Here is a 57,671-nt window from a genome sequence, read left to right as displayed (position 1 = left end):
AATTCACTTTTATCCGCATCAAATAAAATAAGTACGCAGATTGTTAGAAGAAAAGATAGCACAGCGATAAAAAAGGCCACTTGCTTCGAAAAATCGACATTACGTATTGATCCAGCCAATACGGCCCCTAATATGGGGACAATTATCGTAAGGCTTAGCAGCGGGAAATCAGCTTCAATCATTCTAATTGTCCTTTGAAATAATATATTGCGTAGTCAGCGGCTTGCTAGTATTAAGCGCGTCGATATTGTTGTGAGAATTACTGCCGGCATGAATATTTTGATCAATGATATGCAACCACGGTGAAGTATTCAGTCCGGCGCCTATGAGCAAGCCGCAGATGGCAATGGTGATAATCCATTCGTTCCTGGGAGAGGGCGGGGAACTGGCGTGATGCATGTTCACAAAAGGCCCTTGGAAACGCTTCGGTGCAGCGATAAATATTTGCTGGAAAGCACGTAACAGCAATCCAACTGTCAAAACGTTACCAAATAAAATGGCAATGGCAATAAGCCACCCTTGACCTTGAATAGTGCCATCGATTAACAAATGGATGCCGTCAAACCCCGGTGTTCCGGGCATACCCATCGTACTTAACGCGCAAATGACAAATAAAACGGCAATGGCCGCATTCGTGTCAAACATGCCGCCTAAGCGTGGAATAAAAGCTGTGTGCGTACGCTTATAGATCATGCCAAGACTGAGCAGTATGCCGGCGGTCGCCATACCGAACGATAAGGCCAGAACGATACCGCCTTCCATACTATGTGTGCTGGAATCAAATAAACCGACAGTGATTAGTCCGGTTTGACTGATGATTGCAAAGGCGATCAAGCGGCGAAAATTAATTTGCATGAAAGCTAGCAATGCACCGTAAAAAATCCCGATTAAACCGAGCAAGGTCACAAACCAAGCCCATTGCTCCGCAACTTCGGGAAGCAGGGGGATTAAATAGCGTACGATCGCATAAATGCCCAGTTTCAGACTGACTAGAAAAATTCCGACACTTGCGATAGTGCCATGTTCAGCCACTACCGGCAGCCAGGCATGAAATGGAAACAATGGCATGCGAATGGCGAAACCGAATAAAAGCAGGAAAAAAATCAATGTCGGGTAATCATGACTAACATTGCTTTCCTTCAGAACAAGCCAATCGAACGATAAGACATCAGTCGTTAACATGACGCCAAAACCAAGCATCAAAAACCCTGCCAACGCCATCAACAATCCGCTACTGAAGTGTTGTAACAGTAACGCCACAACCCACCGCCGGTTTTGGCTTGATCCCGATCGCAGTGTCATCAAGACAATAGGGATCATTTCAAGAAAACACCACAACCAGAACTGCATTGCATTCAGTGCGGCAAAAGCACCGATCAGAATGGCTTCATAACCCAGTAAAGAGGCAATATGAGTACGGTCTGACACATGCCGCGCCGTGAGGGTATAAATAAGGGTTAGTAATGCCAGAGTGGATGTCAGCAGTATAAATAAAATATTAGTGCCATCCACACCGACCGTATAGGTTACGCCTAAGCCTTGATAGCGCTCATAGAGTTGGATACCCGGCAAGTCGGGATCGAAAACTGATAGTAAATAGACGCTGAGCAAAAATGTCGCTGCCGTTCCAACGAAGCCTAGACGTAAAGCAATAACCGGCGAGGATGTCATGATGACTGCGGCCATCATAACCAGCGGAATAAGCGTCAGTACCGACAAAACTGGAAAAGAAACTGTTTCTGACCAATAAGTAATTTGTGTAATATCCATCGAAACCTCAAATTGAAGCGGCAATCATTAAGACAATGAATACAAACAGCACCAGGTAACGCGGTTTGAGAATAGTCTGTTCAAAAGTATTCGCAATCTGCCCGAGCTTTCTGCCAATATCGACTGTATCCATGCCGATACCGCGCAATACCAAACGATCTTCAAACCAGCTCATGATATTTGCTGCCCATTCAAAGAATTTTCCGACTATGCCGCTACCGCGGACAAACTCAAGGTGTATTCCATCACGGATATCTTTACCCATCTTTTTCTCCAATTGCGTCAGTGATGAGATGGTGTAGTTTGAAGAAACGGGAGCACCCATGGCACGATCGATGATATTTTTATCGAACCGGTCCAAATCGTGTCCAAGACCATAAATAGGTCTGACCAATGTTCTATCGGCAATCGGATCAAGCCAGAAGCGCTGCAACGATGCGATATATAACCAGCGTTTATTGGCGATTGCGGCGGCTACCGGTTTCATCGGATTGCCATAGACATAGCGCAGTAACGAAGGCGCTGTTAACACCTGGTAATTTCTCACTATGGCATGCGCGCACAAATGCCAGCTCGCCAATTCCCATAAACCCAAACCGCATTCCAAAAACATAAGACCCAACTGCCCTGTAATGGCAAAGCATAGTGAGCTTTTGGTATCGGTTTGTGTCAATCCGACAATATAGCTATAAATTGCTGTAAACAATCCAATCGCCACCAGCACGGACATGGTGAGCGGTGCGAGCTCGATAAGCGGCCGCAGTAAAATAACCAAAAAGATGCCAGCGTGGATCATCACAGCACCATAGAACACAGCACTGGAAGGCGTGGGTCCTTCCATCGCTCTTGCTAGCCAGGGTGTAAATGGCAGTTGCGCTGACTTGGCAACCGCAGCGACGACGAAGCATAAGCTGATTACGGTGGCAGTCGGTGTTGATAGCGTTGTTGCAATTTCGTTCAGGTTGAACCAATTCGTCGTTCCGGCATAGTAAAAGGAAAGGGCTATGCCTAGAATAAAGCCGGCGTCTCCGATACGGTTGGTTACAAAAACCCGTGTGGCGTTAATGGTTGCGGTGGGTCGGTCATAGGCGAAAGATATCAATAAATACGAACACAATCCCGCTAACTCCCAGCCCATAAACGTAACAACCGCATTACCCGAGAGTATGAGCAGCAGCATCGCCGACGAGAACAAGGATAAAACAAAAAAGAAGCGGTGAAATCCGGGTTCAGCATGGATGTAGCTTGTTGAGAAGCGCGCGATTATGAGTAAAATTATCGAAAATAAGGCGGCTGCAATGACGCTGAAACCTGTCGTGATGAAATTGAATTCAACGACGAGATTGCCGCTGCCAAGCCATTTTCCTAGCGAAGTATAGTTGGAATTGATACCCAATAAATCAGCGCCTAACAGGGCGATCGCGATCAAACACGACAAGGTAATGGCATTTTTAGCCACATTTGCGCTGATCGGCTCGTCTTTTTTTCCGCTGATGCGATCAAACAAAATACCGAAACCGATGATCGCAGCGGCTATGAATGGCAATAACGGTATTAAAAAAACCAATTGATCCATTTTAGGCTCCTGTCGGATGAGGTTGTTTGATTAAAGCAGGTGGCAAGGGCACGTTGATGCTCTGATAGTAAGCAACGGACGACTCATATTCAGGCACTTGTTTTCCTGCCGCTTGCCAAGGAACAAATCCAACGCCACGTTCAAATACTGAAATTTCAGCCGTATCGGGATCAATTGCGCTCAGCAAAATCCAACCACCGCCGACGAGTTCACGGATGCTGGCTTGCCGCTCATAAATTTGTCCCAGTATTTCGGTTTTGGCTTCCACTAAAACCTGCAATCGCAACGGTTCGTGGATTTCAATCATCTGTTTGGTTAACCCGGTACGTAAATCGCTACTGGTGCCTTCCAGCACGCCGAACATCCCGGTAATGTTATGCGTGACTTTAGAGCCGGAGCCAAAATAGTCATTGTTTACCGTGGAGAAGTAATACTCCAGGTTGATACCTGCACCCACCGGACCGACCGCTAACAAAAGATTTTCAAGCAACTTGCCATCGGCATCCTGCGTGGGATCATATGAAATGAGAAAAACACGCCGGTCCAAAAATGTTCCTTGCGACACGGATCGCCGCCCGATGATCGCTGCGGCAATCGTGGCGTGATTGAATTCCGGAAATGCTTGCGAAAAATCATTTGCACGCAAGGTCACATGTTCTTTTCCGGCTTCCGGGGTGCGAGGGTTGTTAGCCGAGACAAAGCGCCGGCAACGTTCGTGAGCTGAAGCTTTACTCGCTTTGATTAAATCGTTCCTGAATGCTTCGAATGCAGGCAATACACTTTGTGGAATATCTTCAAGATCATACCAATAGTATTCGTCGCTACAGGTGTCGTGTTCAGCGCCGACAAACCAGGTGTCGTCGGGAATGTGAATGCCGCGTTCGGCGAGTAATTTTCTAATTTCCGGACGATTTGCCATGGCTGCAAAAAGCCGCGCGTTCGGTCCGCCACGCTTGCCGCTACAGGCGCCGCAGTTGTAACCAAACTCATGCGGATTATTGAGGTTGGTCGATCCATGGCCGGCTAAGCAAACAATAGGGGCGAAACCGTACGATAAGCCGGTCGTGCGCATGAATACCGTTAACCGGTCGGCTTGTTCCGTATCGGTAAAGCCCAACCGGGGCTGATCCGGGGTTGCGGGCGTATCCGAAGCAGGCGCTTTGAACATCAATTCGGTGGGGACTTTCTTTTCAATACTTTGACGCAAGGTGGTATTGAGCGCCAGAAAATATTTCGGTAAAAACACTCTGCCGAGCAGGCCGGCAAACACAACCGGCGCTAATGTATCAATGATGGCATGCGAAAGAATAAGACTGCGCCGCAATGATTGATTCATCACATAAGCGAGTTTCTTATAAAAACGATATCCTTTGAAATGCTCTTGCAGTATCGGTTCCGCGCCTTTTCTCGGGACTTCATTGACATCATTTGCAGGGCGTACGACCACCGGGCACTGCATTTTAATTTCTACATCGTCTATCCCTTTGTAATTCATTGGCACGCCAAAAAATCCTGCAGCGCCTATGGTCTCAATGGCGGGGTTAATTTCTTCCAGTTGGCGGCGCAGACTCTCTTCACGGTCATCCATGCAAGTGACAATCTGCGCTTGCGGCCGCTGGGTACGTTTGGCCCAGCGGCCGCGGCCAACATTGGCTCGCAGAGTTTGAAAAAAATCTTCCCGGTAATGATATTCGTAGGCATACAGCCATATTTTGCTGCGCTCAGGCGCATTAAATTCGTCCAGTACCGTCAGCATCTGGAGTAAATCGTTTTTCTGCATGCCATGAATATCCGCAGCCGTGAGCCCTAGATGCTGGCACAGCCGGAAAAGCCGCCAGCCGCTATTAAAAGCCGCGTGTTCAGAATCTTTTTTAACCAGTGGACTGAATTGCCAAGTCCATGTCAGGTCGGCTAAGGATTGCCATTCTTCCCGTTGCTCGCGTTCGGATCCGGCGCGCAAAATCAAATCCTTGGCAAGATTGGTCAGATACTCCGGTAAATTGCCATCATACAATTGCTTCCGGACCATGAACTCGGATAAATTTCTGCGAAAATAATAGCCGATCGTTCCCAGCTTGGCTTCGATCTTCCAGGTGTCTTTGCAGGCCTGATTGAGCCATAGCCGATCCAATGTGAGACGGATAGCCAGATAATCGGCCATATGCAGCGTTGCGTCATTTTCCGTATGGTAATCAGGATTATGCTCACGCCAATTGATCATTCCCGACCAACCCGGCAACTCAAGCGCCAGCTGCTGGATATAATCTTCCCATTTGTCTTGTGGAATCTCCATGTTGGTTAATTGCAGAATAATGCAATCGACCGGATCTTCCGGTGTTTCGTCGACAATATTTTGCCAGTCGGGCAAATCGTGTAAAAAAGGATTCACGTCGAAATGCGCTGTCGAGCGCCAAGCTGCATAGAGCCCCAGTTTGCTGCGACCGGGCAATTGCCATGCCGCAACGCCTTCATCCAGTACCGATGCGCAGATTCGTATGATCTGCGGCCTAATGGAATAAAGAATATCGATACCGCTTAAAGCCAGAACAAAACTGCGTAATGTAATTTTGTTGCCGATTTGCGCCAGCATTTCATTGAGTTTGGTTTCCGCATCCCTACGCATTTTTTGATGTACGGGAATGCCCTCGCCATTTGCCAGGTTTGTTTGGATTTTTTCCAGCCACTCTTTGGCCTGCTCTTCTGAGAGATCCAACATGTTCTCGGGGTGCAAGTCGGTTAGCTCAATACCCAGTTTGTTGAGAATGCTTTCCCAAAGCTGTTTAACGGCGATATTGGGATCGGAAATGCAGCTGAGCATCCGTGCACGCGCTTCTTTAGAAACATCCGGTTGAATGGTATGCAGCACATTCCGTTCTTCGATCTGCCAATTCAATTGACTGATCGACAGAGTAGGCAGCTCATGCAGCAGCGCAATTTGGTAGATATCTCTACGATTGATTGTCAGATCGTTGGCATGAAAAACAATGTGCTCAGACTGTAAGTTTTTTGTATGTTCAAACGCGGCTGCAAGGTCTGTGTCGGTTATTTTGCCTTGCTGATAAAGGTCCCTGTTCTTTGAATCCGGTAAATAACCATAAACACCGGTTAATTTTTCATATTCCGCCACACCTTCTTCGAACGGGAGATGTTGAAAACCATGAATGGTGTTGTGATGCACAAATTTATGCAGCGGGCGTTGTCCTGGAAGAATATGATCCAAGTGATGGATTGCTTCAATGATATGGTGACGTAGATCATGAGATTCGGAATTCATTTCAGTTATCCTATTGAATACTTTGAATAATAATGCCGTTCATTTGATTCATGGTTGCCATTGAAAGGTCAATCAAAGGCGCTGGCCACAAACCAAACAGCACGATCAATACAACCAGAAAACCAGCTGCTATGAGTTCGTACAACTTTAAATCTTCAATGTTACGCATCTGGGGTTTTACCGGACCGGTGAATAACATACCGATGGTGCGCATGGCGTAAGCTGTTCCGATCATGATACTCACCCCCAGCAGTATCATGAGATTTCCCCATTGCTGGAATCCACCGACGATCGCATGCAGTTCTGCAATAAAACCCACCGTACCAGGCAACCCCATTGCTGCGAATAAAGTAATCGTCATGAAGAGGGCAAAACGCGGCATCACTCTTACCAAAGAGCTATAGTCCAGAATATTTCGGGTATGGGTGCGCTCGTATAACAAACCCACCAGCAGAAACATTGCTCCCGCTACCAGACCATGCGCAGTCATTTGTAAAACAGCGCCAATCAGGCCGGTTTTATTCATGGTGGCAATATCGAGCAGGATGATCCCCATGTGACTGACCGAAGAATATGCCACCATCGCTTTCATATCCGTTTGCCGCCATGCCAGAACACCGCCATAAATCATTCCGATCAATGCCAGGGTTATTAAGAGTGTTTGCAGCATCTGTGTTGCTTCCGGCAGCATGACAATGACTCTGATCATGCCGTAGGCGCCCATTTTGAGAAGAATTCCCGATAGCAATATACTGACTGGGCTTGGTGCTTGTACGTGAGCTAATGGCAACCAGCCGTGTAGTGGAAAAATAGGCATCTTAACGCCGAAGCCGATCAGAAAACCAATTAAAACCCAAACTTGCTCATTCCTTGGCATGCTCTGTGCCGCGACGGTCATCGCAGACATCAGAGTCCCGCCATGCGGCGGCATGTATTGACTGATCGCCAATAAACTGATCAGCATGAAAATAGAGCCACCCATCGTATAAAGCACAAAATTCAAACTGGCGACATGACGGCGTGTACCTCCCCAGCGATCAATGAGCAGAAACAGCGGCGCTAAAGTCAATTCCCAGAAAATATAGAACAATGACCAATCTTGCGAAAGAAATACGCCCAGCATCCCCAATTCCAGCAGCAGGATACTGACATAGTAGCTTTTGATATTGTGTGCGATGTTGAAAGAAGCGAGTAGCGCAATTACAGTGAGCAATGCGGCCAATACCACCATGGGCAGTGATAATCCGTCGACGCCTAATGCAAGTGCAGTATTCAGCTTGGGATTAAAAACAAAATACTCATAGAACTGTATTTGACCATCCGATCGATCGTAATTAAGAACCAGCCAGAAGCTTAAGAGAAATACCAGGAGTGCAATTAGATTAGCGGTGAAACGGATTTGGTTTGTGTTCTTACTCGGAATTAACGCAAGTATCAGAATACCTAATACTGGTGTTAGAAGTAATGTACTGAGTATTCCCATCGAACGATTTATCCTTTTACTTTTATTATAAGATTAAGTTTTTATTAAAAATATTTATAAATAATTCAACATATTTGTTTGAAATTTTTAAGTGAACCGAAATCTGATGTATGAATCGGACCAAAACTGCCTCTATGTCAGAAAAACTGTACTACCACTATCAGAAATCATTAAATCCCTGTTGCTGTAAGGGTAAGCTAACACAATGAATGTGAATTAAAAGTGAAATGCATGTGAATTAAAAGTGAAGATAATGAGGCATGAAAAAACTTTCTCAAACCGGTTGTCTGGTTGCAGAGAATCGAATTTATGGTGTTCTAGCGGTTTTTGATTGAGCAAAATTCTGAGTATTTTTTTGCGGTGATTCAGAAGCGGAAGTACAGAAATTTTTTTTGCGCTTGCAACAAAAAATGAAAGGATGCGAAATCATTATCCATTTGAAATGAATGGGCCGCAGTGACTGAAGGTTCCATCATGAATTTCGCTAAAACCGGATAAGTTACTGTGTATAAAATTTAATTGATTGTAGATATCCAATTTCGATTAAAAAGATTGTGAATATTTTGTGAGAATGTTGTAAAATTTATGTGAATTTTGCCGTTTCTGAGATTCTGAATTGATCGGAATGCGCCTGAAAAGGCAAATTTTGCAAACTCTTCTATAGGAGGCTTTATGAAAATGAGCCGATTTCTTTTTGTAACAGCAATAAAGATCTGCTTTGTAGTGTTCGGTATTATTCCCTTGGTCAGCGTTATTTTATTTGGCGCTCTCCCGACATTGCCACAAATACACTCTGTTATAGGTTGGGTGGGATTGGAAGTGATGAGTGGATCAATTCTGTTTCTGAGCTATCTTGCTGTTGCAATGTTGTATATGGTGTCAAAAAATAAAGCGCGTTTTTCTTCAGTAAAAGTTGCAGCTTAACCCCTTATTAGCCTTATAAGGAGTCAATGCTAACGATCAGTGAGTATTGGCTCCTTTTTTATTCTCTCAATTTACTTTTCAATCCATAAGCTCGTTTGGGTACTCAAATCTTTCGAAATTCCGCCAATATTTCGATATGGGGAGTGTGCGGAAACAAGTCAATCAGTTGAATCTCGTTTATTTGCCAGTTATTTTGTTGAAAGAACCAGGCATCGCGCGCGAAAGTTTCCGGGTTACAGGAAATATAGATAATCGTTTTTAACGCAGCGAAGCAGGAAAAAAAGCCCTGATGTTTTTTTAGTCCGGCGCGTGGTGGGTCTAAAACCAACGTTGTTGCATCGCATACCGTTTTTTGCATGTTCCTCCAAATTGACGGACTGAAAAGATCCGCGACGTGTGGAGTTACCTTCGCCAGCGCTTTGCTTTTCAATAATTGAATGGCATCCGGGTCGGATTCGTAAGCGATAAGTGCAGTACAGTTCGATTCCGCAATGATTTGCGTGAAATTCCCCGAACCGCAAAATAATTCCACCGCTTTTCCTATCTGGGAGTTGCGAGCGAGTGTATTCCGTAACCACTGTCGCATCCACTGATTCTGCTGCGTGTTGCCCTGTTTGAACGGGCGTTTCTGGTTTGTACGGATTTCGTCCGCTTGCATGTCGTCATCCAGTTCAATAAACAGCCAATTGTCTCCGGAGTTTTCCTGCCAAGTTTTATCGGGTAACTGCTGAATTGCCGTTTGCAGCAAGCTCCGGCACTGTTCATTGAGTACCAGACAATCATTCACCGGTGCAATTTGCTGCGAGTTTTCGGATACGAAACCGAGTTTTATTCCATCCGTTTTAATTTGGCAGCGGTTGCGGTAGCCATATATTTGCGGCGCTGGCTGAATAGCGCTGACATTCAACTGAGCCGGATCAAAATCGGCTCGTTGCATGGTATAGAGGAAGCGATTTCGTTTTTGCTCGAGCTGGCTTGTATAATCAGCGATCATCCAGGAGCAACCGGTACAGGCATTTTCTTCCAGACTGACAAAAGGGCATGCGGGTATTTGTCTTTGTGCCGAAGGTTGCGTGAGCTGTATCAATTTGGCATAAGCAAATTTTTTATTATTCAGCGGCTTGTCAATAGTTTCAAACTCACCGCTATCTCCTGGCCAAGTGCCATAAACAAAATAAGAAATGTTATTCTGGGTGTTTTTGACCACACCCAAGCCCTTTTGCGATAAATGCGTTACCGTCCCTGTGAATTTCATGATGAATAGTCAGTTATATTTATTGAAAAGGAAGATCCGTGATGGCGAATCACTATGAAAATTTTGCTAAAGATCCTGAATTGTTGAAAACCGATTTGTCACCGTTGCAGTATCAGGTGACGCAAAATGCCGGCACCGAACCGCCATTCCAAAATGAATATTGGGATCACAAAGCTGCCGGGATTTATGTTGATATTGTATCGGGTGAACCGCTGTTTGCGTCAATTCATAAATTTGATTCGGGTACCGGATGGCCCAGTTTTTACCGGCCGATTGACGAACAGTATATCCGGCTTAAGAGCGATTATGCGATGTGGATGCCGTGCACGGAAGCCCGCAGCCGTTATGCGGATAGTCATCTGGGGCACGTATTCAACGACGGCCCGCCGCCAACGGGCCTGCGTTATTGCATTAACTCTGCCGCGTTAAGGTTTGTAAGAAAAGAAGATTTACAAACGGAAGGCTACGGCGAGTTGCTTGCATTATTCGCGCATGAAGAAAGAAAATAGGCTCGCAATGACAGAAACCAAACCACTCATTGAGGAATTGCTCACTTCGCAACGGTTGCCAACGCTATTGCAAGCGCTGGTTTGCTTTGCCGGTGTGTTTCTGTTGATTTCACTCGGTATGTTCGTATTTGCGATCAGCATTCATGCCGTTATTTTTCTGGCATTGATCTGGGTGTGCCTGCAAGCGCGCTGGCTGGGTTATTCCTTTCTCGATATCCGGCGCATGATGGACGATGGCATCATCAAGGCGCTGCCAGCAATCTATATTTTTCTGTTGATCGGCATGGTCATTGCCAGTTTCATGCAGAGCGGCACCATCGCAAGCCTGCTTTACTACGGATTGGATTTGTTGAGTCCGGGCACATTCTTGGCGGCAGGGTTGATCTTATGCTGTTTCATGTCGGTTGCTACCGGCACTTCCTGGGGCACGGTTGGAACAATCGGAGTGGTGTTGATCGGTATCGGTGAGGCGATGAACATTCCACTGCCGCTCGTGGCCGGCATGATTATTTCCGGCGCCACTTTCGGCGATAAATTATCGCCTATCTCGGATACCACCAATCTGGCGGCCATGAGCGCTGGAACGAGTTTGTACCGGCATATCGGTTCCATGCTCTACACAACAGTACCGACGTTACTAATTGTTCTGGTGATCTTCATGATTATCGGAGAGCATTACAGTGATAATGCTTTACCGCGAGCGCATATCGATGAAATCCGTACCGCTTTGGCAGGCGCTTATCAATTAAATGGCTGGGTGACACTGCTGCCGCTGCTGCTGATGTTCGGTTTGAGTATCAAGCGCTACGCCGCCGAAGTGAGCATGTCGTGCAGTATTGTGCTGGCCATGCTGATTGCCGTCGCTTATCAAGGCAGGGATGGCGTTGATGTATTCAACGCGTTGTGGGTCAATTCGCTGGGTACTACCGGAATTGAGAACATTGACGATTTACTCGGACGCGGGGGATTGTACAGCATGGCGTGGACGCTATTACTGTCCATCATGGCGCTGGCGCTCGGCGGTGTGATGCATCATGCCGGGTTCCTGCAAGTGCTGCTCACCCATATCATCGCACGCATTCAGCGTGTCAGCACATTGATCGCGACCACTATCCTATCCGGATTGATCGGAAACATTGCGATGGGAGAGGCTTATATCTCTATTATTCTCAATTGCCAGCTGTTCAGGAGCGCATACCTTGAAAGGAAGGTCGATAGGGCAGTGCTGTCCCGTTCAGTCGAAGAAGGCGCCACCTTGACTACCGGACTCATTCCATGGACAACGGCGGGTACTTTTTATGTGGCGACACTGGGCGTTCCAACACTGGATTATGCGCCCTATGCTTTGCTGAACTTATTGAATCCTTTTGTTTCCATTGCAATGGCCATCGTGGGGGTTGGCTTGTTGCGTGATAAAAATACACCGCGATCATATTAAGGAAGGGTCTTAGGAAGTTAAAGCGGGTTTAAACGTAATAATTTGAGAATCTGATGATAGAGATTATCACGGCGATGATTAAAACGAAATTCGGTTTCTTTCAAATGCAAATAAAAGGTATGTTCAGGAACACCATTGAACTTTGCCAAACGCCTTTTTGCAAAGCTCCAGAAAGATTCAATGCCGTTGATATGCCGCTCGCCACTGGCGAATTCATTGTTGCCATGACAAACCCTGAAGTGCTTATCAAAACCAATATCGACCAGCCCGTCATATCCGCGCCAGCCATCAGAATGGATGATGGTATCGGGTGCTACATGCCCACGGATAATAGCTTGTAACGTGGCTTTGGAGCAATCAGGAACAATCTCCGTATATACCTTCCCTTGGCGTTTCAGAACGCCAAAGACAATGGTTTTACCATAAGCGCCTCGACCTTTTTTGCCTCTGACACGCTGCGCGCCAAAATAAGATTCATCAACTTCCACAGCACCTTGAAGCGGCGATTCAAGTTCGCAGCAGTAGGCAATTTTTTGCCGCACTTTGAGGTAAATCGTATTGACGGATCGGATAGAAATACCGGTCAATTGCGCGGTACTTGTAGCGGTAAAATCCAAAACAAAATAGCGAATAAGTTGTCTGAATTTAGCTTCTCCAATCCGAGAACGGAAATAGTATCTATTTTTAACATTCATCTCAGTAAGTTAACACACTTCCGTAAGTGCTTAACTTCCTAAGACCCTAAGGAATAAAGATGAAAGAAGTATCAAATCACCGCAGTCATTGGAAAACCATACGTATTATTTTGGCCGCTCTAATAGGCGGATTTTTATTGTCGTTTCTTGGCTTTGGTTTACTGTGGAGCGGCATCCCTTGGCATACTCAGCTAATCATGATTCTGCCATTCTTGCTGTTGTCTTATGGCATATTGCGCTGGAGCAACGGTGCGATAGGGTTATGTGCTTTTATCGTCATGGGTGCTGCACCGCTTGGACTATTGATCATGCAGTTTCGTGATACAAACGGCTCGCACTTAATGCCAATACTGGTTGTTACCGGTTGGTTGATCGGAATCTGTGCCGGTTGCTACTGGGGGAAGTTGTCCCAGAAACCTTCCGTAAATTCATCCAAAGATGTTGTTTCGTCTTGATTTTTTCTTCTGCAAGCAAATCACTTTTTTCTGCTTCAATAGATTAAGGCAATGACATTCCCGGGACAGAGTTCCTGGTAATCTTAGTCATAACCTACTATTAACTCCTTATAAAATAAGGATTAACAGACTATAGATTTAAGTTATCCCGCAGATTAACATGCAATCGTCATGAATTCATGCACTGAGTCAACTCAACAAAGTTGAGTAGTGAAGTTCAAGCGATATCCATTTAATTTTTGCTTTATCAATATTTGCGGGAGTAACAAATGAGTAAACCATTTTATGTACACAATACAATGATCGCGGCGATGATGCTGATGACCGGAGGGGCTGCACACGCTGGACTTTCTTTTGTGGTAACCGATACAGCCACCCGAACCGAAGTATTTAACATCGCAGGATTCGCTACATTACCGACAGGCTCGGCAGTTAGCCTTGGGCATCTCGATTACACAGGACCAGGGTCGCAAACAGTTACCTATACTTATCTTGGCCAGGAATCCGGTTTTATTGACAAATTTTATAACACGTTAAGCGGAGCCAAACTGCTTGAATCCAATGCGGTTGGAACCTCAGTTAGCTCAGTTGTAAGCACGGCCGGGCCGCTGAGTTTCAAATTTGAAGGCGATGTCGGTAGATTTGCCATTAACGGCGGTCACTGGGACAAAGGCACATCGATCGGATTGATTGGTACAAACATGCTAGTTGGAGCTACAACCTATGCCTATGTACTTGGCTACAATGACAGTGCGGGAACTAAACATCTGGGTGACTGGGATGACTTCGTGATTGGTGTAAGCGCTGTGCCTGAACCGGAGACCTATGCAATGTTGCTGGTCGGACTTAGTTTGGTGGGATTCTCATTAGGTAAGCAGAGACAAAGATAAAGCATCGATATCGCTTGTTTTTTGTTAGTTCCAGCAGTAAAAAGGCGTTATGGTGAATGAGTCGAAAATTCATAAAGAAAAGAACGGTAATAAGAAGTAACGCCATATTTAATATAATGAACCATACCGGAATCATACGAAATTGAAATCATTTATCGATATTCAATGCTTGAAAACCGATAAGAAACGGCAGGAATGCTCCGATTCCGCTGCTTTGAATCGACGCTTGCTCGATCGGCGGCGGGAGCAGTTTGACCGGCGCAATATATCGATTTTACGTGGACAAGCACGCTATGACCGGCGCCGGAATGATCGGCGCGATTTATCCATGCTGCATAAGCAGCCGCACAATATGTGCGCGGAATTAGTGAACGCAGGGCTAACACCGCTGTTTTCTACGGCGAAAGGGTATCGCGCTGATTTGCTTCGTATATGGGCTATTACTGAACAAGCGGATTTAAACACGCATCTGCGCAATTATTCGGATAATTCACCTTACATCTGTATCAATCAATACAACCTCAAAGAAGTCGAGACCGCAAGTGCCAAATTAGGAGAAATATATCCAGATGCCATCTTGATCGATATGCGGCTAGCAGCTGACAAAGTGGTCGAACAGTTGCGGATGATCAGAAAAAAGATGGCATCCGCTAAGATAATCCTGCTTTACGAGAAAAATCCGCCAGATTTTATCGATGAGATTATCGAGTTTCGCATATCCGGGTTTTTACCGGTTGGAGCCGATCATAAAATATTCGAGAAAGCGATACAGGTGATCGTTCACCGGGAAGAATTGTGGTTTCCGCATCACGTGGTGCAGCGGATATTTGATGTGTTGTCCGGATGGCACAATATTTCTTGCGCTATTCCATCAAGAGATATTGCATTAACGAAGAGCGAGCAAGAAATTGTAAAATTAGTAGCGAAGGGATTGACCAATAAACAGATTGCGCTGCAACTTTCTGTGAGTCCGGAAACAGTGAAAAAACATTTGAAGTCTGTTTTTATTAAAACCGGGGTTCGTAATCGCAGTCAATTGGTCTTTGGCTATCTTTCAAGAATCGGTGTTTACAGCTAATGGAATCACAGTTCTGTGCAGTAGATTTAAGATATTAGATACTTTTTTTACTTATAGTACCCATTTAGGGAATATGAATTTCGCTAATAATGTAGGAATATCTAAACGTGGAGAGGTAAAAGATGGATGCTAATAAATTATAGAGGCTGTTGATTTAACGCGCGATTCTTCTCTTGCATGTTTTGGTAATACGAGTAGTAATTTTGGTGTTATAACAAATAAGTCAGAATTGCTACAAAAAGGCTTATTTTGGGATTTTTTGGAGGTAGGTAAAATGATTTTAAAAAAATTAGCAATATCAGCTCTTGCAACCGGCGCTCTCGTTATTGGAAGCGGCGCTCAAGCAGCAACGTATCAATTCGGTCAATTATTATCAGGTGGCGGACCTGCAAGTGTGCATCTTGCGGATCTGGATATCAATGATCTTGGCGGCGGTCATTGGTCATTCACTTTGTACAACGTTGATCTAAGTGCTTTTGGTTCTAAAGCATTTGTTGGCTCAATGGCTGTAGATGGTATAACACCAAGTTCTGTTACAACTGTGGCAGGTGGCGGGGTAAGTAGTGTTGGCATTAGCCCTGGTGGTGGACCTGGTGGTAGCTTTGATTTTAGATATGATACCGCTAGTGGAAGCGATAGACTTACGACAGCAGAATCAGTTTCATGGGATGCTTTTGGATTAGGCAGTTCACCGCTCCCAAGTAACGGAGATTTGGCTTTACATATTCAAGGTACTAGTTTTTCACCTAGCTCTGCTTGGTACATTTCGCCAGTTCCAGAACCAGAAACCTACGGTATGTTATTAGCTGGCTTAGGTTTTCTTGGTTTTACACTGCGTCGTCAAAGAAGCATGTAACTATTAAAACTAATAAAGATAAAAATAACTATTTTCTTTTTTAGCAGAAACTAAAAAAGAAGTCCTCACAGGAGATTCAATGTTGCTAGTTGAATCTCTTTTTATTTTTTATGATTGTTAATCACAATAAAATTTTTCTCATACTTATTTTAACTATTGCAAGTGTGAGTTTTTGCTAGGATAAAAATCCTAATAAATCAGTAGCATAGATCTATTGTGTTAGATTGCTCTGGAAGTTATTGTTGCTACCAGTGATGGAATTTTTTCTATCTAAAATAATAAAAAATCAAAACTAAGTATTCTTATAGGAGCATTTAAAATGCGTGTTTTATCTGTTGTATCACTGTTCACCTTGCTAAGTGCCCCAGTAGTTGCGGCGCCTGTAGTCTTCGACTTTGCCAACCTGAAGTATAGTGGCGGCATTAATACCGGTTTTCTGCCAACGGATGGAATTGCCTGCAGTGGCGGCGATCTGTGCAGTTCGAACATCGCATCGTCACTCGGTGGTGATTTAAGTTTCACCAACGGTGGACTGACCGTGCACGCTAAAGGCTCATACAAAGGTGGCGACTTTGGTTCCAAAGCAGCTGTTGTTCAAGATCATGAAAATGGCTACAACGGGAAACTTTCTGGAAAAGATGCAATCGGTGCCGGTTTAGGTGTTTATCACAAGAAGGATGATACCAGTGACGATAACATCACTGAAAAAGAAGCAATCTGGCTGCATTTCGATCAGAATGTTTCATTGTCTTCAGTCGGTTTTCGTGCAGAAGGGCATAATACGACGAGCTGGATCGCTAATGCGACCTTCCAATACAGTTTCGACAATTCAACCTGGATTACAGGATTACTACCAAAAGACGTAGGTCAATTCGCTTTGAGTCACACCGGACATGACTTTTACTTCAGATTCGGTGGCGGTAGTAAAGCAGATCAATTTTATATCAGCTCAATGACGGTATCGGCAGTTCCAGAACCGGAAACTTATGCGATGCTGCTGATCGGATTGGGTTTGGTAAGCTTCTCATTACGCAATAAGAAAGGATAATTAAAATAAAGATAAAGAATCTGTTTCTTTCTAGCGCAAGCTAAAGAAGGAACATTTGGGAGAGATTCAAACGTATAGAGTTGAATCTCTCTTTTTTATTTTAAGCTTCCATAAGTCAGAGAAACTTACAGACTGACGGAAGAGCAGGCGCAGAGAAATTCACAATACCAAGAAATCAGTTATCACTTGAGTTGAGAATCATGCCGACGCCGTCATTCCGAGCGGGCGTGAGCAATCTTAAAGCTCAGAAACAATCGCTAATAAATCCGGTTTTACCACTACCAATATCACCACCGCAAACAGAACCAAAACCGGAAATTCGTTAAACCAGCGGTAAAACACGTGGCCATGCTGGTTGGCGTCGTTTTTAAACGCTTTGACGTATTTTCCGCAGTAATAGTGGTAGTAAATCAATATCAAAACCAGCGCTACTTTGGCATACAGCCAATCGCCGGAAAAGCCATAGCCCACCCATAACCACACACCGAACACCACGGTCAGCACCGCGCCGGGAGTCATGATGCCGTAATACAGTTTGCGTTCCATGATCTTGAAGCGTTCCTTGCCTGGCGCGTCTTCGCACATGGCATGATAGACGAATAAGCGTGGCAGGTAGAAAAGTCCAGCAAACCAGGTGACCATGAAAATGATGTGCAGTGATTTAATCCAAAGCATAGCAGTACGATTGATTAGTGTTAAAGTTGGTATGATACTGGGCTTGAGATGTTCGCGCCATCCCTTGGAATCGATAGAGCGTGCGCACTGTTTATAATTGAATTGAGAAGCGAGATTACGATGAATCAGCACTATCAGAATTTAGTTCAGAAACTGGAAGAGATTACGCATTTGAACGGCGTCATGAGCGCGCTGGGATGGGATCAGGAAGTGATGATGCCGGCGGGCGCCAGCGATGCGCGTGCCAAGCAGATTGCGGCGCTGGCAGGGGTGATTCATGAGCGTATGACCGATCCAGCACTGGGTGAGTGCTTGTACGAACTCAAAGCTAAGGATTTTGCTGTTTTGAATGAGCTGGAGCGCTGCAATATCCGCGAGGCGTTGTACAGTTATGAACTGGAAACGAAAGTGCCGAAACGGCTGGTACAGGAGCTGGCTGAACTGGGTTCACGCGGGCATGGCGTATGGGTTACCGCGCGTCAGGAGAATAATTTTGCTGATTTTGCACCTGTGCTGAAGCGTTTTTTGCAGTTGAAAACCGAGTGGGCGCAGTGTGTGTCGCCGGACTTGAAGTCTTACGATGCGAATATCGATCTATTTGAACGCGGCACGACGATGGACGTGATCACGCCGATCTTTGAGCGCTTGAAGCAGGAATTGATACCGCTGATTGCTGCCATTCAAAACCACCCTGTTCAGCCGGATACGTCGTTCTTGCAGGGCAGGTTTGCGCTGGATAAGCAGGAATCATTGGCGCGCAGAATTAGCCAGGACATGGGTTTTAATATTGAGCAGGGACGTATCGATATATCGGTGCATCCGTTTTGCGGCGGCAGCCATCCGACCGATGTGCGTATTACGACTCGTTATAAAGACAGCAATTTTGTCGAGTCATTGTATTCGGTGATCCATGAGACCGGTCATGCGCTCTACGAACAGGGGCGCCCGCATGAACTCGGCGATTTGCCGGTTACGGAATCCTTAACGATGGGTATCCACGAATCCCAGTCGCTGTTCTGGGAACGCATGATCGCGCAAAGCAAGCCCTTCTGCGTACATTATTTTGAAACGATTCGCGCGGCGTTTCCGGAAAATCTTCAATCCGCGACTGTGGATTCTTTTTATCGCGCGATCAATACGTGCAAGCCAGATTTTATCCGGGTGGAAGCGGATGAGGTGACGTATCCACTGCATGTGATTTTGCGTTATGAAATCGAGAAAGGGCTGTTTGATGGATCGATGAACATCGATGATTTGCCGGAAATCTGGAATGAATTAATGCAAAAATACTTGGGAATTAAACCGCCGACCGATACGTTGGGGGTATTGCAGGATTCGCATTGGAGCGGCGGCGCGTTTGGGTACTTTCCTTCATATACGCTGGGTGCGATGTATGCGTGCCAGTTCTATAACACGTTGCTGCGCGAGCAACAGGACACCGAACAAAACATCGCTACAGGAAATTTTGCACCTATTAAGAATTGGTTAAACGAAAAAATCCATCGTCAGGGTAAGCTTTATACACCACAACAGCTGGTTGAGCGTGTTACCGGCGAACCGCTGAATCCGGATTATTTCGTCGAGTATCTGAAGAACAAGTACAGTGAAATTTATCGGTTAGCCTAAGGAGCGCGCGCCGGTTTTATGCTTGACGGCGGCGGCCTTGATTGCTCTCGATCCATTTTTTGACGCGATTGGCGTCGCCGATACGGGTGTTTTTGCCCCACGAATTGAGCAACACAATCACCATCGGTTGCCCAGAAATTTTCGCTTGCATCACCAAACAGCGTCCGGCTTCGCTCAGATACCCGGTTTTAGAAACATTGATGTCCCAGCCTTGATTGCGTACCAGACTGTTGGAATTGACATACTGCAATTGACCGCGTTTGTTTCCAGGTGATACGGAATGTTGCGATGTGGTGGAGAATTCACGAATAGCGGCGTAATTATTTGAAGCTGCAACCATTTTGGCCAGATCGCGTGCGGTTGCAACATTGCCGCTATTTAAGCCGGTAGAATCGATAAATCGGGAGTTGTTCATGCCCAATTTCTTGGCTTTGGCATTCATAGCACTTACAAATGCTTTGGCACCACCTGGATAAGTGCGGCCAAGTGCCGCCGCGGCGCGATTTTCGGATGACATCAATGCCAATCGTAACAGCTCTTGGCGTGAATACGTGCTGCCAACGGGCAAACGTGACGATGAGTGTTTTAACTTATCGACATCGGCATTCGTGATTGTGATTTTTTCATGCGGCGATAGACGCGCATCAAGGGTAACCATTGCAGTCATCAACTTAGTAATGGAAGCGATGGGCATTACCTTGTCGGCATTTTTATCGTAGATAACACGATCATTTTTCGCATTAAATACCAGTGCAGCTTGAGATTTAATATCCGGATCGTTTTTTTGCGCTAAAGCATTGCTGGTTAAAAAAAACAGAACACAAATTAAAAAAATTCCCCATTTCATTCTTTTTCTCTCCGATTGACAAAAATTACAAGTTCTTATGAATTCATCGAAATATTTTTATGAACGAGGATAGTGCTAATTCAATTTAGAGTTTTTTATATGCTTCACGCTTAATCTTACTATATCTTCATCTATATTTTTATAAAAATTTGCAAATAAATTCTTTATTTGCAGAAAGTTAAGAGATTCTGGTGGTAATGAAATTGCAGAATTCTGTATAACATAATGATATTAAATAACTTAATGTCATTTGCAATTGAGAGCCAGAGTGTATGTTATTACAGACTATCTATCAGTTAGTGCGTGCTGCTGAGGTTTGAGCGTAAAGCAGAAAGGCATTTTATTTCCAAAGGAAATGATAGGCCAAGTCGACATTTGCTGAATATTTTTCTCAATTCAATCTATTTCTATATCGAATGTAGCAAAAATCAGCCTATTTATCTAACTTGACCTATTCGCCAGCTACTAGAAAACTGACTTATTATTACTTACCAAAATTTGGTTGTTTGATTTTAGCGGGACAGGTAATCATTTCACCGTCGGTGCGATCTCTGGTCTTTTCGCCGTCTTTTTTACCTTCGCAAGCCATTTTATTCAGAATATCTTGAGCAGCCATTGGTGGCATTTTTGATTCCTTGTTTCCACTTGCCATGGTGACAGAAGAACCCATCAAAAAAACCAAACCAACTGCAGCGATAAGAAATTTGTTCATTTTCCACTCCTATATTAATGTTATGAAGGAAGCCAATTTTAATATACCTGACTTACCAACCATGAATTTATCACAATCATAACTGTCAGGCCATTTCTTTTTAGAATCTTGCGTATTTGAAGAGGCGAATTTTTACGTTAGCTGTAGTTGATCAGGCCAAAATTCAGCGGCATGTAAAAAATCTGCTTTTTCCTTGCAACGTTAAATCAAAAGAGCCGCAGCGACACGACGCCCTTCTTCAACCAGAATATTATAAGTCCGGCAACAAGCTTTTGTATCCATTATCTCAATCCCAATTCCCAATTTTGTCAGTTGACTGAGCAATGTGTGACTGGGGAATTTATGCTGAATGCCGGTACCGAGGAGAATGATTTCGGGTGAATGCGGCAGCAAGCTTTCAAAATGTTGAACCTGAAGCTCTTGAACGGATCGTACAGGCCAGTCCTCAATCAAATGATCAGGCAACACGATCAAGCTCTTTTCGTAGCGCGTTTGATTAATCAATACATATCCTTCACCATAACCCGTGAAAATATATTGCTGTGCGAAATTTGCTAGATGGAGCTTCACTGATCTGTTTCCTCGTTGTTTGCGAATCTATCGTGAGCGATTATGCATGATTCCGATCAAAAAACAATCGCTGCCACAAAAGTTTTACCCGAGTTGTTTGTCATGATCTGCTATTTTTTGTTCTACAAAATCAACTAAGGTACCGAGTGTCGCAAATGTTTTCGCACTGATCTCATCATCTTTTATTGCGATGGAGAATTTTTTTTCCAGAGCCAGAATGATCGTTACAACTGCGACGGAGTCGAGTTCAGGAATATTGCCGAGTAAAATTGTGTTTGGTTCTATTGCATCGATCCGGTTACCCAATCCCAAGGTATCAGCCAGAATCTTTTTTATTTCAGTGGTATGGCTTGTGTTTGTCACAATGAGGCGCTTGATTATTATCAGTATTAAAGAAATCTAGTGCGTATTATAATGCTGATTGAAGATTATGATTGCGGGATTACGCAGTGCTTGCAGAAAATTCACAGGGACTGCGTGCGTGGAGGGTAAAAACGCTCAGTATGTTACGGCTGAATTTCCACGATTGAATTTGCACGTGCAAGTCCGCTGAGGATTCGGCCTGATTTATTACGAACCTGAATGACTTGTCCTTCCGCTGCGTTGGCCAACGCCTGACCTTCCGATCGAATACTGAATCCCCGGCCTTGAACCACTAAATTCACTGTCTGACCGCGCACGATCACATAGGGTGCTCGCAGCATTTGCGGACGTATCGGTTGACCGGCGGGCAAGTTGGTGGCGGCCACTTTACCAACAATTTGGGCCGCATCAGTGAGTATGCCATCCGGCATCTGCGTCAGATTGACATTCTGCGGTGCGATATCTTCATAGCTCAATGTTTGTCCGGTTGATACGGGTCGCGCGATATGTAAAACATCCGCCATGACATTGATCTCAGTCTGAACATAAATAGTCCAAGCTGCGAATTCACTGTCACAACGAACGCCGATGGAGGTTTTCCCCCATAAACGTCCGCCTGCCGGAACAAAAGGTTCTAATTGAGGACACTTGGGCAATGTTAAATGCTTGTCAATTTGACCGACATTGATCTGCACCAATCCTGGCAGTGAAGCCGTATTGTTGTAAAGAAAATTCTCAATGGCGTTTTTAATCAGCGGAATTTCTTGATGCGCTATTGCAGCGTTGTGCTGTGAGGCCAGCGCAGAAGAAGCAAGCATCGGCAGACAGAGTATCGTCATTAAGCAACGTATCATAGATTGATCTCACCATTCATTTTTGCCGTATCCGGCAATTATTGCCGCTACCCGAAGCTATATTAAACGAGCATGAAAAAATCCAAGTGCAAAGATAGCACCGCTTTCATGTCTTATTTGCGGATTGGTTGATTAACTTGTGCATATATTATTGCTGGCATGCTAAATGCTAATAGATGAATAGAAAATAATTTTAATCAGGCGGTAGAGACGATGATTAACAAACTTGATAAAGAATTAAATTATCACCACAACGCCCTCAGTCTGCGAGTGGGAAGACAAGAGTTACTTTCCAGCAATGTGGCTAATGCCGATACGCCAAATTTTAAAGCGAAGGATATCGATTTTGCCAGCATGCTTCAGGACAGATTGTCATCGACGCCTAGTCTGAAAAAGGTAGCTATGAATACGACATCATCAATGCATATTAATTCTGCTGCATCAGGAATATTCGGCGATAGTGTTTTATACCGGGTTCCATTGCAACCCAGCGCGGATGGAAACACGGTGGATATGGATATGGAACGGACTCGATTTGCTGATAATGCCATTAAATATGATGCCAGCATTACATTTATTAACAATGAATTTAGAAACTTAACATCGGCAATGATGGAGAGATAGAAAATGTCACTATTTAATGTATTTGGTATCGCAAGTTCAGCCATGTCTGCACAATCGCAACGTTTGAATGTGGTTGCCAGTAATCTTTCCAATGCCGATAGTGTGACCAGTTCGACCGGTGAACCTTATCGCGGCAGGCAGGTGGTTTTCAGTACTTTGCAAGCGGATGCTAATGGTGCAAGTGGCGTTAAAGTTGCAGGTATCGTTCACGATCCGTCGCCCATGCGGCAGTTGTTTGAACCTAAGCATCCGCTGGCGGATAAAAACGGCTATGTGACGATGCCGAATGTCAACGTTGTCGATGAGATGGTGAATATGATGTCAGCGTCGCGTTCCTATCAGAACAGCGTCGATATGATGAATACCACCAAATCCTTGTTACAAAAAACCCTGACTATTGGTCAATAAAGGAGCGTGTAATGGATGCAGTTCAGCAAGCAAGTTCACAAACAGCCGCAACGGGTGCAACTACTGGCATTAATAGTAAAAAGGATGCTGAAAACCCGCAGGACCGGTTTTTAAAGCTTTTAGTCACGCAAATGAAAAATCAAGACCCGCTAAAGCCGCTGGACAACGCCGAGGTTACCAGTCAATTGGCGCAAATCAGTACGGTATCGGGTATTGATAAGCTCAATTCGACGCTGCAGCAATTGGTTACCAGCGCTGAAGATAACCGCTCTGTTGAAGCGCTGGGACTGATCGGACATCAAGCATTCGTACCTGGGACATCGATCAAGCTGAATGGGGATGGCGCTATTGCAGGCATTGAATTGGCGCAGCCCGTCGATCAGCTAAAAGTCACCATACTGGATGGTGCCGGAATTGCCATTCGCACAATTGAGCTTGGCGCGCAACCGACAGGACTCAGCACGATCGCTTGGGACGGTAAGACTGATAGTGGAACTCAGGCGGTGGACGGAGACTATACCTTTGCGGTAAGCGCGAAACAAGGCGGTAATGACATTAAAGTCGATACCCTCTCATTTGGAAAGGTAAATAGTGTAATGCCTGGAGAGGGGGGTGCGCACCTCGATATGGGAGATAAATTGGGATTAGTTGGTTTGTCTGACATTAAACAGGTGTTTTGATAGGAGATTATTATGACTTTTCAGCATGGTTTAAGTGGATTAAATGCAGCATCAACCAACCTGGATGTAATTGGTAATAACATTTCCAATGCGAATACCGCCGGGTTTAAACAATCTGTCGCACAATTTTCCGATATTTTTGCAAATTCCATGGAGGGGACAGATACCGCTCAAGTAGGGATAGGATCAAAAATATCTTCGATTGCGCAGCAATTTGGTCAAGGTACGATTACACCGACCAATAATCCTTTGGACATTGCGATCAACGGACAGGGTTTTTTCCGTATGAGCGATAACGGTACGGTAAATTACAGCCGGAACGGTCAATTTCATGTTGACGATTCTGGTTTTATTGTCGATGCATCAGGTGCCAATTTGACGGGCTTTATGGCTGATGTGAATGGTGATATTAAAGCGAGCGGCGTCCCGGCAAATTTAAAATTCGGTACTTCCGATCTTCCGCCTAAAGCAACCACCACATTTGATCTGGGGTTTAATTTGGATGCACGGAAACCCGCCATTACTACCGCTTTTAATGCGACCAATCCAAAAACTTATACCAGCCCAACTTCAGGAACAGTAGTGGATAGTCTTGGAAATTCACATGTTTTGTCTATATATTTTCAGAAAGCGGCTGCAACACCCAATACTTGGACTGTTTTTGCCACTGTAGACGGTAAAGTAGATTCTGCCGGGGTACCTGTTGGTGTCAAGATAGGGGGAAGTACTTCACAGCCGATGGTATTTGACGGGGATGGAAAATTACAGAGTATTGCAGCTCTTCCTGCTGGTCCACTGGACTTAGCGATAGATTTTAGTGCCATTAATCCAGGGCTTGGCGCAACAACACCGCAAACCGTCCGTCTCGATATGTCAACTGCCACACAATTTGGCTCTGATTTCGGTGTAAATGCAATTACCCAGGATGGATATACTTCCGGCCGTATGTCAGGCTTTACGATTAGCGCTGATGGCGTGATTCTTGGAAATTATAGCAGCGGGCAAACGAAAACATTAGGGCAAATTGTGCTCGCCAATTTTGTAAATCCACAAGGTTTGGTTCCAGTCGGAGATGGTCACTGGGCAGAAACTCCTGGTTCAGGCGAACCTTTGATTGGACCTCCTAAAACCGGAAATCTCGGTGTGCTTCAATCCAACGCCGTTGAAGATTCAAATGTTGATTTGACAGCGGAATTGGTGAAAATGATTCAAGCGCAACGCTTGTATCAAGCCAGTGCTAAACAAATTGAGACACAAGACCAGATTATTCAGACAATTACTCAAATTTAACCTGTCTTTCATTCATAAAAAACAGATTCTTATTGGGATTGAGTAGAAAATGGATCGACTGATTTATACATCAATGACCGGAGCCAACCATACGCTGAATCAGAAAGCGACCGTTGCTCAGAATCTTGCTAACGCATCAACGACGGGGTATCGCGCTGAAAGCAATGCATTTCGCGCAGTGCCGGTATACGGTGATGGCCTGCCTACACGCGCTTTTGTCGTTGATTCAACAACCGGCGCCGATTTTACCCCCGGTGCAATGCAAACTACCGGCCGTGATCTTGATGTTGCGGTTCGTGGTTCCGGATGGATTGCGATTCAATTGGATGATGGCAAGGAAGCTTATACGCGTAATGGCAGCTTGCAAGTCAGTCCCAATGGCATTCTGCAGACAAATGGCGGACATAAAGTGAAAGGCGATACTGGCATTATTACTCTACCACCCGACACTCGCATCACGATCGGTGTTGATGGAACCGTCTCATCTGTGCCGATTACGCCTCAACCCAATACCGTAGCGCAAGTAGGCCGGATCAAGCTGGTAAATCCTCCGGAAGATAAGCTTGTAAAGGGCACGGATGGCTTGTTCCGGCTCAAGGATGGCGGTGAGGCACCTGTTGATGCCAGAGTTAAGCTGGTCGATGGCACATTGGAAGAGAGCAACGTGAATGTGGTGCATGAAATGGTCAACATGATCGATCTGGCCAGGCAATTTGATATGCAAATGAAAATGCTGGATAACGCGCAGAATAATGCTCAGAAAGCCAGCGAAATAATGCTAGTAAGAGTCTAATTCGATAATAAATTTTAATAGGTAAATCATATGATACGTTCGTTATGGATTGCTAAAACAGGGCTTGATGCGCAACAAACCAAGATGGATGTGATTTCTAATAACTTAGCGAACGTCAGCACCAATGGATTTAAACGGGCCCGTGCTGTTTTTGAGGACCTGCTGTACCAAACGATACGTCAGCCCGGCGCTCAATCATCGCAACAAACGCAATTACCATCCGGGTTGCAGTTAGGAACGGGTGTAAAGCCGGTTTCTACCGAAAGTATATTTACTCAGGGTGGATTGCAACAAACCGAGAACCAACGTGATGTCGCCATACGGGGAGTGGGTTTTTTTCAGGTTTTGCTACCGGATGGTACAACGGCTTATACCCGCGATGGAGCATTTCAATCCGATCTGAATGGCCAGCTTGTGACTTCCAGCGGTTATGCTGTTCAACCTGCGATTACCGTTCCACCGAATGCGCTGGGTATCACGATAGCGCGCGATGGTACGGTAACCGCAACAGTTCCGGGGGCGGTCGCGCCCATTCAAGTCGGCAATATTCAATTGGCAAGCTTCGTTAATCAAGGCGGATTGTTAAAGATGGGTGAGAATTTGTATCAGGAAACCGCATCGAGCGGCGCTCCCAATCAGAATGCACCGGGTACCAACGGATTGGGGTTGCTGGAACAGAATTTTGTAGAAACTTCAAATGTAAACGTCGTGGAAGAGCTGGTGAATATGATTCAGACCCAGCGCGCCTATGAAATGAATTCCAAATCAATCGAAACTTCGGACCAAATGTTGCAACGATTGGCGCAGCTATGATTGATCGGGTTATCGGGGGTAGTGTGATGGACAATTTTAACCGGTATTTTTTCATGTTGGTGCTTGGCACACTTGTAACCGGTTGTGCTATGACACCTTCTACCACGACTTACCAGCCCAATACATTACGTGCTCCGCAACATGCAGCCGCAGTGGCTCAACCCAATGGCGCAATTTTGCAAATGGTTCACAGCACCACAGGCGGGGTGCGCTATACACCGTTATTCGAAGACCGGCGTGCGCGGAGTATTGGCGATACGATTATCGTCACTTTAAACGAAACAACCAACGCCAGTAAGAGCTCTGGAAGTAACGCAAGCCGCTCTGGCAGCATTGATTTTTCCGTGCCGAGCTTGCTGGGGATTCCGTTAAGTTTATTAAAGAAACACGCAACGGTTGAAGCTAAATCGAATAATAAATTTGATGGCAGCGGTGAAAGCTCAAGTAAAAATAATTTTAGAGGAACCATTACTGTAACAGTCATCGAAGCGCTACCGAATGGAAATCTGGTCGTGAGCGGTGAGAAACAGATCGGTATCAACCAAGGGCAGGAATTTATCCGATTGTCCGGAATTGTGAATCCGACTCACATCATGGGAAATACGATTTCTTCAACACAAATTGCTGATGCGCGTGTTGAATATCGAAGTAATGGCTATATTGACGAAGCGCAAACGATGGGGTGGTTGTCGCGCTTCTTTCTTTCGATTACGCCTTTCTAAGCAGGATATTGCTCAAATTGATGAATACTTCAGAAGTCGGTATTTAAGATTATGAAAATTAGAAACATCATTATTCTTTCTTTGCTTGCGCTGATTTTGCTGCTGCCGGGTATCAGCGTGGCGGATCGCATCAAGGATTTGGCATCGATTCAAGGTGTTCGCAACAATCAATTGATCGGGTATGGATTGGTAGTAGGTTTGGATGGCAGTGGTGATATGACAACGCAAACGCCATTCACGGTTCAGAGTGTCATCAATATGCTGGGCCAATTAGGCGTTAATCTGCCGCCCGGCACTAACCTGCAATTACGTAATGTTGCCGCTGTCATGGTGACAGCGACCATGCCGGCATTTGCCAAACCCGGTCAACATATCGATATCACGGTTTCTTCCATGGGCAACGCCAAAAGCTTAAGGGGTGGAACACTGTTGCTGACTCCCTTGAAAGGAGCAGACAATCAAGTATATGCCATGGCTCAAGGAAATATTCTGGTCGGCGGTATCGGAGCCGCAGCGGGCGGCAGCAGTGTGCAGGTGAATCATCTCAGTGTCGGACGTGTCACGAGTGGCGGTATCGTAGAGCGTGAGATTCCAACGACAGTTGGGCAGGGCGATTTTATCAATCTTGAGCTGAATACAACGGATTTCACGACAGTAAACCGTATTGTTGATGCGATCAATGGACTTTATCCTACAGCCGCATCCGCCGTGGATGGCCGGGTAGTGCAGGTGAAAGCGCCGGTAGACAATAGCCAGCGCATTATGTTTATTTCTCAGATTGAAAGTCTGGATGTCAAACCGGCGAGAGCATCAGCAAAAGTAATTGTTAATTCACGTACCGGCTCAGTAGTCATGAATCAGGCGGTAACGCTTGAATCAAGTGCGGTTGCGCATGGCAATCTATCCATAATCATCAATACAGAACCGGTGATCAGTCAGCCCGGCTCCTTCGCACAGCGCGGTGAAACAGTGGTCACACAACGATCGCAGGTCGAAATCCGTACCGATGAAGGAAATTTAATGTTATTGCCGAATGGAGCAGATCTTGGTGAAGTTGTGAAAGCTTTAACGGCGATCGGTGCTACCACTCAGGATTTGTTATCGATTCTGCAGGCGCTGAAAGCTGCCGGTTCACTACGCGCGGATTTGGAAATTATTTAACTTACTGGATATTAAGAATGGTTATTTCACCGGATATCTCAAGCAAACTTGCCGTTGATGCCAAAAGTGTTGATGACTTGCATTTAATGGCCAAAAAAAATCCAGACGAAGCGTTACAAAAAGTTGCGCAGCAGTTTGAAGCATTATTTATGAACATGCTGCTTAAAAGCATGCGCGAGGCGACACCTAAGGATGGAATATTTGATAGCCAGCAAACGCAGTTTTTTACCCAGATGCATGATCAACAGCTTGCACAAAAGATATCCACCAAAGGGATTGGTATTGCTGACATGATGGTTCAGCAATTATCCCGAAATAATAAATCGATCGAACCACAGACTTCAATCGGCCAAACAAATACCATTTTGTCAGCGATTAATTCCATTCAGCAAGCGCCATTAGTTGAGGGTATGCACCCGAATGATCAATCAGGACAGCTGTGGTCAGTCCATCAGACGTCGTCCAATGTGGTGATGCCAGCAGGAAAAATCGATTCTGCAATTGAGGGATTCACTGCACCGATTCAGACGGATGTTCAGAAGAAAAGCGCACCCAGTCAATCGGGAAATTTTATCGATAAACTTTTACCGCATGCCAAAATCGCATCCGAATCAACCGGTATTCCACCTAATTTCATGTTGGCACAAGCTGCACTGGAAAGTGGATGGGGGAAACATGAGATTCGTCATGCGGATAATAGTCCAACTCATAATCTTTTTGGCATCAAGGCCGGTGCTAATTGGAAAGGGGACGTTGTGGAAAAAACAACGACTGAATATATCAATGGTGTGCCACAGAAAGCGATTGAAAAATTTCGTGCTTATAGCTCGTATGCAGAGGGATTCAATGATTATGCCAAGTTGCTTATGGATAATCCGCGCTACGCTAAAGTATTGAATTCGACGGATGCCGCGACTTTTGCTAATGGCCTTCAACGCGCTGGGTATGCTACTGATCCTATGTACGCTGAGAAATTAATGCGTATTTTGAATAGTGAGAAATTGCAAAATCGCGAATTTATCTAATGCGGAATTTTTCTTTAATTCTTCAGTCAGCGTGCCGATATTGCCATTATATATTTTTTAAGATCAAGAACTGAAAGAACATTATGGGAAATGGAATTCTTGATATCGCAGTTACTGGTTTAGCAACTGCACAAAACCAATTATTGACGGCCAGTCATAATATTAGCAATGCTGGCACGCCTGGTTTTAATCGTCAGCAAGTCTTGCTCAGCACAAATACACCGCAATCTGGTGGTGCAGGGTTTATCGGGCGCGGCGTTCATTCTTCTACAGTGCAACGGATATACAGTCAATTTCTTACTACCCAGTCACTACAGATACAAACACAGAGCCAGTCACTTGACAGTAACTATACTGAGATAAAGCAGCTGGACAACATGTTTGCCGAGGCTACATCGGGACTTTCACCCACATTGCAAAATTTTTTCAGTGCCATCCACGATGTTGCCACAAATCCCGGCGTCATTCCCTCGCGACAATCGATGCTGAGCAATGCTGATGCCTTAGTTGCACGTTTTCATAGTATGGATCAACGCATGTCGCAAATAAGGGAAGGGATAAATACACAAGTCAGCAGCACGGTCGTTCATATCAATTCACTGGCCAAGCAAATTGGAGAGATCAATAAGCAGATAATATGGGCGGAAGGTTCAGCCGGAGGGCAGCCTGCTAACGATATGCTGGATCAACGCGATGAACTTATTAATCAATTGAATAAATTGGTTAATACCGATACGGTGCGTCAAAGCGATGGTACGATGAATGTATATATCGGGAATGGGCAGGCGTTGGTGGTTGGTGCGCAAACCCTTTCCTTGGAAGCGATTAAAACACCGGATAGTCCGAATAATTTAACGATTGGGCTGGTTAATGGTAACAGCACAATTCAGCTTCCCGAGAATCAGATCACCGGTGGTACCTTAGGCGGTATTTTTTCTTTTCGCAGTAATACGCTTGATAATGCACAAAATTCGCTTGGGAGAGTCGCACTCACCTTGGCGCAAACTTTCAATGCACAACATCAACTCGGTATGGACTTGAATGGCGCTATGGGAACGAATTTTTTCACGTTACCTGCACCTAACGTAATCTCTGCATCGACTAATAGTTTGACATCCAACATCTCGATGGCGATTACTGATTATAGTGCGTTGACAACCAGTGATTACGAGCTTTCCTATGATGGAACAAACTATACGTTGACCAGATTATCCGATAACGTATCGGCTACACCATCGAGCAGTTTGCCGCTAACACTGGATGGCATATCGGTGACAAGCGCCACCATGCTGGCGAGTGAGAGATTCCGCATCCAACCTACGATCAATGGCGCAAAGGATATTGCGGTCAATATTAATGACACAACTAAGATAGCTGCGGCAAGTCTAAACCGGACCAGTGCCGCATCAACCAATAAAGGTACTGGCACTATCAGTGCTGGGACTGTAAATCCATTGCCATTGAACACTGATCTGCAACAACCTCTTACAATTACATTTAGCTCGCCTTCTAAATTTGATGTCACAGGGACAGGGATTGGATTACCTGCGACAAATCAGACGTATACAGCGGGTACGGATATCAGTTTCAATGGCTACACATTTCAAATTAGCGGTAGTCCTGCTGCCGGAGATGTTTTTACTGTCACCCCTAATAATAACGGTGTTGCCGACAATCGCAATATGTTGTTGCTGGGCGCATTGCAAGCAACGAATACGCTGGAGAATGGCACAGCCAATTACCAGACTGCTTACGGGCAGCTTGTCAGTCAGGTTGGTAACAAAACACGTGAGTTGGCGGTAACGAGTAAAGCGCAAGCCAATTTGCTGGCACAAACTCAACAATCCATTCAATCGGTATCCGGTGTGAATCTAGACGAAGAAGCTGCGAATTTGCTGCGTTTCCAGCAGGCTTATCAAGCTTCCAGCAAAATTATTGAAATGAGCAGTACTTTATTTGACTCAATTCTTCGTTTCGGTTGAAAAATAGAATAGAGGTAACTTGATATGCGAGTTAGTACAGGTACAATTTACGAAACTGGAACTAATTTAATGCTCCAGCAGCAAGAGAAACTGATTAATACACAACAACAATTGTCTACCGGACGGCGAATTTTAACGCCCTCGGATGATCCAATCTCGGCTGCGCAAGTATTAAATATTTCTCAATCAGCAGCACTCAATGAGCAATATTCGGTGAATCGATCCAGTGCGGGCTCTTCGCTTCAACTGGAAGAAAATGTGCTGCGGCAAGTGAACGGAATCCTGCAGGATGTGCACAGCTCAACCGTGTATGCGGGGAATGCGACACTGACTGATGCGGACAGAAAAACACTTGCTACTGAATTGCGCAGTAAACTGGAGTCACTCGTTGGTTTAGCCAATACAACCGATGAGAAAGGGCAATTTTTATTCTCAGGATTTCAAGCTAATACCAAACCTTTTGCGCAGACAGGATTAACTGTGCAGTACGTGGGAGATCAAGGGCAACGCTTAAACCAAGTGGGTCCTGCACGTCAATTGGCAGTCAGTGATTCCGGCACGGATGTTTTTGAACGCATCAAGAACGGAAACGGTGTTTTCGCTACCGCCGCTAGTTCGTCAAATATGGGGAGCGGTGTGATTGATGGGGGATCGGTGATAACTCCTTCGAGCCTTACCGGTGGTAATTATGAGATTACGTTTGCTGTGTCTGCAACTGGTGTTACAACCTACGATATCGTTAACACCACAACAGGATCGACGGTTTCATCGGCTAATCCTTATGTAAGCAACAGTACAGTCAGTTTTGATGGAATGCAATTGAGTATTAAAGGAAATCCGGCTAATGGAGATATATTTACAGTGTCCCCAAGTAACAATCAAAGCATTTTCAAAACAGTGGGAGACTTGATTACTGCATTGGAAACGCCGTCTAGCGGACAACCTGGCGGTACCCGGCTGGCGAACAATTTGAAATCAACATTACAAAATATTAATAACAGTTTGGAACATGTGCTGTCGAAACAAGCTTCTATCGGAGCGCGGCTGCAAGAGATCGATACTTTGGAAAGTGTTGGCAGTGATCAAAATATTCAATTTGAGCAAATGCTTTCACAACTGCAAGATGTTGACTTTGCGCAAGCAACGTCTGATTTGCAGCGGCAGCAGCTTTATCTTCAAGCTGCACAGCAGTCGTACATCAAAATTTCCGGACTGTCTCTATTTAATTATATTTAGAGTTGCTCAGCCACGTTTTTCGCTAGTGGCGCGCTGGTAGTTTATGCCTTGATGGCCGATATCGTGACGAACCTGAGCGCCATCAAAACGGATGTTTTCAACCAGTTTATAAGCTGCCTGCTGAGCCATCCTTACACTATCGCCCAATACCGTTACACATAAAACGCGTCCGCCTGCTGTCACAATTTCATTTTCGTTCTTCCCGCCCATCGACGTTCCGGCATGAAAAATATGAAAGTTGCCAGTATTTTCCTGTTCTGTAATCAAATCTTGCAAACCGTAAATCACATCATTCTTTCTCGGATTTTCCGGATAACCCTGCGCGGCCATCACAACACCGAGTGCGGTACGCCGGTCCCATTCAATTTCCGCTTGATCGAGTGTCCCATGAACGGCATGCTCGATGAGCCCTAATAGATCACTTTTCAAACGTAGCATAATCGGCTGCGTTTCCGGATCGCCTAGGCGGCAATTGAACTCCAATACTTTTGCCTGATCTCCTGCTGTGATCATCAAACCGGCATAAAGAAACCCGGTATAGCGGATGCCATCTTGTTTTAACCCGTTAATGACCGGATCAATAATATTGCGCATGATATGCGCGTGCAGGCTGGGGGAAACAAAAGGAGCGGGTGAGTAAGCGCCCATACCGCCGGTATTGGGACCTTGGTCACCGTCATGAAGCCGTTTATGGTCCTGACTGGTTACTAACGGAAGGATGTGATTCCCATCGGTTACGACGATAAAGCTGACTTCCGTGCCTTGAAGAAATTCTTCGATAATGATTTCCTGTCCTGCGCTGCCAAGATGCTTCTCCACTAACAATGCATTCACAGCGGAATGCGCTTCTTCTCCCGATTGCGCGACGATGACGCCTTTTCCGGCTGCCAAGCCGTCGGCTTTGATGACAAGCGGAGCGGGATGTTGTTCAATATAGGCGTGCGCCAATTCGGGATTTGTAAATCTTGCGTAGGCGGCAGTCGGTATGCGATGCCGTTGCATGAATTCCTTGGCAAAGATTTTTGAAGTTTCAAGTTGCGCCGCTTGCCGGGTTGGGCCAAAGATTTTCAGGCCAGCTGCCTGGAATGCATCGACGATACCGGCAGCCAGTGGAATCTCGGGACCGACTATCGTAATTGCAATCGATTTCTTGGTTGCAAACTCGATCAGTTCGGGAATGGAAGTAATCGGAATATTTTCCAATCCGGGTTCCAATGCAGTACCGGCATTGCCGGGTGCCACAAATACTTTATGCACGCGCGGCGAGAGGCTTAGCTTCCAAGCCAAGGCATGTTCTCTGCCACCGCCGCCGATCACTAATAGTTTCATGATAACCAATATCTAATGCCTGAAATGACGGACACCGGTAAATACCATGGTGATTCCTTGTTCATCAGCCGCTGCAATTACTTCCTGGTCGCGGATACTGCCGCCCGGTTGAATAACGGCTGTAGCGCCGGCTTGAACGACCACATCCAGACCATCGCGGAACGGGAAGAATGCATCCGATGCGACAACGGATTGCGCCAGCGTTAGACCGGCTTGCTGTGCTTTGATGGATGCGATACGTGCACTATCCACACGGCTCATTTGCCCGGCGCCGATGCCCATCGTCTGGCCGTTGCGGCAAAATACTATCGCGTTGGATTTAACGAATTTCGCGGCACGCCAGGCGAACAGCAGATCATTCAGTTGCTGCGGTGTCGGTTTTAATTGCGTGACGATTTTTAAATCGGCAGCGGTGATGTTTTGAATATCCGGTGTCTGTACCAGAAGACCGCCGCCAATCCGCTTCAGGTCGTACGTATTGTGTCCTGCCTGTAACGGTACAACCAGTACCCGGATATTGTTTTTCTGTGCCAGAAGCTGCTGCGCTTCCGGTGTGATTTCAGGTGCGATAATGACTTCAACGAATTGTTTTAGAACCGCTTCAGCGGTGTCTTTACCGATGCTCCGGTTAAATGCGATGATGCCGCCGAAGGCAGAGACGGGGTCGGTTGCAAATGCCAGCTGATAAGCGCGTAGCGTGGTTTCCGCAATGGCTATGCCGCATGGATTGGCGTGTTTGACAATCACACAAGCGGGGTTATCGAAAGTTTTGACACATTCCCATGCAGCGTCGGTATCGGCGATATTATTGTACGATAGCTCTTTACCTTGTAACTGTTGGTAATTTGCCAGGCTGCCGGGTGTGATGGTTTCATCCCGGTAGAAAGCCGCTTTCTGATGCGGGTTTTCGCCATAACGTAAAGGCTGTGCGATGGTGAAATTCAGATTCAGCGAATCGGGAAAATCTTTTTGCTGATAATCGCCATCCAGTGCGGTTAAATAATTACTGATGGCGCTGTCGTAAGAAGCAGTGTGCGTAAATGCTTTTTGCGCCAGTTGGAAGCGTGTCGCCAAGCTGATGGAACCATTATTTTCCGCCAGCTCCCGGCTGAGCGGTAAATAATCTAGGGGATCGGTGACAATAGCAACTTTCCGGTAATTTTTTGCGGCTGCGCGCACCATAGTGGGGCCACCGATGTCGATATTCTCAATGGCATCCTCGAAGCTGCAATCCGGGTTCGCGATCGTTTGCTTGAAAGGGTAGAGATTCACGATTACCAATTCGATATTGGGAATCGATGCTTGTTCGAGTGCCAGCTGATGCTCGGGTAAATCGTTACGCGCCAGTATGCCGCCATGAATTTTAGGGTGCAGCGTTTTGACCCGGCCGTCCAGCATTTCCGGGAAACCGGTATAGTCGCCCACTTCGATCACGCTGATTCCGGCTTGTTGCAATAATTTGGCGGTGCCGCCCGTGGACAGGATGGTGATGCCATGCTGAATCAATTTTTGGGCCAGTTCTATAATTCCGGTTTTTTCCGAAACACTGATGAGTGCGTATTTAATGGTCATTTAATTTGATATTGTTTCATTTTCTGACGTAGCGTATTGCGGTTTATCCCCAGTAACTCAGCAGCCTGAGTCTGGTTACCTTTGGTATATTGGATAGCGATTTCAATTAAAGGCTTTTCAACGCTGTGCATGACCATATTGTAAATATGGCATGGTTTTTCCCCGTCCAGGTCATTGAGATATCCGCTGATAGCTTTGCGTATGCAAGATGCAATTTCATTTTCCTTGATTGCATTCATAAACTGACTACTCCCCCTCTTTGATATAACTCAATCGTTGACCTTTCTCAGCTAATGTAGAGAAAAACTTATTGGTTTCATAAATTTGTTGATCGCTGGTTTGTAACTGATTCATTGACTGACGAAAGCTGGCAGATCCAACGAGCCCCTTGGTATACCAGGAAATATGCTTGCGTGCGATACGGATACCGGAGTATTCGCCATAGAATTCATACAAATCATGTAAATGATTGATGAGCACATGGTGAATTTCAGATACTTCGGGTGCTTGTAAATGTTGACCAGTGGTGAGGTAGTGGTTGATTTCACGGAATATCCACGGCCTGCCTTGTGCGGCGCGGCCTATCATAATCGCGTCTGCATTGGTGTAGGCAAGAATATCGCGGGCTTTTTCCGGCGTTGTGATATCGCCATTGGCGATGACAGGAATTTTAATGGCAGCTTTAACCGCTGCGATGGTGTCGTATTCGGCGGTGCCGGTGTATGCGCATGCGCGGGTGCGGCCGTGGATTGCGAGCGCTTGAATACCGGAATTCTCAGCGATATGCGCTATGGAAAGGGCGTTTTTGTGTTGTTTGTCCCAGCCAGTACGTATCTTGAGTGTTACTGGAATATCGACGGCTTTAACCACGGCATCCAAAATTTTTCCCACTAATTGCTCATCTTGCAATAAAGCGGAACCGGCCATGACATTGCAGATTTTTTTGGCTGGGCAACCCATATTAATATCGATGATCTGGGCGCCATTATCCACATTGTAACGTGCCGCTGCTGCCAGCATCTGCGGGTCGGCGCCGGCAATTTGCACGGAAACCGGCGAGACCTCGCCTTCATGGTCGGCGCGCCGTTGCGTTTTCTTGGAGCCCCACAGCAACGAATTGCTGGACACCATTTCTGACACTGCCATGCCTGCGCCCATCGTTTTGCACAATTGACGGAAGGGGCGATCGGTCACTCCCGCCATTGGCGCGACAATGAGTTTGTTTTTCAGAATGTGTGTGCCAATTTGCATGTAAGCGGTGTATGTGGGTTAAATAAGCAGTGATTACCGGGAAGCTTTAATTCGAATGACTGGCGTCTAAATCGCTGCATGGGAATATTCATATAATTCCCTCAGCGCACAATGGCGAATTATAGCTTTAGTTTTGCCGGGCAGATAGTGGATAGAGAATGAAATTATCCGCGCGCCCCGAATATCATGCGGCGGGCGACAAATCGTTTCAGCGGCGGCATGCAATCCAGTGTGCTCAAACCGATTCCACACGCATGTTTGAGTATTCCATTGCCGTTGGAAAAAAGTTTAATGAGGGAATCGGTAAAAATTCTCCCGCCACTGCTGTCCATTCGTCTTTTTTGCTGGTAGCCGGACAGCATCGCTGCTGTGCCGATTTCCCGCGCTGCGCTTTGGGTATTGATGGCTTCGCATGCTAATTCGTAGGCATCTCTCAGTCCCAGATTAAATCCTTGTCCGGCGACGGGATGCAATGTTTGGGCAGCATTACCGATCAATGCGGTGCGTTGCGAGGTAGTGGAAATTGCGTGTTTAAGTGTGAGCGGGAATGCCGATCTTTTTCCGGCGTGCGTGAATTTTCCCAGACGGTCGCCAAAATGCCGGTGCAAGCGGAGCAGAAAATCGCTATCGTTTAACGAGGTGATCTCTTGAACTGCTTCAGGGCTTACCGTCCAAACCAATGCGAAATCTTCTGCATTGGGTAGCAATGCGACGGGGCCATCGGCAGTAAAGCGTTCGTATGCAATGCCGGTTTGTTTTTTCTGCGCTTTGATATTGGCGACAACGGCGTATTGGTGGTAATCGTGCGTCTGATAGACGACATCAGGTAATTGCTGAGCCAATTTGCCGCCATCGGCCAAGACCAGCAGCTGAGCGGTTACTGTCTGTTCTTTCCCCTGGTAATTAAAATGCACCGTGCCTAGGTTTTCAGTAGTCTCTAACCGGGTGACGATCGCACCGGCAATATAACCGGCGGTACTGCCAGTCAAGCGGTGATGCATCGAGCAAAAAAGATCGTGATAGTTGACCACGAATCCTAATGCAGGAACACCGGCATCTTCCGGTGTTAAAACAGTCTGGCCGAAGCTGCCGCGATTGGAAATATGAATTGTCGTGATCGGTGTTTTTTTTGTCAGCTTGTTCCACACACCCAAGCGATGCAGGATTAAGTGGCTGCCGTGCGATAATGCGAGCGGGCGGGGATCTTCATCTTTTTCCGGTACGCCGCGTGCTTCCAGCAGTAGACTTGAGATACCGGTATCCTGCAGCGCAAGCGCTAAAGCCATGCCCACCGGTCCGCCGCCAATGATAACGATGTCATAATGATCAGTGATCATAGTGTTTCTTGAGATTTTTGCAGAATTATTTATGTGTGGTTGATAGACCGGATGCCATATTTTATCCGCGAACTCCGGTGGCAGCCCATGCATTCTGATTGGAGTCATGATTACTGCGTGTTGAATACGGCAGGAGAATAGCATATTGCCACGAATCGTGGAATGTGCGGTTGGGTAAGTCTGTTGTGATGCGCAGGCAAGAAAACGGCTTAAACTGTATAATCGCAGCGTTCAATATTTGAAATCGGTGAAGCCGGTTTCATGGAAGCAATGCTGCGGTGATAATTTGAGAATTTTCTGTGTGACTCAAAGAGGATAGGAAGGAATTTTGCATGATGAGATTTTTTGAAAATAAATTGGCAGGATGGATAATATTTTTACTTGCTATTGTTTCCACTGAAGTCTGGTCAGCGAATCTGGATAGCGAATTGATCAGTGCCGCCGATAAGGGTAATTTTCCACTGGTAAAAAAGATACTGGATTCTCAACGTATTGAGCAAGAAGAACTCAATGCGGCTTTTCTAGCGGCGGTTAAAAAGGGCCATGCGACTGTAATCGAGCGATTTATACAAGCAGGTGTGGATGTCAATTTAAGAGCGGATGATGACTATACTCCGTTGATGCGATCAGCTCGTGATGGCCGTGATCAGGCGGTGGAAATTTTGCTGGCTGCCGGTGCCGATGTCAATGCGCCGGCTGCGGAAGATGGCACGGCATTAATGATGGCGGCCGAGAAAGACCGCAGGAAAGCCATCGATCTGTTGCTGGCGGCAAAAGCCGAGGTGAGTGCAAAACGCGCCGATAGTATGACGGCGCTGACGCTGGCCGCGCAGCAAGGTCATCGGCAAGTCATTCAGACATTGATCAATGCCGGCGCCGATGTTAATTATCAATTGGAAAATGGCGCGACAGCGCTGATGCTGGCGGCACAGCTTGGCCATTTAGGTGCGGTTCATACATTGCTGGCGGCAAACGCCAATCCCAATCTGAAAGCCAGCAATAGCGCGACTGCACTGACATTGGCCAAACTTTATCATCATAAGGAAGTGATTGAATTATTGATAAAGGCGGGAGCCAAGTAGTCACTACTATGCTATCTTGATGTCCATCCGGATTTGAAAATGCGTTGTTATTGTTATAACCCAATGAATAGAGGAAATTCTAGATGAATGTTTTGGCAGTTTTATTTCTTGCTGCGACGGTTGCATTGCTTGCTGGTTGCGATGGTGAACCGAAAAGTGATAAATCAGAAGCAGGCTCAATATCCGCGCCGCTGAATGAGATCACCAAATTGGGTGAGATTCCGTCCATCATGAGCGAAGGGCTGACAGAGGAAGAGAAAGCTGAGTTAAGAGATCAGATTATGCCCGGCGGTGTCGGTGACGTTAAAGCCGCCGAAGAGAAATTTAAAGCATTAATGGCCGATGCCAGAGCAGGCGACCCGGCTGCGCAAAACAGCTTGGGTGTCATGTACTACACCGGGGAAGCAGTATCCAAGACCTTATCCGGCCAAGTGTTGAATAATGATCCGGAATTGGCTGCCGGCTGGTTCTTCCGCGCTGCCGAACAAGGTTATGCCGATGCGCAGTTTAATTTAGGATTGATGTACGCAAACGGTGAAGGTGTGCCGCAAGATATGGAACAGGCGGCGGAACTGTTCAAGAGTGCAGCCGAACAAGGTCATGTCGATGCGCAGAATAACCTGGGAGCCATGTATTTCACCGGAGAAGGCGTAGACAGGGATGAGAAAAAAGCGGTCGAGTGGTTTAAAAAGGCGGCCGCACAAGGAAATGAAGATGCGCAAGCTAATCTCGATGCGATTAAAGCATCCGGAAAATAATGGCTCATTTTCAGGCCGTGCGCTGTATGGCACGGCCATTTGCTGTCATTCGGCCAGATAGCCTAAGCGATATTGACTTCGTTGGATAAATACACATCCTGAATGGCGTGCAGCAGTTTGACGCCTTCTGCAAAAGGTTTTTGAAATGCCTTACGCCCGGAGATTAACCCCATCCCGCCTGCCCGTTTGTTGATGACCGCGGTACGGATCGCCTGCTGTAAATCATCGCTGCCGGATTCGCCGCCGGAATTGATCATGCCGATCCGTCCCATGTAGCAATTGGCCACTTGATACCGCACCAGATCGATCGGGTGTTCCGTTGTCAGTTCACTGTATACCTTAGGGTGCGTTTTGCCGAATTTAATCGCGTTGTATCCGCCATTGTTGGTCGCCATTTTTTGCTTAACGATGTCGGCACCGATGGTTACCGCCAGATGATTGGCTTGACCGGTCAGATCAGCGCTGACGTGATAATCCTTTTCGGTGGTTTTAAACGCGGCGTTACGGGTATAAGCCCACAAAATGGTGACCATGCCCAAGTTATGCGCATGTTCAAACGCTGCTGAAACTTCTTGGATCTGACGGCGGGACTCGTCCGAACCAAAAAAAACAGTCGCACCCACCGCACACGCGCCCATATCAAATGCCTGATTGACGCTGGCAAAAAGTGTTTGATCGTATTTATTGGGATAAGTCAGCAGTTCATTGTGATTGATTTTAAGAATCATCGGAATTTTGTGCGCATAGCGCCGCGCTACACTACCCAGCACGCCCAATGTGGATGCGACACCATTGCATCCGCCTTCAAGCGCCAAATCGACAATGCTCTTGGGATCAAAAAACATGGGATTGGGAGCAAATGACGCACCGGCCGAGTGCTCAACACCCTGGTCTACCGGAAGCAATGACAAATAACCGGTACCCGCTAAACGCCCTTGATTATAAAGCGCTTGCAGATTGCGCAATACGCTGGGTTTGCGGTTGCTCAATGCCATGACGCGATCGACAAAATCAGCACCGGGCAGCTGCAGGCTTTGCTTCGGTATGGTATGGCAGACATGATTGAGCAGCAGCTCGCTTTCACTACCCAGAACAGCGGAAATATTGGTCATTTTTGCTCCTGATTGAGGGACTATGGCTTGGTGCCACTTTGACTTGCTTACGGAGAAGTCATCTTAATCGATGCGCCGGGTTGAGAAAATAAGTATTATGCTTATTTCCATTGCGCATTAACTAGGGCCTGTTAACGCTATTTGATATAATTTGGTGATGGAAATCACCGAAACTCAATATCAACAGATCGAGCACTGCCTGCCGCGTCAGCGTGGCAACGTCAGCCATTCCAATCTGCAAGTTCTCAATGCCATTCTTTACGTTGCCGAGCATGGCTGCAAGTGGCGAGGACTGCCCAAGCGATTCGGCAACTGGCATACCATCTATACCCGCATGAATCGCTGGGCAAAGAGTGGTGTACTGAGCCATGTATTTGGGCAACTTCAGCATCAGCAAATCATCCGTATCCGTATTGAAACTGTTTCGCTGGACAGCACCAGCATCAAAGTCCATCCCGACGGTACGGGTGCGTTAAAAAAAACGGCCCCCAATCCATCGGAAAATCTCGAGGTGGATGGACCACCAAAATTCATCTGGTTGCCGCAGATTCCAGAACAACCATAGGCTTTGCCCTCTCGCCCGGTCACGCCCACGATGCGCCAGAGGGCAGGCAGCTTTTGCTTTCCCTCGGTCCCGTCAATACGCCCACCTACCTGCTGATGGATCGTGCTTATGAGGGCGACCAAACCCGGCAACTGGCACTAGATTTGGGTTACATCCCGGTTGTTCCGCCCAAAGCAAATCGCTTGTCACCCTGGGAATACAACCGTGCCATGTACAAAAAACGCAACGAGATCGAACGATTGTTCAGAAGGCTCAAGGGATTTCGCCGCATCTTCTCCAGGTTCGATAAGCTCGATGTCGTCTTCATCTCCTTTATCCACTTCGCTCTCATCGTCGAAGCAATCAGATTGTGTTAACAGACCCTAAGTTACGCTGTCATTTATGTCTGAATGACGTTATTGTTAATCGCCAGACGAATAAGCTGTGTGGTGTTCTGCAATTGTAACTTTCGCATCAGGTTGACATGATGAACACCGACGGTTTTCGGGCTGATGGCGAGTTTTTCCGCGATTTGCGTGCTGGAGTTTCCTTCCGCGATCAGTTTGAATATTTGAAATTCTCGCTTGGTGAGCATATCCAAAGGGTTTTCGCAGGTATCCTTGCGTGTTGCGTTGAGTGCCAGTGTTGCGGCTAACTCCGATTCGATATAAATTTTTCCCGCATTGACTTGCCGCACCGCCTGAACCATTTCTCCAATGCCGCTTTGTTTGCTGAGAAATCCGGTGGCTCCGGCTTTTAATGATCGTTGCGCCATCGTGACATTATTCAGCATGCTGAATACCAGGACGTGTGCCGCGGGATCTCTGGCTTTGATGCGCCGGATGGTTTCGAGTCCGCCGATGCCCGGCATGTTCAGATCCAGAATCGTCACATCCGGTTGATATTCCAAGTAGTATTGGTAACCGGACTCGCCATCGTCGGCTTCCCCGACAACGCAGATATCGGGTGTGCTCTCCAGCAACCGGCGATAACCGGTACGCACTACGGGATGATCATCAATCAACAGGATAGAGATTGGTTTCGTCATAATTTGAGTGTTCAATTGGCAGTTTAATATTGATTTCCGTGCCTTCATTGCATGCGCTGCGCACCGACAATGTGCCACCCATGGCAATGACGCGCTCACGCATACCGAGTAATCCTAATCCGCGAAATTGTTGATTGATATTATATCCCTTGCCGTTGTCTTCGATGGTGAGCAGCAAACAATCTTCCATGCACTCTAAACTGCTTTCACGGCTGAAGCTTATTTGTGCCCAGGTGGCTTCGGAGTGGTTGTAGATATTGTTCAAACCTTCTTGGATGATACGGAAGATGGCGATATTGATCGATTCGTGCAATTTATCCAGTTCACCGCTCAATTTGAATTCAAGAATGATCTGCGGATGGTGCGTGCTCCATTGCCGTTTCAGTTCCAATAAAGCATCGACCAATCCCAGCGTATCCAGCAACACGGGCCGCAATTTATGCAGCATTTCATGGATTACTTCATTCATTTTCTGAGTACAGTCGCGGATTGCGCGCGCACTGGCAGAACTTACCGAATCGGCCGGAGCGTTATTCAGAATGACTTCATTCTCGATGCGAATCACCGTAAGCCATTGCCCTAACTCATCGTGCAATTCACGCGCGAGTGAACGCCGTTCTTTTTCTTGCACTTGAAACAATTCTTTCATTAACCGTCTGTTTTCATTTAATAGGTTGCGATTAAGATTGATGGTTTTCTTAAGCTGACTGATATCGGACATGATCATGAGGCAAGTGCTGTTATCACACATCACTGTGCTTTGCAGCCTGAGATAGTTTAGATGCTCATCTGCGTTCTTGATTTTTAGATCAACTGTGGTTTTTCCTGAGGTAACGAAAACTTTTTGCAAATAATCGGTAAAAATTTGCTTGTTGATATCAAAAAAGCACTCCATGAAAGATTTGCCGATCAGCGCTTCGCGGTCATTGTTGAGTAATTTCGCGCCCCTGAGATTAAGCGATAAAATGTGCCCGGTTTTGTCTAAAGTCAGGTAGCCGACTGGTGCATATTCGTAAAGATCTTCAAAGCGGCTGTGAGATTCACTCAATTGCTGCTGTGTTTCTTTAAGTTCCCGGTACTGCAACTCCAGTTCAAAGTGAGACGTTTGCAATTCGCTCAGTAGCTCGGTTTTGCTGAATTTTATATCGTCATCTTTTCTTCTTTGCTCTTCACTTTGCGTCATACTATCTCCTATTACTCATCCTACGCGTATGCTGGAGCTGTGCCCGGTGATTCAAGCATAACTGTATTTCATCTGCTAAGAATACGTAATGTTATAGTACCAAATTATTACAAATCATAACGCTATAATTTTATGAGAAAAATCCTACAAACGAAGGAACTGGAGATTACAGTGAAAGTTGCGGGTGCCGTACTGATGTTTTAAGCATTGATTTGCACGTCATGAAGGTTGAAACGGTTTGTCAGTACGATTAAACATTCTGGCTTTTGTTTTGGGGGTTGGTTTGCTGCAGCAGCAAGCTGACTTGCCCGCACTCGATTGGGCTTGGGGTTTCATCCCGATCCTGGCCGTCAGCGGATTGCTTGCGCGTTATTCATCGGACGCATCGATTACGCTACGCGAAATCTTACTGTGTCTGTTTTTCCTGGGGATCGGGTTTTTCTGGGCTGCGGCTTTGGCACAGTGGCGTTTGTCCGATATCTTGCCGCCAAGCTGGGAGCGGAAGGATATACAAATAACCGGCGTAGTGGCGAGTGTGCAGCACAGCAATGAACGTGGTATCCGCTTCCGTTTTGATGTAGAGCAGGTGATTACACCCGGTGCGGTTGTGCCTCAACATCTTCTATTATCCTGGTTCAAAGAGCGGCAAACAGGAACGTACCGTTTGGAGCGGCCAAACCTGCACGCGGGGGAACGCTGGCGTATTACCGTGCGGCTCAAGCAGCCGCATGGCAGCATAAATCCACATGGCTTTGATTATGAAGTGTGGGCGTTGGAGCGTAATATTCGTGCAAGCGGATACGTGCGCCCATCGGTTGATAATGAACTTCTGCAACCAATGGTTTCAACGCCCAAATACTGGGTTGAGCATATCCGTGAGGATATTCAGCAGCGTTTTGCCGCCAATTTACCCGGCCATGCGTATGCGGGTGTATTGCAAGCCTTGGCTATGGGCGATCAACACGCTATCCCGCGCGATCAATGGCAAATTTTCACCCGAACCGGCACCAATCATTTGATGGCCATTTCCGGGCTGCACATCACGATGATTTCCAGCATGATGTTTGCGCTGGTTTTCTGGTCATGGCGCTGGTCGGCTTATCTGACGTTACGTTTACCGGCACGCCGCGCTGCTGTCGTTGCTGGGCTGGTTGTGGCATTGGCTTATGCGGTTCTGTCCGGTTTTGCAATTCCGGCGCAGCGGACACTCTATATGCTGGCCGTTGTGGCAATTGCAGTATGGCGAGGGCAGCAATCTTCCGCAACAACGGTGCTGGCTTGGGCGCTGTTTTGGGTGGTTCTGCTCGATCCCTGGGCCGTCATGGCGCCCGGATTCTGGTTGTCGTTCGGTGCCATCGGACTCATTATGCTGATAACGGTAGGGCGGATTGGCAAAGTTCACTGGTTTACCGATTGGTTGCGGGTTCAGTGGGCGATCACCCTGGGGTTAATTCCGCTGTTACTGATTTTCTTCCAGCAGGTACCGATGGTATCGCCGCTTGCTAATGCTATTGCCATTCCGTTGATAAGTCTTGTGGTCGTGCCGCTGACTCTGTTGGCAGTGATACCGCTGTTTGACTTTATTTTGCCGGTGGCACACGAAGTTTTAAGCTTCGTTATGACGATATTGCACGCGCTGAGTGATTTTCCACAGGCCGTATGGCAGCAGCATACGCCGCCGCTGTGGACAATCTTGGCAGCCGTTTGCGGAATTTTGTGGATGCTGTTGCCCGGAAGTTTGGCAAGCGGATTCTTTGCAGGTTTCCCAGCACGCTGGCTCGGAGCGATGGCGTTATTGCCGATGTTTTGGGTATTGCCTGCGCAACCCAAAAGCGGTGAGTTATGGCTGACGATCCTGGATGCCGGTCAGGGATTGGCCGTTGTCGCGCGTACAGCGCATCATACGGTGTTGTTTGATACTGGGCCTGGCTTTGGCGATACCGATAGCGGCAGCCGTATTGTCGTACCATACTTGCGTGGTGAGGGCATACGGAAACTGGATGCCATGATCGTATCGCATGCGGATACAGACCATAGCGGTGGCGCTTTGTCGGTAATGGACGAAATACCGGTTGAATTGTTGTTGTCTTCTTTGAACGATCAGCATCCCATACGGCGCACTGCAAAGCATCACGATCAATGCCATGCCGGACAGTCATGGCATTGGGATGGCGTGCATTTTGAGTTGTTGCACCCATTACCGCAGGATTATGCAAATTCACAACGCAAAACCAATTCAAACAGTTGCGTGCTAAAGATCACATCGCTGCATGGCAGCGTATTACTACCAGCGGATATTGAAGGTAAAGATGAATTAGCGTTGCTTAGCCGCGCCAGTGAGAAGCTTCCGGCAACCGTGCTGATCGCGCCACATCACGGCAGCCTGTCATCGTCAACAATGAATTTTGTGCGGCAGGTGAGTCCGGCAGTGACAGTCTTTACGGTCGGTTACCTTAATCGCTATGGCCATCCGCGCGAAGAAGTAATGGCACGGTATCTCAACTTGAACAGCCGCTTGCTGCGCAGTGACAGAGATGGCGCGATCTTGCTGCGTTTTGCCAGTAATGGCTGGTCGGTTGAGAGTTGGAGACAATCAAACCGGCGCTACTGGTATCACAGCACAATCGAATAGATTGGATTGAAATGATGGGACTACTGCAATGAGTATCAATAGAGATAGGGTTGGTATCGATAAACGAAGGTTGTCAGTGGGTTTTCCCTAGTGATCGTCATCGGGCAATTCGATATCGTTAAACAGTACGGTGAACGAAGTACCCGCGCCTGGTTCACTGGTCACTTTGATTTTTAATTTATTATTTTCTGCCGCGATTCTTACGATGGACAAGCCAATTCCGCTGGTTGCCTTGTTATGCAGTGCCGCCCTGGGCGAATAAAAATATTCGTTGAATATATTCGGTAAGTCTTTATTCTCTATGCCTATACCGTGATCAGTAATGGTGATACTAGCACTTCGGTCCCGCTGATTGATGGCGGATGTAATTTCTACCGCTGTATTATCATGCGAATAGGTGATCGCATTGGTAATAATATTTTCCAGAAGTATTTCCAGTTGATCGGGGATAACCTTGCAATAAAAATTTTCAATCGATAAATTGAATGCGATATGTTTGGCATTGGCAACGAGCGTTAATTTCTCAATACATTTTTGCAGTGTGGTTTGAATGTCGATTGTCTCGAACACTGCGGTATTAAGACAGGTATCTTTCAAGCGCTCGAGTCTGAGCAAGTCGAGAATCAAGCTCGACATACTTTGTGCGCGGCTATCAATCTTGTCCAATGCTTCATTTACGCCGTCTGAAGCATCTCCGCAATAACCCCCTTTAATCAAATTGATTTTGCTGCGGATGGCATCCAACGGCGATTTGAGCTGATGCGTCATCAGCACGGCGTATTGATCTTTTTCGACTTGCGCCTGATTGATTTGCCTATAAGCATCCAGCAGGTGGCGCTCATGCGCCCGGACGATCAGGGAAAGTCTCGACACTACATACCAAACGATAAAAAATAAGATATCGAGAAAAAACATCCATAACATTGCCCCATCTTTACGCGCATTTTCCGACAGCAGATGATTGTTGACCAATGTTGACAGTGGCGTTTGCGTTTGCGTGATCAGGAAGTTATCAACAATGATAACTATCGTATCCATGAGACACACTAAAATGGTGACATACAAGCTTTCGCGGGTAGAAAAAAAGATGCAGGCAAGCGCAATATGCAGCACATAGAAAAATGAAATGGGTGTAGTCGTGCTGCCAATATAATGTACAACAACAGACAAACAGATCAAATCGACAATGATCTGTACCCATAGATTGATCGAGGGGGAGTTATATTTACCCGGTTTGAAACGGTCTAATGCAAAGATGTAAGCAATATTAGCGACAACCAGTACGATGATGATGGCGACCGGCCATTTTTGCTGCTCGCTGATTCCAAATTGCGTCAATACATTCGACGCCGATAGCATCAGGATTTCGAAGAAAACCAAAGTGACAATTAATGCCCAGCGGAAAGTAATAAACCAGCGAATATTACTGATTAATACATCATCGCTGAGCTTAAGTTTGTCGCCTTTTATTTCAAGCAGAATATTTTGACTATTGGATTTATCCCAGGAAAATTCAGTTGTCGCCATTTTCACATAATCCAACTAGGCAGCCTCTCCCGTATGCTTTAATCGATCATTGATCGTTGCCAATAAGCTTACCGGTTCGACGGGTTTTTCCATGATACACACCCATTCATGCGAGCCATCCTCAAAATAAGGTCTGATCATATCGCCCAAGGAGGTGAGAAAAATGGTTTGTATTTGTGGAAAGCGTTTGTGAATCTTTGCATAGGTAGTCAAACCGGAATCCATGGATTCGACCATTACATCAAGAATTGCCAGATCAGGGCGTTTGCTTTCATCTTCCAGTGAATCGATAAAATCTTGCATGGACAGATAACTGCTAACTTCATATCCATTCTTGCAAAGAATCCGTTCAACCGCTTCGCGGATATCGGAATCATCGTCAACATGTGCTATTCGTGGTGCCATCATCATTCTCCTAACTTCATCGTGTGAACCCGGTCAGGCTTCTTACAAGAAAGAAACCGTTTGCTCACCGGGGATATTCTTGAGCCGATCATATCTTAGCAAATGTGAAAAATATGTGAAGTATAAAACGGCAGATATCGATAATATATGAGTTCTAGCAGGATATATGCTGTAACTCAATGAACCGTCGGCCCTGCCTCGCGGAATATGGTATCAACCGCCAGCGCATCCAGACGGTACTCACGATTGCAGATGTCATCGTTGACAACCACTTCGCCGAATTCTTTCAGGATTGAATCGACTTCCTCGCGGCCGAGCGAATGTAGCATGGCGTAAATCTTAGCAGAGTCTTCGCGGCAGCCGTACTGGATGGTTTGTGCATCGAAAATGCGGATGGTTTCTTGATAAAACAGGCGGGTCAGTATTTCTTCCACAGTCAAGTCGAATAGTGCATGATCATGCACTGTCGCCGCCAGTGCTTCGGCGCGCGCCCAGCCGTCGGGGTCTTGCAGATCGGCATTAGGCAGTTTTTGCAGCAATAAGCCAAAAATGGCGGTATCCGTGGTGATCAAAAATAAGCGCGAGGGCAGTTGCTCGGATTGGCGGAAGTAATGCTCAAAGATTTCGGCGATATTGTTGCCGTCGAGCGGTACGATGCTTTGATAACACTCGCGCATCGACGGCATGTCCAATGTGATCAGCAATTGACCATCACCGAGCAGTTCGGACACAGGCTGCGCTGCGATGTTTTCTGCGTGTTTTGCCATGCCGCGAATATGTAAAGTATCGGTGCAGTCGATAACCAACATCGAAACGGGACCATTGCCATTCAATTGGATGGTCAACCGGCCGGCTTGCTTGAGATTTTCGCCCAGCAGCAGGGTGACGGCGCTCATCTCTCCTACCAGCTGGGTCACCGGTTGTGGATAGTTGCGCCCGGTTAATAGGGCTTGCCAAACCGAGTCGAGGTGTACGATGGCACCGCGGATGTCCAGATTTTCCAGAAGAAAGCGTTGTACATAGTTGTTGCTCATTCTAAGGCCTTCGGTTGTAAGAAATCGTCATTATAACCGGTTGTGCTGCAATGCCACCCATGCCTGGCCTAATGCAACTGCGCTGTCATCCGGCAACATCTGCTGTGCGATGAAGATTTGGAGCGGCGATGCAATCAAGTGATGGATCAAGCCATGCCGCAATATCGCGTTATGAAAACACCCGCCACCCAGCGCTATCTGTGAAATATGATGTTGTTCGGCCGCCTGTACAATCCACGCCGCCAATCCGGCAACCAGTGTGGCATGAAATAGCGCGGCGCCGTAGGCGGCATCATGTCCGGCATCACGGCAATCGATCAGTGCCGACAGTAAGGACGAGAAATCCAGTTGGTTGTCAGCGCTGATGCGATAACCGTCCATCAGCGCACCAGTTTCTCCATGTTGTTCGGCGAGTTGCTGCAATTGTATGGCGGCTTGTGCTTCATTCGATTGAATCGCATTGACGTCCAGCAATCCGGCCGCTGCGTCGAACAAGCGCCCCATGCTGGATGTATGGGGACAATTCAAATTTTGTGCCAGCATCGCGGCAACCGTCGCCGCCGCCGGTTGATCTGGAAAACGCGAGGTAATTTCAGCGCCGCGATTTAAGCGGAATAACGCTGCTGCAGCCATGCGCCACGGCTCTTGTGCGGCGCGGTCACCGCCTGGCAATGCCAAGGTTGTCAGGTGACCGAGCCGGTCAAAACGAGCGCCATCGACCAATAGCAACTCACCGCCCCAAGGTGTGTTGTCCGTTCCCAGACCGACACCATCCAGCGCCAAGCCTAATACCGGCTGAATCAATTGGTGTTCGGCGCAAATGGCAGCGATGTGGGCATGATGATGCTGTACGGCCAATGCAGGAATACGCCGCTGTTCAGCGTATGTTTGCGCAAATTGCGTGCTGTAAAAATCCGGATGCAGGTCGTGCGTGACGATTTCCGGCTGAATGGAATAATCCTGGCATAGACGCTGCACGGTTCGATTTAGTTGCTGACGAGCTTCTACTGTTGCCAAGTCGCCAATCAACGGAGAGATATGTGCACGATGGCCTTGCGTTACACAAATGGTATTTTTCAGCCAGGCGCCGCAAGCTAGAACGGAAGGACCGCTGATGGCCAGCGGGATAGTGGTACCGCGTGGATTAGCCAAGCGCGGAATCGATATGTTGCGGAGACTCGCTTGCTGCTGCGCGAAGGCATTCCGCGCTAATCCAATCAATCCAGGCCTGCATGCCGCTGCCTTGCGTGGCGGAAATTTGCAGCACGGGTAATCCGGGATGAACGCGGTGCGCATAGTCAATGGTCAAATCGACATCAAAAGTTAAGTGGGGCAGCAAATCGCATTTATTCAGCAACATTAAATCGGCGGCATGAAACATGTCGGGATATTTCAGCGGTTTATCTTCGCCTTCGGTGGCGGACAGAATGACCACTTTGTGCGCTTCACCCAAATCAAAACCGGATGGACACACCAGATTGCCGACGTTTTCGATGAATAACACGCTGTTATCTGCTACAACCATTTGCTGTAAAGCTTGGCCAATCATGTGCGCATCCAAATGACAGCCTTTACCAGTGTTGATTTGCAATGCCGGGACACCGGTTGCGCGGATACGTGCGGCGTCGTGGTCGGTTTGCTGATCGCCCTCGATCACCGCAATCGGGAACCGGTCGCGCAGCATTTCAATCGTTTTGACGAGCAACGTGGTTTTGCCGGAACCCGGACTGGAAACCAGATTCAGTGCAAAAATACCGTGCTCGGCTAAATACCGGCGATTTTCAGCAGCGAATTGGTTATTTTTTGCCAGAATATCACGCTCAATTTTCACCATTCGCGTTTGATTCATACCGGGCGCGTGCGTACCCGCGATGCCGGTGCCGAAATGCAGCGTATCGGCTGCGTGATTGGCTGTTACGGGTGCGGCTACTTTTTCATGCGCATGATCATGCGCGGATTGCAACGGGCGATAGTGAAGCCGGGTATTTGAATGATGCCGCGACCGCATCGATTGACCGTTAATGCGCGTTTGCCCAATGCCGCAACCACAAGTTGTACACATAATCGATTCCTTTTATTCCACTTCCAGTTCCTTGATGCGCATGCCATCGCCTTGCGTGACATTCAGCCCATAGCCGCCGCACTGTGGACACGCCTGATGGTAGGCGGCGATCATAGTAACTTGATGGCATTGATCGCACATCGCCTGTCCAGTGATTTCGATAATTTCCAGCTTGGCCTGCCGGGCGATACTGTCTTCCGTTACCACAGCAAAAAAGAAACGCAGCGATTCCTGCTCGACACAAGCCAGTTGGCCGATTTCCAGCCATACCGTTTTGACTTGTGTGAATTTTTGCTCAACCGCGGCGTCTTCAATGAGCTGTAAGATGCTTTCGGCAAGCGATAGCTCATGCATGTATTACCTCATTATCCGGCGGCTTACGGGATTAATAAAAAACCGCCATAACCGGCAATGATGATACCGCTAAAACGAATCCACCGGGTGCCGGCAAATTTTTTGCACAACAGGGCCAAGCCGATGCCGCACAAATGCAATAGCATCGTCGCCAGCATAAAACCCCCAGCGTAGGAGGGCAGCGATATACTGGGCGGCATTTCGCTGCCATGCGCATAGCCGTGACTGAGCGCAAATAATCCGATCAACAGCAAGCTGACACTGAGCGGTAAATGTTTGCGCCAAACGAGTAGTGCACCCAGCATCACCAGCGACAGCATAATGCCGTGCTCCGCGAAAGCGAGTGGCAGGGTGATCGCGCCGAATAAACCGCCCAAACCCATCACCACGACAAAAATCAGCGGAAAAAGCCAGACAATACGACCATGCGCTTGCGCGGCCCATAAGCCGACGGCAATCATCGCCAGCATATGGTCCAGCCCGCTCAACGGATGCGCGAATCCGTGCAGCCACCCGTTATGCGGTCCGTCACCGGTATGCGCAAAAGCCAGGGGTGATGCGATCAGAATCGGTATGATCAATAACAAAAGCCAAAAAAATTTCAATGGCGGAACCGTTTTTTTCATCGTTGTTGTAAATACCATTGCTGAATTTTTAATATGGCGGCAGCCAGATTTTCATTGGCTTGAATGCTTAAATAATCTCCCAATTCAAAGCGATAACCGCGGATGCGCAGTAGAAAAGCAGGCGGTGCGGTATGCGAATGGATTTGCTGGTAAACATACAGCAACGCTGCCGGTGTTAAGGCATGACTGGTATAACTGCCGTCTTTTTCCGTAGTCACGGCTGAAAATTCAAAAGGTTCCTGGCACGACATATCCGCATCCACAAATATAATCCGGTCAAAGCCCGTTAAATCCGCAGCATGCTCAATCAGCAATTGCATGTCAACAAGGCAAGCGACATCCGCCAGTCGTAACTGAGCGATATGCTCCACTAGCAGGGGGCCTAATGCATCGTCCCCGCGTCCGGGATTTCCATAGCCGAATAGCAATAGCTTGTTCATGCGCTGCCTGAATACATTAGCTGGGTATTTTTATGACGGTGAGATTGTTTCATTAAAACTTTCTTGTGATCTGTGATGGTGATTTTATGTATTGTTTTACAGAAAGTATGATTTTTCTTTGACTGCTTGCGGATTAACTGCCGGTCCTGTTCAAGATTGATCTGTCAACCAGGATGAATAAACCGTCATTTTGCAGCTTGTATACTGGTACATCGCCTATTCGCAGTAATTACGATTGCAGCAATAAATTAGTCACTTACCATATTCAACCGAGCTGTAATCCGATACCGGCCGGGACACCAGCCGCTCACCTCCCGGTTAATCCCAACTACAAACCGACTAGGGCACATTCGGTGCATTCATCTTATTAATTTCATGACACTTTTCCCTATTTAATTCAGAGTGCTTACTGCATCATAGGCAGCATGATTTAGCAGTGAATTGTTTGATGCGCGGGTTAAATTTTAAAGGAGTGAAATGATGCAAAGTTATTTTCGATTGGTAGTGGTTTCTGTTGCACTGTGCTTGGGCTCAGTCACCAGTATGGCTAATGCCGGTGTTTTTGACGGACACACGATCAATTATCAGTACTATTTTCCGAACTTGAGTACGCCGTATGCTTCGGCGGGTAATGGCGATTATCTGGTGAATTCCGGTGTGGAAATATCGAATGTGGTCGATGGTTTCGGTACCATAGACTTCAGCGGCGATGAATTCGTGATTTCCTTTGCGCATAGCGGCAATTTTTCGCCTACCGAATTTAATGGTTTTGCAATTAGTGATGTATCTGCGAGTATCAATCCGTTTGCATCATTCAGTCTGGTTTCCAATACCGCGGTGAGCGGCACACCCACCTTGAGTTTTGATGCAAACCATTTGTATGTGAATTGGGCGGGGCTTAATTTCAATCGGGGCGAACTGGTTTTTTCGGTGAGTTCCCTGACGCCACATTCATATCCACACTCGCATCCCGTCACTTCTTTTTCCCGTACCATCAGCCCAGTTCCGGAACCCGATACTTACGCGATCTTACTGGTTGGGTTAGGTCTGGTAGGCTACAGTGCGCGCCGTAAGCAAATTTAATTTGTGTCTGTTGTCCGATATGTCTTGTGTACATCGGATTATGTAGCAATAAAAAACCGCCACTTCGGGCGGTTTTTTATTTTATGCTTTGTTACTTTAGGGTTAGTGCCCAGGTTTGCTGGTACCACCATAAGGCCGTGGATCTTGTCCTTCTTTGAGACATTCACCATTGCCACCTACGCCAAACTGACAATCGGCATTCGAAGCATTGGGATCACCCATGTTGGCGTTTGAACAAGCGGCTAAGAAAACTAATAAAGTTGCAGCAAAAATTGATTTTTTCATCATTCTAATCGTTCCTTTCTCTTTAAAATACCCAAATTTAATTAGGGATTCGAGTATATAACAGAACTCTAAATATTCAAACAAGTAGTTTACTGTCCTGCTGCTGACTCACAACTGCGAAGGATTTCAATCAGATAGCCGCCATATTTATCAAGCTTGCGCGCGCCGATACCGCTGACTTGGCGTAATTCTTCTTGCGTTTTCGGACACTGCCGCGCCAGTTCGCGCAAGGTCGCATCGTGAAAAATAACATACGCCGGTACACCATGTTCTTTAGCCATTTTTGCGCGCCATGCACGTAATTGCTCCCAAAGATATCGTTCGGTTGCATCCAGCAACATCAAATCACCGCTTTGCCGTTTTTCAAATGCCCGTCCCGCTTGGGTTTGCAGTCGCAGCTGTACGGCTTGCTGCCCCTTCAACACGGCGCGGCTTGCTTCGGTCAGGTGCAATGCGCCATGACTTACACTGTCAGCCGATAGCAGGCCCAGTGCGATGATCTGACGGAATACCGCGCGCCAGGTTTTTTCCGGTAATTCTTTACCGATGCCGAATGTAGTCAACCGGTCGTGATGCCATTCTTTGACACGTTCGGTCAGATTACCGCGCAAAATATCGATCAAATGACCCGTGCCGAAATTTTGCCCGGCGCGGTAAACACAGGATAATGCCTTTTGCACCTCCACCGTCGCATCCCAAACTTGCGGCGGATTCAAACAAACATCGCAATTGCCGCACGCCGTCATATCATCGGTGGTTTCACCGAAATAACTCAGCATGCGCAAGCGTCGGCAGGTGGTTGTTTCGCACAGTGATAGCATGGCTTCCAGTTTGCGGGCGGCAACTTGTTTGAATTTGAGCTGCGCGTCCGATTCTTCGATCATGCGCCGCTGCTGAATGACATCGCCAAGACCGTACACCATCCAGGCATTGGCCGCTTGTCCGTCGCGTCCGGCGCGGCCGGTTTCCTGGTAATAACCTTCAATGCTTTTGGGTAAATCCAGATGCGCGACAAACCGTACGTCCGGCTTATCAATTCCCATGCCAAAAGCTATGGTGGCAACCATCACAATACCTTCCTCGCGCAGAAATCTTTCCTGATTCAGACTGCGCTCCTGCATGCTCATGCCGGCGTGGTAGGCGACCGCGCGCAAACCCTGGGCGGTCAACCATGCCGCGGTTTCCTCGGCTTTTTTGCGCGACAGGCAATACACAATACCGGCGTCGCCGGGGTGTTCCGTTCGCAGGAATGTCAGTAATTGCGCCCGGCTGTTGGTTTTATCGATAATTTGATAGCGGATATTCGGGCGGTCGAAACTGGAAACAAAAATCCTGGCTTCGTCCAATCCGAGCCGCTCAATGATCTCCTTGCGGGTGTCCATATCGGCCGTTGCCGTCAGCGCGATACGCGGCACATCCGGAAAACGTTCGTGCAGTACCGATAACTGTATGTATTCCGGACGGAAATCATGCCCCCATTGCGACACGCAATGCGCTTCGTCAATGGCAAACAGCGCAACCGGAATACGTGCGATCAGATTGAGGAACCGCGCTGTCAACAGCCGCTCCGGCGCGACATACAGTAAATCGTATTCACCCGCCAGAAGCTTCTGTTCAACTTCCGCCGCGGCTTGCTGCGATAACGAGGAATTCAGCACCGCCGCGCGCACCCCTAATTCATGCAGCGACGCGACTTGATTCTGCATCAAGGCAATCAACGGGGACACGACGATGGCAACACCATCGCGCAACAACGCCGGAATTTGATAACACAGCGATTTACCGCCGCCGGTCGGCATCAAAACCAGGCAATCGCCACCGCTGGCGAGGTGTTCGATGACCTCAGCCTGTTGTCCGCGAAAGGCGGGATAACCAAAAACTTCCTTGAGTATAGTGAGTGCGTTGGACATTCCGGATGTGGCTACTACATGGTCTTGATTTTCTTCGGTAAGAAACGCTATTTTTCTGATTTCAGGGGAATAAGCAACACATTCAAGCGATCGCTCCGTCTTGCTATGGTGCGAATCGTAAAGACTTGACTGGCGATAGTACAGTAGAATGCACACCCTGACACTTGGAAGTTTCTGCTGGGTCAGTCCGCAATCGTTTGCATCGTTTCAAATCATTCGCGTTATTGTGCTGGTATAATTCTATCTAATTGCAGCTTTATTTATACAATTTGTCACGCTAGTCTGGAGAGAAAAAATGGTGGTAAATGATGTTTTGAAATTGATTCAAGACAATGAAGTTAAATTTGTTGATTTACGCTTTACCGATACCAATGGTAAAGAACATCATGTTACCGTACCTGCGCATACCTTCGATGCGGATAAATTTGAAGATGGCCATCCTTTTGACGGCTCATCGATAGGCGG

At 46.8% G+C, this 57,671-nt stretch carries 57 protein-coding genes (2 of these 57 cut by a window edge); 26 read left to right on the top strand and 31 right to left on the bottom strand.

Annotated features, from left to right (window positions below):
- The 5 genes in view from R2083_RS08665 to R2083_RS08645 are tightly spaced (at most 10 nt apart) and all read right to left on the bottom strand, a layout consistent with a single transcriptional unit that may run on beyond the window.
- On the bottom strand, positions 1-182 hold the 5' portion of the coding sequence (locus R2083_RS08665) for an NADH-quinone oxidoreductase subunit M (RefSeq protein WP_317538199.1). Its footprint begins 1,324 nt before the window's first position; only the first 182 of its 1,506 coding nucleotides appear in the window; the start codon lies at positions 180-182; its stop codon lies beyond the left edge, outside the window.
- A gap of 1 nt (position 183) precedes the next feature.
- Positions 184-1,770 (bottom strand): NuoM family protein, encoded by a 1,587-nt coding sequence (locus R2083_RS08660; RefSeq protein ID WP_317538198.1) that lies wholly within the window; start codon positions 1,768-1,770, stop codon positions 184-186.
- Positions 1,771-1,777: 7 nt separating this feature from the next.
- On the bottom strand, positions 1,778-3,346 hold the full coding sequence (locus tag R2083_RS08655) for an NADH-quinone oxidoreductase subunit L (RefSeq protein ID WP_317538197.1): 1,569 nt from the start codon (positions 3,344-3,346) through the stop codon (positions 1,778-1,780).
- A 1-nt stretch (position 3,347) separates the two neighbouring features.
- Positions 3,348-6,620: a DUF2309 domain-containing protein gene (locus R2083_RS08650; protein WP_317538196.1), complete on the bottom strand. Its 3,273-nt coding sequence runs from the start codon at positions 6,618-6,620 to the stop codon at positions 3,348-3,350.
- A 10-nt stretch (positions 6,621-6,630) separates the two neighbouring features.
- On the bottom strand, positions 6,631-8,103 hold the full coding sequence (locus R2083_RS08645) for an NADH-quinone oxidoreductase subunit M (protein WP_317538195.1): 1,473 nt from the start codon (positions 8,101-8,103) through the stop codon (positions 6,631-6,633).
- A 672-nt stretch (positions 8,104-8,775) separates the two neighbouring features.
- On the opposite strand from R2083_RS08645, the gene R2083_RS08640 reads away from it, so the two are divergent.
- Positions 8,776-9,027 (top strand): hypothetical protein, encoded by a 252-nt coding sequence (locus tag R2083_RS08640; RefSeq protein WP_317530552.1) that lies wholly within the window; start codon positions 8,776-8,778, stop codon positions 9,025-9,027.
- Positions 9,028-9,130: 103 nt separating this feature from the next.
- On the opposite strand, the gene R2083_RS08635 is transcribed toward R2083_RS08640, so the two are convergent.
- Positions 9,131-10,282 (bottom strand): RNA methyltransferase, encoded by a 1,152-nt coding sequence (locus tag R2083_RS08635; RefSeq protein ID WP_317538194.1) that lies wholly within the window; start codon positions 10,280-10,282, stop codon positions 9,131-9,133.
- Positions 10,283-10,323: 41 nt separating this feature from the next.
- Between R2083_RS08635 and msrB the strand changes: the two genes are divergently transcribed.
- Together msrB and nhaC are read left to right on the top strand one after the other, a co-directional pair.
- Positions 10,324-10,791 (top strand): peptide-methionine (R)-S-oxide reductase MsrB, encoded by a 468-nt coding sequence (msrB, locus tag R2083_RS08630; RefSeq protein ID WP_317538193.1) that lies wholly within the window; start codon positions 10,324-10,326, stop codon positions 10,789-10,791.
- 7 nt (positions 10,792-10,798) lie between these two features.
- A complete protein-coding gene (gene nhaC / locus R2083_RS08625; RefSeq protein WP_317538192.1) occupies positions 10,799-12,229 on the top strand; it encodes a Na+/H+ antiporter NhaC in 1,431 nt (476 codons plus the stop codon).
- 17 nt (positions 12,230-12,246) lie between these two features.
- Here the strand turns inward: nhaC and R2083_RS08620 are convergent, their stop codons facing one another.
- On the bottom strand, positions 12,247-12,924 hold the full coding sequence (locus R2083_RS08620; protein ID WP_317537134.1) for an IS1595 family transposase: 678 nt from the start codon (positions 12,922-12,924) through the stop codon (positions 12,247-12,249).
- 59 nt (positions 12,925-12,983) lie between these two features.
- On the opposite strand from R2083_RS08620, the gene R2083_RS08615 reads away from it, so the two are divergent.
- From R2083_RS08615 to R2083_RS08595, 5 genes are all read left to right on the top strand, one after another.
- Complete coding sequence (locus R2083_RS08615) at positions 12,984-13,379, top strand: lysophosphatidic acid receptor (protein ID WP_317538191.1); 396 nt, start codon at positions 12,984-12,986, stop codon at positions 13,377-13,379.
- A 269-nt stretch (positions 13,380-13,648) separates the two neighbouring features.
- Entirely contained in the window at positions 13,649-14,269 is a 621-nt protein-coding gene (locus tag R2083_RS08610; protein ID WP_317538190.1) for a PEP-CTERM sorting domain-containing protein, read from the top strand.
- A 142-nt stretch (positions 14,270-14,411) separates the two neighbouring features.
- A complete protein-coding gene (locus tag R2083_RS08605) occupies positions 14,412-15,347 on the top strand; it encodes a response regulator transcription factor (RefSeq protein ID WP_317538189.1) in 936 nt (311 codons plus the stop codon).
- Between the two features lie 274 nt (positions 15,348-15,621).
- Complete coding sequence (locus R2083_RS08600) at positions 15,622-16,203, top strand: FxDxF family PEP-CTERM protein (RefSeq protein ID WP_317538188.1); 582 nt, start codon at positions 15,622-15,624, stop codon at positions 16,201-16,203.
- A gap of 319 nt (positions 16,204-16,522) precedes the next feature.
- Entirely contained in the window at positions 16,523-17,251 is a 729-nt protein-coding gene (locus tag R2083_RS08595; RefSeq protein WP_317538187.1) for a PEP-CTERM sorting domain-containing protein, read from the top strand.
- Between the two features lie 237 nt (positions 17,252-17,488).
- Here the strand turns inward: R2083_RS08595 and R2083_RS08590 are convergent, their stop codons facing one another.
- On the bottom strand, positions 17,489-17,926 hold the full coding sequence (locus R2083_RS08590) for a CopD family protein (protein WP_090317109.1): 438 nt from the start codon (positions 17,924-17,926) through the stop codon (positions 17,489-17,491).
- Positions 17,927-18,046: 120 nt separating this feature from the next.
- On the opposite strand from R2083_RS08590, the gene R2083_RS08585 reads away from it, so the two are divergent.
- Complete coding sequence (locus R2083_RS08585; protein WP_317538186.1) at positions 18,047-19,552, top strand: carboxypeptidase M32; 1,506 nt, start codon at positions 18,047-18,049, stop codon at positions 19,550-19,552.
- Positions 19,553-19,568: 16 nt separating this feature from the next.
- Here R2083_RS08585 and pbpG read toward each other — a convergent pair whose 3' ends face one another.
- The 5 genes from pbpG to flgA form a co-directional block, all read right to left on the bottom strand.
- A complete protein-coding gene (gene pbpG, locus R2083_RS08580) occupies positions 19,569-20,399 on the bottom strand; it encodes a D-alanyl-D-alanine endopeptidase (protein ID WP_317530563.1) in 831 nt (276 codons plus the stop codon).
- Positions 20,400-20,883: 484 nt separating this feature from the next.
- The gene (locus tag R2083_RS08575; protein ID WP_108697773.1) at positions 20,884-21,111 is read right to left on the bottom strand and encodes a hypothetical protein; all 228 of its coding nucleotides are present in this window, start codon (positions 21,109-21,111) and stop codon (positions 20,884-20,886) included.
- 201 nt (positions 21,112-21,312) lie between these two features.
- Positions 21,313-21,681 (bottom strand): Mth938-like domain-containing protein, encoded by a 369-nt coding sequence (locus R2083_RS08570; RefSeq protein WP_317530564.1) that lies wholly within the window; start codon positions 21,679-21,681, stop codon positions 21,313-21,315.
- A gap of 84 nt (positions 21,682-21,765) precedes the next feature.
- Positions 21,766-22,044 carry an acyl carrier protein gene (locus R2083_RS08565; RefSeq protein ID WP_317530565.1) on the bottom strand — a complete coding sequence of 93 codons (279 nt, stop codon included), beginning with the start codon at positions 22,042-22,044 and terminating at the stop codon, positions 21,766-21,768.
- A 143-nt stretch (positions 22,045-22,187) separates the two neighbouring features.
- Positions 22,188-22,898 carry a flagellar basal body P-ring formation chaperone FlgA gene (flgA, locus tag R2083_RS08560; RefSeq protein ID WP_317530566.1) on the bottom strand — a complete coding sequence of 237 codons (711 nt, stop codon included), beginning with the start codon at positions 22,896-22,898 and terminating at the stop codon, positions 22,188-22,190.
- A 213-nt stretch (positions 22,899-23,111) separates the two neighbouring features.
- On the opposite strand from flgA, the gene flgB reads away from it, so the two are divergent.
- The 11 genes from flgB to flgL all read left to right on the top strand — a co-directional run bounded on the left by flgB (position 23,112) and on the right by flgL (position 33,632).
- Positions 23,112-23,522, top strand: a complete 411-nt coding sequence (gene flgB / locus R2083_RS08555; protein WP_317530567.1) for a flagellar basal body rod protein FlgB — start codon at positions 23,112-23,114, stop codon at positions 23,520-23,522.
- Between the two features lie 3 nt (positions 23,523-23,525).
- On the top strand, positions 23,526-23,930 hold the full coding sequence (flgC, locus tag R2083_RS08550; protein ID WP_090316871.1) for a flagellar basal body rod protein FlgC: 405 nt from the start codon (positions 23,526-23,528) through the stop codon (positions 23,928-23,930).
- Between the two features lie 11 nt (positions 23,931-23,941).
- Positions 23,942-24,610 carry a flagellar hook assembly protein FlgD gene (locus tag R2083_RS08545; RefSeq protein ID WP_317530568.1) on the top strand — a complete coding sequence of 223 codons (669 nt, stop codon included), beginning with the start codon at positions 23,942-23,944 and terminating at the stop codon, positions 24,608-24,610.
- 12 nt (positions 24,611-24,622) lie between these two features.
- The gene (gene flgE, locus R2083_RS08540; protein ID WP_317530569.1) at positions 24,623-25,900 is read left to right on the top strand and encodes a flagellar hook protein FlgE; all 1,278 of its coding nucleotides are present in this window, start codon (positions 24,623-24,625) and stop codon (positions 25,898-25,900) included.
- Between the two features lie 49 nt (positions 25,901-25,949).
- Positions 25,950-26,693 (top strand): flagellar basal-body rod protein FlgF, encoded by a 744-nt coding sequence (gene flgF, locus R2083_RS08535; protein WP_317538185.1) that lies wholly within the window; start codon positions 25,950-25,952, stop codon positions 26,691-26,693.
- Positions 26,694-26,723: 30 nt separating this feature from the next.
- Positions 26,724-27,506, top strand: coding sequence for a flagellar basal-body rod protein FlgG (gene flgG, locus R2083_RS08530; RefSeq protein ID WP_317530571.1), 783 nt, complete (start codon positions 26,724-26,726; stop codon positions 27,504-27,506).
- Complete coding sequence (locus tag R2083_RS08525) at positions 27,503-28,228, top strand: flagellar basal body L-ring protein FlgH (protein WP_317538184.1); 726 nt, start codon at positions 27,503-27,505, stop codon at positions 28,226-28,228. The genes flgG and R2083_RS08525 overlap by 4 nt, the downstream gene beginning before the upstream one ends.
- Positions 28,229-28,279: 51 nt before the next feature.
- Positions 28,280-29,389: a flagellar basal body P-ring protein FlgI gene (locus tag R2083_RS08520; RefSeq protein WP_317538183.1), complete on the top strand. Its 1,110-nt coding sequence runs from the start codon at positions 28,280-28,282 to the stop codon at positions 29,387-29,389.
- Positions 29,390-29,406: 17 nt separating this feature from the next.
- Positions 29,407-30,414 (top strand): flagellar assembly peptidoglycan hydrolase FlgJ, encoded by a 1,008-nt coding sequence (flgJ, locus tag R2083_RS08515; RefSeq protein ID WP_317538182.1) that lies wholly within the window; start codon positions 29,407-29,409, stop codon positions 30,412-30,414.
- Between the two features lie 83 nt (positions 30,415-30,497).
- Positions 30,498-32,396, top strand: a complete 1,899-nt coding sequence (gene flgK, locus R2083_RS08510) for a flagellar hook-associated protein FlgK (RefSeq protein ID WP_317538181.1) — start codon at positions 30,498-30,500, stop codon at positions 32,394-32,396.
- Between the two features lie 24 nt (positions 32,397-32,420).
- Complete coding sequence (gene flgL / locus R2083_RS08505) at positions 32,421-33,632, top strand: flagellar hook-associated protein FlgL (protein ID WP_317538180.1); 1,212 nt, start codon at positions 32,421-32,423, stop codon at positions 33,630-33,632.
- 6 nt (positions 33,633-33,638) lie between these two features.
- On the opposite strand, the gene purD is transcribed toward flgL, so the two are convergent.
- The 5 genes from purD to R2083_RS08480 all read right to left on the bottom strand — a co-directional run bounded on the left by purD (position 33,639) and on the right by R2083_RS08480 (position 39,121).
- Positions 33,639-34,961 (bottom strand): phosphoribosylamine--glycine ligase, encoded by a 1,323-nt coding sequence (gene purD, locus R2083_RS08500; RefSeq protein WP_317538179.1) that lies wholly within the window; start codon positions 34,959-34,961, stop codon positions 33,639-33,641.
- 12 nt (positions 34,962-34,973) lie between these two features.
- The gene (gene purH / locus R2083_RS08495; protein ID WP_317538178.1) at positions 34,974-36,533 is read right to left on the bottom strand and encodes a bifunctional phosphoribosylaminoimidazolecarboxamide formyltransferase/IMP cyclohydrolase; all 1,560 of its coding nucleotides are present in this window, start codon (positions 36,531-36,533) and stop codon (positions 34,974-34,976) included.
- Positions 36,530-36,772: a helix-turn-helix domain-containing protein gene (locus R2083_RS08490; protein WP_108697756.1), complete on the bottom strand. Its 243-nt coding sequence runs from the start codon at positions 36,770-36,772 to the stop codon at positions 36,530-36,532. Before R2083_RS08490 ends, purH begins: the two co-directional genes overlap by 4 nt.
- Before the next feature lie 7 nt (positions 36,773-36,779).
- Positions 36,780-37,784 carry a tRNA dihydrouridine synthase DusB gene (gene dusB / locus R2083_RS08485; protein ID WP_317530579.1) on the bottom strand — a complete coding sequence of 335 codons (1,005 nt, stop codon included), beginning with the start codon at positions 37,782-37,784 and terminating at the stop codon, positions 36,780-36,782.
- Between the two features lie 164 nt (positions 37,785-37,948).
- Entirely contained in the window at positions 37,949-39,121 is a 1,173-nt protein-coding gene (locus R2083_RS08480; RefSeq protein ID WP_317530580.1) for an FAD-dependent monooxygenase, read from the bottom strand.
- Between the two features lie 332 nt (positions 39,122-39,453).
- On the opposite strand from R2083_RS08480, the gene R2083_RS08475 reads away from it, so the two are divergent.
- Together R2083_RS08475 and R2083_RS08470 are read left to right on the top strand one after the other, a co-directional pair.
- Entirely contained in the window at positions 39,454-40,203 is a 750-nt protein-coding gene (locus R2083_RS08475) for an ankyrin repeat domain-containing protein (RefSeq protein WP_317530581.1), read from the top strand.
- Positions 40,204-40,286: 83 nt separating this feature from the next.
- Positions 40,287-40,961, top strand: coding sequence for a tetratricopeptide repeat protein (locus R2083_RS08470; RefSeq protein WP_132426505.1), 675 nt, complete (start codon positions 40,287-40,289; stop codon positions 40,959-40,961).
- A 62-nt stretch (positions 40,962-41,023) separates the two neighbouring features.
- Here R2083_RS08470 and R2083_RS08465 read toward each other — a convergent pair whose 3' ends face one another.
- Positions 41,024-42,073 carry a class I fructose-bisphosphate aldolase gene (locus R2083_RS08465; RefSeq protein WP_317538177.1) on the bottom strand — a complete coding sequence of 350 codons (1,050 nt, stop codon included), beginning with the start codon at positions 42,071-42,073 and terminating at the stop codon, positions 41,024-41,026.
- A 157-nt stretch (positions 42,074-42,230) separates the two neighbouring features.
- Here R2083_RS08465 and R2083_RS08460 point away from each other — a divergent pair.
- Positions 42,231-42,994, top strand: a protein-coding gene (locus tag R2083_RS08460) for an IS5 family transposase (protein ID WP_317529838.1) whose coding sequence is annotated in 2 segments (ribosomal slippage) — positions 42,231-42,546 and positions 42,546-42,994 — 765 coding nt in all. Because the reading frame shifts where the segments join, the coding sequence is not laid out codon by codon here.
- A 23-nt stretch (positions 42,995-43,017) separates the two neighbouring features.
- On the opposite strand, the gene R2083_RS08455 is transcribed toward R2083_RS08460, so the two are convergent.
- Together R2083_RS08455 and R2083_RS08450 are read right to left on the bottom strand one after the other, a co-directional pair.
- Entirely contained in the window at positions 43,018-43,665 is a 648-nt protein-coding gene (locus R2083_RS08455; RefSeq protein ID WP_317530584.1) for a response regulator transcription factor, read from the bottom strand.
- A complete protein-coding gene (locus tag R2083_RS08450) occupies positions 43,634-44,848 on the bottom strand; it encodes an ATP-binding protein (protein ID WP_317538176.1) in 1,215 nt (404 codons plus the stop codon). Before R2083_RS08450 ends, R2083_RS08455 begins: the two co-directional genes overlap by 32 nt.
- A gap of 238 nt (positions 44,849-45,086) precedes the next feature.
- Here R2083_RS08450 and R2083_RS08445 point away from each other — a divergent pair, with 238 nt between their 5' ends.
- Entirely contained in the window at positions 45,087-47,480 is a 2,394-nt protein-coding gene (locus tag R2083_RS08445) for a DNA internalization-related competence protein ComEC/Rec2 (protein WP_317538175.1), read from the top strand.
- A gap of 87 nt (positions 47,481-47,567) precedes the next feature.
- Here R2083_RS08445 and R2083_RS08440 read toward each other — a convergent pair whose 3' ends face one another.
- From R2083_RS08440 to R2083_RS08405, 8 genes are all read right to left on the bottom strand, one after another.
- Positions 47,568-49,007, bottom strand: a complete 1,440-nt coding sequence (locus R2083_RS08440; RefSeq protein WP_317538174.1) for a HAMP domain-containing sensor histidine kinase — start codon at positions 49,005-49,007, stop codon at positions 47,568-47,570.
- Between the two features lie 15 nt (positions 49,008-49,022).
- Positions 49,023-49,412: a response regulator gene (locus R2083_RS08435; protein ID WP_317530588.1), complete on the bottom strand. Its 390-nt coding sequence runs from the start codon at positions 49,410-49,412 to the stop codon at positions 49,023-49,025.
- A gap of 176 nt (positions 49,413-49,588) precedes the next feature.
- Positions 49,589-50,446: an Hsp33 family molecular chaperone HslO gene (locus tag R2083_RS08430; protein WP_317538173.1), complete on the bottom strand. Its 858-nt coding sequence runs from the start codon at positions 50,444-50,446 to the stop codon at positions 49,589-49,591.
- 30 nt (positions 50,447-50,476) lie between these two features.
- Positions 50,477-51,667, bottom strand: coding sequence for a carbamoyltransferase HypF (locus R2083_RS08425; RefSeq protein ID WP_317538172.1), 1,191 nt, complete (start codon positions 51,665-51,667; stop codon positions 50,477-50,479).
- Positions 51,591-52,508 carry a hydrogenase nickel incorporation protein HypB gene (gene hypB, locus R2083_RS08420; protein WP_317530591.1) on the bottom strand — a complete coding sequence of 306 codons (918 nt, stop codon included), beginning with the start codon at positions 52,506-52,508 and terminating at the stop codon, positions 51,591-51,593. Before hypB ends, R2083_RS08425 begins: the two co-directional genes overlap by 77 nt.
- A gap of 12 nt (positions 52,509-52,520) precedes the next feature.
- A complete protein-coding gene (gene hypA, locus R2083_RS08415) occupies positions 52,521-52,862 on the bottom strand; it encodes a hydrogenase maturation nickel metallochaperone HypA (RefSeq protein ID WP_317530592.1) in 342 nt (113 codons plus the stop codon).
- 23 nt (positions 52,863-52,885) lie between these two features.
- Entirely contained in the window at positions 52,886-53,443 is a 558-nt protein-coding gene (locus R2083_RS08410) for a HupE/UreJ family protein (RefSeq protein WP_317538171.1), read from the bottom strand.
- 41 nt (positions 53,444-53,484) lie between these two features.
- Entirely contained in the window at positions 53,485-53,928 is a 444-nt protein-coding gene (locus R2083_RS08405; protein WP_317530594.1) for a hydrogenase maturation protease, read from the bottom strand.
- 477 nt (positions 53,929-54,405) lie between these two features.
- On the opposite strand from R2083_RS08405, the gene R2083_RS08400 reads away from it, so the two are divergent.
- On the top strand, positions 54,406-55,011 hold the full coding sequence (locus R2083_RS08400) for an FxDxF family PEP-CTERM protein (RefSeq protein WP_317530595.1): 606 nt from the start codon (positions 54,406-54,408) through the stop codon (positions 55,009-55,011).
- Between the two features lie 102 nt (positions 55,012-55,113).
- Here R2083_RS08400 and R2083_RS08395 read toward each other — a convergent pair whose 3' ends face one another.
- Both R2083_RS08395 and recQ read right to left on the bottom strand, forming a co-directional pair.
- Entirely contained in the window at positions 55,114-55,299 is a 186-nt protein-coding gene (locus R2083_RS08395) for a membrane lipoprotein lipid attachment site-containing protein (protein ID WP_317530596.1), read from the bottom strand.
- 86 nt (positions 55,300-55,385) lie between these two features.
- Complete coding sequence (recQ, locus tag R2083_RS08390; RefSeq protein WP_317530597.1) at positions 55,386-57,206, bottom strand: DNA helicase RecQ; 1,821 nt, start codon at positions 57,204-57,206, stop codon at positions 55,386-55,388.
- A 295-nt stretch (positions 57,207-57,501) separates the two neighbouring features.
- Here recQ and glnA point away from each other — a divergent pair, with 295 nt between their 5' ends.
- A protein-coding gene (gene glnA, locus R2083_RS08385) for a type I glutamate--ammonia ligase (protein ID WP_090316785.1) crosses the window boundary here: on the top strand, positions 57,502-57,671 show its start. Its footprint extends 1,240 nt past the window's final position; 170 of the gene's 1,410 nt are visible here — the first part of the coding sequence; its start codon is at positions 57,502-57,504; its stop codon lies off the right edge, out of view.

Source organism: Nitrosomonas sp. Is35 (genome assembly GCF_033063295.1).
In the GTDB taxonomy this organism is placed as follows: domain Bacteria; phylum Pseudomonadota; class Gammaproteobacteria; order Burkholderiales; family Nitrosomonadaceae; genus Nitrosomonas.
This window is presented reverse-complemented; position numbering and strand designations above follow the sequence as displayed.

Coding starts and splice junctions, on each gene's coding strand:
- R2083_RS08660 (WP_317538198.1), bottom strand. CDS start 1,770: ATGGATATTACACAAATTACTTATTGGTCAGAAACAGTTTCTTTTCCA.
- R2083_RS08655 (WP_317538197.1), bottom strand. CDS start 3,346: ATGGATCAATTGGTTTTTTTAATACCGTTATTGCCATTCATAGCCGCT.
- R2083_RS08650 (WP_317538196.1), bottom strand. CDS start 6,620: ATGAATTCCGAATCTCATGATCTACGTCACCATATCATTGAAGCAATC.
- R2083_RS08645 (WP_317538195.1), bottom strand. CDS start 8,103: ATGGGAATACTCAGTACATTACTTCTAACACCAGTATTAGGTATTCTG.
- R2083_RS08640 (WP_317530552.1), top strand. CDS start 8,776: ATGAAAATGAGCCGATTTCTTTTTGTAACAGCAATAAAGATCTGCTTT.
- R2083_RS08635 (WP_317538194.1), bottom strand. CDS start 10,282: ATGAAATTCACAGGGACGGTAACGCATTTATCGCAAAAGGGCTTGGGT.
- msrB (WP_317538193.1), top strand. CDS start 10,324: ATGGCGAATCACTATGAAAATTTTGCTAAAGATCCTGAATTGTTGAAA.
- nhaC (WP_317538192.1), top strand. CDS start 10,799: ATGACAGAAACCAAACCACTCATTGAGGAATTGCTCACTTCGCAACGG.
- R2083_RS08620 (WP_317537134.1), bottom strand. CDS start 12,924: ATGAATGTTAAAAATAGATACTATTTCCGTTCTCGGATTGGAGAAGCT.
- R2083_RS08615 (WP_317538191.1), top strand. CDS start 12,984: ATGAAAGAAGTATCAAATCACCGCAGTCATTGGAAAACCATACGTATT.
- R2083_RS08610 (WP_317538190.1), top strand. CDS start 13,649: ATGAGTAAACCATTTTATGTACACAATACAATGATCGCGGCGATGATG.
- R2083_RS08600 (WP_317538188.1), top strand. CDS start 15,622: ATGATTTTAAAAAAATTAGCAATATCAGCTCTTGCAACCGGCGCTCTC.
- R2083_RS08595 (WP_317538187.1), top strand. CDS start 16,523: ATGCGTGTTTTATCTGTTGTATCACTGTTCACCTTGCTAAGTGCCCCA.
- R2083_RS08590 (WP_090317109.1), bottom strand. CDS start 17,926: ATGCTTTGGATTAAATCACTGCACATCATTTTCATGGTCACCTGGTTT.
- R2083_RS08585 (WP_317538186.1), top strand. CDS start 18,047: ATGAATCAGCACTATCAGAATTTAGTTCAGAAACTGGAAGAGATTACG.
- pbpG (WP_317530563.1), bottom strand. CDS start 20,399: ATGAAATGGGGAATTTTTTTAATTTGTGTTCTGTTTTTTTTAACCAGC.
- R2083_RS08575 (WP_108697773.1), bottom strand. CDS start 21,111: ATGAACAAATTTCTTATCGCTGCAGTTGGTTTGGTTTTTTTGATGGGT.
- flgA (WP_317530566.1), bottom strand. CDS start 22,898: ATGATACGTTGCTTAATGACGATACTCTGTCTGCCGATGCTTGCTTCT.
- flgB (WP_317530567.1), top strand. CDS start 23,112: ATGATTAACAAACTTGATAAAGAATTAAATTATCACCACAACGCCCTC.
- flgC (WP_090316871.1), top strand. CDS start 23,526: ATGTCACTATTTAATGTATTTGGTATCGCAAGTTCAGCCATGTCTGCA.
- R2083_RS08545 (WP_317530568.1), top strand. CDS start 23,942: ATGGATGCAGTTCAGCAAGCAAGTTCACAAACAGCCGCAACGGGTGCA.
- flgE (WP_317530569.1), top strand. CDS start 24,623: ATGACTTTTCAGCATGGTTTAAGTGGATTAAATGCAGCATCAACCAAC.
- flgF (WP_317538185.1), top strand. CDS start 25,950: ATGGATCGACTGATTTATACATCAATGACCGGAGCCAACCATACGCTG.
- flgG (WP_317530571.1), top strand. CDS start 26,724: ATGATACGTTCGTTATGGATTGCTAAAACAGGGCTTGATGCGCAACAA.
- R2083_RS08525 (WP_317538184.1), top strand. CDS start 27,503: ATGATTGATCGGGTTATCGGGGGTAGTGTGATGGACAATTTTAACCGG.
- R2083_RS08520 (WP_317538183.1), top strand. CDS start 28,280: ATGAAAATTAGAAACATCATTATTCTTTCTTTGCTTGCGCTGATTTTG.
- flgJ (WP_317538182.1), top strand. CDS start 29,407: ATGGTTATTTCACCGGATATCTCAAGCAAACTTGCCGTTGATGCCAAA.
- flgK (WP_317538181.1), top strand. CDS start 30,498: ATGGGAAATGGAATTCTTGATATCGCAGTTACTGGTTTAGCAACTGCA.
- flgL (WP_317538180.1), top strand. CDS start 32,421: ATGCGAGTTAGTACAGGTACAATTTACGAAACTGGAACTAATTTAATG.
- purD (WP_317538179.1), bottom strand. CDS start 34,961: ATGAAACTATTAGTGATCGGCGGCGGTGGCAGAGAACATGCCTTGGCT.
- purH (WP_317538178.1), bottom strand. CDS start 36,533: ATGACCATTAAATACGCACTCATCAGTGTTTCGGAAAAAACCGGAATT.
- R2083_RS08490 (WP_108697756.1), bottom strand. CDS start 36,772: ATGAATGCAATCAAGGAAAATGAAATTGCATCTTGCATACGCAAAGCT.
- dusB (WP_317530579.1), bottom strand. CDS start 37,784: ATGCAAATTGGCACACACATTCTGAAAAACAAACTCATTGTCGCGCCA.
- R2083_RS08480 (WP_317530580.1), bottom strand. CDS start 39,121: ATGATCACTGATCATTATGACATCGTTATCATTGGCGGCGGACCGGTG.
- R2083_RS08475 (WP_317530581.1), top strand. CDS start 39,454: ATGATGAGATTTTTTGAAAATAAATTGGCAGGATGGATAATATTTTTA.
- R2083_RS08470 (WP_132426505.1), top strand. CDS start 40,287: ATGAATGTTTTGGCAGTTTTATTTCTTGCTGCGACGGTTGCATTGCTT.
- R2083_RS08465 (WP_317538177.1), bottom strand. CDS start 42,073: ATGACCAATATTTCCGCTGTTCTGGGTAGTGAAAGCGAGCTGCTGCTC.
- R2083_RS08455 (WP_317530584.1), bottom strand. CDS start 43,665: ATGACGAAACCAATCTCTATCCTGTTGATTGATGATCATCCCGTAGTG.
- R2083_RS08450 (WP_317538176.1), bottom strand. CDS start 44,848: ATGACGCAAAGTGAAGAGCAAAGAAGAAAAGATGACGATATAAAATTC.
- R2083_RS08440 (WP_317538174.1), bottom strand. CDS start 49,007: ATGGCGACAACTGAATTTTCCTGGGATAAATCCAATAGTCAAAATATT.
- R2083_RS08435 (WP_317530588.1), bottom strand. CDS start 49,412: ATGGCACCACGAATAGCACATGTTGACGATGATTCCGATATCCGCGAA.
- R2083_RS08430 (WP_317538173.1), bottom strand. CDS start 50,446: ATGAGCAACAACTATGTACAACGCTTTCTTCTGGAAAATCTGGACATC.
- hypB (WP_317530591.1), bottom strand. CDS start 52,508: ATGTGTACAACTTGTGGTTGCGGCATTGGGCAAACGCGCATTAACGGT.
- hypA (WP_317530592.1), bottom strand. CDS start 52,862: ATGCATGAGCTATCGCTTGCCGAAAGCATCTTACAGCTCATTGAAGAC.
- R2083_RS08405 (WP_317530594.1), bottom strand. CDS start 53,928: ATGAACAAGCTATTGCTATTCGGCTATGGAAATCCCGGACGCGGGGAC.
- R2083_RS08400 (WP_317530595.1), top strand. CDS start 54,406: ATGATGCAAAGTTATTTTCGATTGGTAGTGGTTTCTGTTGCACTGTGC.
- R2083_RS08395 (WP_317530596.1), bottom strand. CDS start 55,299: ATGATGAAAAAATCAATTTTTGCTGCAACTTTATTAGTTTTCTTAGCC.
- recQ (WP_317530597.1), bottom strand. CDS start 57,206: ATGTCCAACGCACTCACTATACTCAAGGAAGTTTTTGGTTATCCCGCC.